We start from the raw sequence: 57,314 nt of genomic DNA, 5'->3' as shown, positions 1-57,314 counted from the left end.
GCGATGCGCGGCTGGCGACCGAGGCTGCCCTGCACGGGCATGGCATCGCGCTGGGCGACACGATGACGGCGGCGGGCCTGCTCGCCAAAGGCCAACTGGTCGCGCCGTTCAACCTGGCGGTGCCCGCCGCCGACGCCTTTTACGTTGCGTGCCGGAGTGACCTGCGCTCCGTGCCGGTGGTCAGCGTATTCATAGACTGGCTGTTTGCGCAGCTGGAGGAAGAAGATGCCCGCGCCGAGCCGCAAGGCCTGGCGCTCAGGACAAAGCTGCGTAGCGCTGATGGCGCACGCAGCAAGCGAAAAGTCACTTCGAACGCAAAGACAAGAGCATGACGTCAGCAGATTACGTGAAGCCGTCCTTCAACCCGCTGGTCGAGAAGCTGGCGCCACCGCCGATCCCGTCTGTCCAGGCCTGGGCGCGCAGCTATGACGGCGCGCACGGCAACCTCATCGACATGTCGCAGGCCGTGCCGGGCTACGCCCCGCATGCCGACCTTCTGAAGTGGCTCTCTGATGCTGCCGGTTCGCCTGCTTATGCCGGCTATGGCACGATCGAGGGCGATCTTGAACTGCGCAAAGTCTACGCGGAGCATGTCGGATCGCTCTACGGGACGATGCTGACGGCGGCGAACATTCACCTCACCGCCGGCTGCAACCAGGCCTTCGTCGCGACGATCACCGCGATCGCCAAGGCGGGCGATGCAGTGCTGATGACCAATCCGTGCTACTTCAACCACGAGACAACGCTGCAGATGATGGGCATCGAGCCGCGTTACTTCCCTTGCCACGCCGAGAACGGTTTTGTGCCGCGCGTCGAGGATGTCGAGGCGGCGCTGGATGGCGTAAAGGTGCTGGCGCTGGTGACGCCGAACAACCCCACCGGCGCTGTCTATCCGGCCGAAGTCATCAGCGAGATCTTCGAGCTCTGCCGCCGCAAGGGGATCTGGCTGGTGCTCGACGAGACATATCGCGACTTCATCGAGCCCGGGGCAGGGCGCCCGCACGCGCTGTTCGACGTCAAGGATTGGCGCGACTACCTCATCCAGCTCTACAGCTTCTCGAAGTCTTTCTGCATTCCTGGCCATCGCCTCGGCGCGATCACTGCGAGCGAAGCCGTCATCGAGCAGGTGGCGAAGGTGATGGACAATCTGCAGATCTGCGCCCCCCGCACGCCACAGTTTGCCGTGGCCAGGGGCATCCCGGCGCTGGTCGACTGGCGCGAGGAAAACCGGTTGGAGATCGGCCGCCGCGCTGCCGCGATGCGCGCTGCGTTTGCCCGTCAGAACGGCTGGCAGCTGCAGGCGATCGGCGCCTATTTCGCCTTCGTCCGCCATCCCTTCGAGGGACTGACCTCGTCGCAGGCTGCCGAGCGTCTGGCCAAAGATTTCGGCATTGTCACGATCCCCGGCTCGTATTTCGGCGAGGGGCTCGAGCAGCACCTGCGCGTTGCATTTGCCAATGTCGACGCCGAGCAGATCGCTGAAATGGGCAAGCGCCTGCGCCGCATCGACGTCGATCAGATGTGAATGGCGTGACCGAGGGCTTTCAGGGCGGCTTCCTGGAAACCTTCGCTCTGCGTCGGATGGGCGTGGATGGTGCCGGCAATGTCCTCCAGCCGCGCCGCCATCTCTAGTGCGAGCGAGAAGGTCGCCGACAGCTCGGAAATGCCTGAGCCGACGCCCTGGATGCCGACGACGAGGTTGTTGTCGGCCCGCGCGACGACCCGGACGAAGCCAGCCTCGCCCTGCAGCGTCATCGCCCTGCCGTTGGCCGCAAACGGGAACTGGCCGACCTTCACCTCGATGCCCCCCTGCCGCGCCTCATCCGGCGACAAGCCGACGCTGACGATTTCCGGATCGGTGAAGCAAACGGCGGGGATCGCCCGCTTGTCCCAGCTGCGGCGCTTGCCGGCGATGATCTCGGCAACCATCTCGCCCTGCGCCGTCGCCCGATGCGCCAGCATCGGCTCNCGTCGCCAATCGCATAGATGCCCCGCATCGACGTGCGGCACTGTTCGTCGATGCGGATGAAGGGGCCGGCCATATCCAAGTCGATTTCTTCGAGGCCCCAGCCGTCAGTCTTTGGCCTGCGGCCGACCGTGACGAGGATCTTTTCGGCGCTGATCGTCTTCTGGTCGCCCTCCGCGGTTTCGATGACGAGGCCTTTGCCGTCGGAGGCAAGGCCCTTCGCCTTGACGCCGGTCATCACCGAAACGCCAAGTTCGTCGAGCCGCTTGAGAACAGGTCGGGTCAGCTCCGCATCGTAGAGCGGCAGGATCTTCGGCAGCGCCTCGACGACTGTCACCTTCGATCCGAGCTTGGCGAAGGCGGTGCCGAGTTCCAGGCCGATATAGCCGCCGCCGACGACGGCCAGCACTTTCGGCACCTCCTTCAGCGCAAGTGCTTCCGTCGATGAGATCACATTGCCGCCAAACGGCATGAACGGCAGCTCGACCCGGGCGGAGCCGGTGGCGATCACGATCGTCTCGGCGCGGATTACCTGCTGCCCGGTCTCGGTCTCGACCTCCAGCGTCTTGCCGTCGCGAAAGCGCGCATGGCCGACCACAGCCTTCACGCCCGCTTTCTTGAGCAGGCTGACGACACCGGAGTTGAGACGGCCGACGATGCGGTCCTTCCAGGCCACTGTCTGCGAAAAGTCGATGGTCGGGGAGCCATGCGAAATGCCAAGAGGATCGCGCCCCGCGGCAAACTTCGTTGCTCTGTAAAACTCGTCGGCGGCGTGGATGATTGCCTTCGATGGGATGCAGCCGACATTGAGGCAGGTGCCGCCGGCTTTCGCCGCCTCGACGATCACCGTGTCGATGCCGAGCTGGCCGGCGCGGATCGCGCAGACATAGCCGCCGGGGCCTGCACCGATTACCGCGAGCTTGCAGGAGATTTCCTTCATAGGCTCACTCCACGAAAATCAGCGCCGGCGTTTCCAGCAGCGCCTTGAGGCGCTGGACGAAGACCGCCGCGTCCCAGCCGTCGATGACGCGGTGGTCGAATGACGATGACAGGTTCATCATCTTCGCCGGGATGAACTGCTGGCCATCCCAGACCGGTCGCACCATGATCTTGTTGACGCCGACGATCGCCACTTCCGGATAGTTGATGACGGGGGTGGTTGCGATGCCGCCCATCGCGCCAAGCGAGGTGATGGTGATGGTCGAGCCGGTCAACTCCTCGCGGGTGGCGGTGCCGGAGCGCGCGGCGTCGGCCAGACGGTTGACCTCGCGCGCGCAGTCCCACAGGTCGCGCGCCTCGGCGTGGCGTACCACCGGCACCATCAGCCCGGACGGCGTCTGCGTGGCGACGCCGACATGCACGCCGCCATGGCGGTGGATGATGCCGGCATCGTCATCGAAGATCGCGTTGATCTGCGGCTGCTCGGCAATCGCCTTCACCATCGCGCGCATCAAAAACGGCAGGATTGTCAGCTTTGGCCGGTCCGGGTGCCGCTCGGCATTAAGGCGGGCGCGCAGTTCCTCCAGCGCCTCGACGTTGACCTCCTCAACATAGGTGATGTGCGGGATGCGCGCTTTCGCCCGCGACATTTTTTCGGCGATGCGGCGGCGCAGGCCGACAACCTTGATCTCCTCGACCGACGTGTTTGGCTGCTGCCCTGCAGGCGAGGGCTGCTGCGCGCCGCGGCTGATGAACTGGTCGAGGTCTTCATGGGTGATGCGCCCGGCAGGGCCGGTGCCGTGAACCTGGCGCAGGTCTATCCCCGCTTCCTTCGCGCGCAGGCGGACAGCCGGCGAGGCGAGCGGCTTCTCGCCCGTGGGGCGGGGGATGAGCGGAGAGGTTGTGGAGGAAGCTCTGCCTGCGGGGGCGGTGCTGACGGATCCCAAGTCTGCGGAAGCCGTGCCCGTGGATGCGATGCTACCCCCACCCCTAACCCCTCCCCACACGGGGGAGGGGGACGTTGGCGTGCCTGAAGCGGCAGAGCCAGGTCTCACCGCTGTCGTTGCATTCGGTCCTGCATCATCTCCTACAGCGTCGCCAGCGTCCGGATCCCCGCGGTTAGCCGCTTCCAACGACGGGGCAGAGCGCGTTGGGGTGTCCGGTGGAGCGGGAGCTACGACGGAAGATGACGGCGCTGAGGCGTCAGCCTTGGACGAGGCTGCAGAGCTGGCAGTACCTTTCATGCCAGGCTCCCCCAATTCCCCTCCCCCTTGTGGCGAGGGGCTAGGGGTGGGGGTATCTTCATCCGCGTCGGCCTCTGGCGAGCTGACGCCAGTAGCGCCGGCTGCGTTGCTTGGCTCACCAGCAGGCTGCCCATCACCCCCGGCAACCTCCCCAGCACTTCCCGCCACCTCTATCTTCACGATCGGAGAGCCGACAGCTACGGTGTCGCCGATTTCGGCGCCGAGCCAGGTGATGGTTCCTTCGACCGGCGAGGGGATCTCGACGGTCGCCTTGTCGGTCATCACAGCGGCGAGGATGGTGTCCTCGCGCACCAGGTCGCCGACTTTGACGTGCCACTCGATGAGTTCTGCCTCGGCAACGCCTTCGCCGACATCCGGCATCTTGATGATGAATTCGGCCATGCTCACGCCTCCATCACCTGCACGAGCGCCTCACCAACGCGCTTCGGACCGGGGAAGTAGTCCCATTCCTGCGCGTGGGGGTATGGCGTGTCCCACCCCGTGACGCGCATGACAGGCGCTTCGAGATTGTAGAAGAAGTGTTCCTGCACGAGGGCAGCAAGCTCCGCGCCGAAGCCGGAGGTGAGCGTTGCCTCATGCACGACGACGCAGCGGCCGGTCTTGCCCACCGAAGCGACGATAGTGTCGAGGTCGAGCGGCAGCAGCGTGCGCAGGTCGATGACCTCGGCATCGACGCCGGTGTCCTCAGCTGCCGCCTGCGCGACATAAACCATCGTGCCGTAAGCGAGCACCGTGACCGCCGAGCCCTCGCGGCGCACCTCGGCCCTGCCGAGCGGCACCGTGTAGTGGCCTTCCGGTGTTTCGGACAGCGGATGCTTCGCCCATGAGGTCACGGGGCGCTCGTAGTGTCCGTCGAACGGGCCGTTGTAGAGCCGCTTGGGCTCGAGGAAGATCACCGGGTCGGGATCCTCGATCGCGGCGATCAGCAGCCCCTTCGCATCATACGGATTGGACGGGACAACCACCTTGAGGCCGGCGACGTGTGTGAACAGCGCTTCCGGGCTCTGGCTGTGGGTCTGGCCGCCAAATATGCCGCCGCCGGTCGGCATGCGGATGACGATAGGGCAGGTGAACTGGCCGTTCGAGCGGTAGCGCAGCCGCGCGGCCTCGGAGACGATCTGGTCGTAGGCCGGGTAGACGTAGTCGGCGAACTGCACCTCGATGCAGGGGCGAAGGCCGTAGGCCGCCATGCCGATCGCGGCTCCGACGATGCCGGATTCGTTGATGGGCGTGTCGAAGCAGCGGCTCTTGCCGTATTTCTGCTGCAGGCCGGCGGTGCAACGAAACACGCCGCCGAAATAGCCGACATCCTCGCCGAAGACGACGACGTTCTCATCGCGCCCCATGGCGACGTCCATCGCCGAACGTATCGCCTCGATCATCGTCATGCGCGGCATGGCGGGGCCTCCGCGAAGATTGGCGAGGCGGGGCGCGGCGCCACATCAGCCGCTTCGCGACACATTCCTCGCAAATGTAAGAAGAACCACGTCGCGGCAGTGTGATCCTCCCGTGCGAAGCGCGGGAGGTGGTCCGAAGGACCGGAGGGGGCGATGTCGGGCAGGAACCTATGCATCCTCACACCCCCGCCTGCTGCCGCTGGCGACGCAGATGTGGCGGCATGGTCGCGTAGACGCCCTCGAACATGTCGCGGGTCGATGGCTTGCCGCCAGAATGCAGGGTGCCGTGCTGCTCCGCCTGCTTTTGCGCCGTGATGACCTCGTCGAGGATTTCGGCTTCCGCCTGTTTGTGGCGCTCCTCGGACCAGACGCCCCTGACGATGAGATGGTTCTTCAGCCGGATCACCGGGTCGCCGAGCGGCCAGGCGTCGGACTCCGTCTTCGGCCGATAGGCGGAAGGATCGTCAGAAGTGGAATGCGCGCCGACGCGGTAGGTGACGTATTCGATCAGCGTCGGCCCCAGATTGCGCCTTGCGCGCTCGATCGCCCACTTCGCCACGGAGTGGACGGCAAGGTAGTCGTTGCCGTCCACGCGCAGGGCCGGCAGACCGAAGCCGAGGCCGCGCGCGGCAAAGGTGCCAGAGCCTCCCCGCGCAATGCCCTGGAAGGTCGAGATTGCCCACTGGTTGTTGACGATGTTGAGCACGACCGGGGCGCGGTAGGTCGAGGCGAACACAAGGGCTGCGTGAAAATCGCTCTCGGCCGTCGAGCCGTCGCCGATCCAGCCGGCTGCGATCCGCGTATCGTTCTTGATCGCCGAGGCCATCGCCCAGCCGACCGCCTGGATGAACTGGGTGCCGAGATTGCCGGAGATCGAAAAGAAGCCATGGTCGCGCGCCGAATACATGATCGGCAGCTGGCGGCCCTTCAGCGGGTCGGCCTCGTTCGAGTAGATCTGGTTCATCATGTCGACCATCGGGTAACCGCCCGCGATAAGCAGGCCTGCCTGCCGATAGGTCGGAAAGTTCATGTCGCCGGGCTCGAGCGCCTTGCGGAAGGCGCAGCTCACGGCTTCCTCGCCCATGTGCTGCATGTAGAAGGAGGTCTTGCCCTGGCGCTGCGCCATCAGCATGCGCGCATCGAAGGTGCGCAGCGTCATCATGTGGCGCAGGCCTTCCAGCAGTTCCTCGTCGCTCAGCGTGCCGGCCCAGGGGCCGACCGCTTCGCCGTCGCGGTTGAGGACGCGAATGATGGAGTAGGCGAGATCACGGATCTCTCTGGGATCGACATCGACCGGGGGACGTTCGACGCTGCCAGCACGGGGAATGGGGACGTGGGAGAAGTCCGGCGTGTCGCCGGGACGTACCTCCGGCTCCGGGACATGAAGGCTCAACCTTCCAGCTTCGGCCATGATGGTCTCCTCCGCCTGCCGATGCATCATCAACAGCTAAAGCGAAGATTTTCGCTCTGTCTACAGAGGGAAGCTGGGCGGAAATCGCCGCGTTTCAAGCAAAACGTACAGTTTAGGCGGCGTTGGGAAACAACCTTTCCGGATCGGACGGCTGCCAATGAATCTCATTTCACCGGGCTGTCAAAATAAGCAGGATTCTGACCGAACAAATCTGCGAAAGACAAAAGAAAAAGGGCGGCCGCCGGAGCGACCGCCAGCCAGAGGAGGGGGAATTTCTCAGGCCGCGACAGGTTCAGGGAGCGGCGTCGCGGGAGCCGCTGCGAGTTCCCGCGCCGGAAACAGCTTCCAGCGGCGCGGTCGGAAGGCGATACGACTGCGGGTCGCCGCCGGATGGTCGACCGGCAGTTCGATCTCGACGCGGTGCCCGGCGCCGCCAATGGCAAGTTCGACCCGCTTGGTGCCCGCCACTCGGCGGCTGACTCCGGCGGTGCCGGCAATGCAGCCGCCGCAGCCGTCGAGGAGCTCCACGTCATGCGGGCGGAAATACAAGGTGGCTTCCCCGTCCGGGACGTGCGGGGCACGCAGGCCGATCGAACGGTCCTCGAACCAGACGTCACCTTGTTCGACGCGGACGGGCAAGGTGCTGGAATCGCCGATGAAGCCGTAGACAAAGGGCGAGACCGGGTTGTCGTAGACCTGATCGGCGGTGCCGACCTGCTCGATGCGGCCCTGGCTCATGACGACGACGCGGTCGGCAAGCTCCAGCGCCTCTTCCTGATCATGAGTGACGAAGACCGTCGTGTGGCCGGTCGCGTCATGGATCTCACGCAGCCAGCGGCGCAGTTCGCGGCGCACTTGCGCGTCGAGTGCGCCGAACGGTTCATCGAGAAGGAGCACGCGCGGCTCGATGGCAAGTGCACGGGCAAGTGCTACGCGCTGGCGCTGGCCGCCGGACAGCTGGCTCGGATAGCGATGCGCGAGACCAGACAGCTGAACGAGGTCCAGCAGTTCGAGCGCTCGGCGTTTGATTTCGGCACGCGTCGGGCGGGTGGCCGCCGGACGGATTTTGAGGCCAAAGGCGACGTTGTCCGCCACTGTCATATGCCGGAACAGAGCGTAGTGCTGGAAGACGAAACCGACATTGCGCTCGCTCACAGACTTCCGCGAGGCGTCTTCCTCACCGAAGAAGATCTGTCCCGAGGAGGGGAAGTCGAGACCGGCAATTAGGCGCAGCAGCGTCGTCTTGCCGGAGCCGGAGGGACCCAGCAGCGCGATCAGCTCGCCCGAGCGGATGTCGAGAGAGACCTCATGCAGCGCATTGAAGCCGCCGAACTCTTTCTGGACGTTGCGGATGCTCAGTTCCATTGGTCTCTCCTCAGTGGGTTCTTGCGCCGGTCGCGAGTTGGTCGGCGTAACGCCACTCCAGCCAGGACTTCACGACCAGGGTCACCAGCGCTAGGCCAGCCAGCACGGAGGCGAGGCTGAAGGCGGCGACGGTCATGTACTCGTTGTAGAAAAGCTCGACCTGCAGCGGCATCGTCACCGTTTCGCCGCGCAGCTTGCCGGAGAGCACGGCGACCGCACCGAACTCACCCATCGCGCGGGCGTTGCAGAGGAGCACGCCGTAAAGCAGCGCCCACTTCACGTTCGGCAGCGTGACGTACCAGAAGGCCTGCCAGCCGGAGGCGCCGAGCGAGATTGCGGCTTCCTCGTCGCCATTGCCCTGATCTTCCATCAGCGGGATCAGCTCGCGGGCAATGAAGGGGAAGGTGACGAAGATCGTCGCGAGCACGACGCCCGGAACCGCGAAGATGACGCGGATGCCGAAATCCTGCAGCAGCCAGCTGCCGATCGCGGAGTTCGAGCCGAGCAGCAGGATGTAGACGAGGCCTGCCACGACCGGCGAGACCGAGAAGGGCAGGTCGATCAGCGAGATCAGGAAGGCGCGGCCGGGGAAGCGGTACTTTGCGATCGACCACGCGGCAGCGATGCCGAAGATCAGGTTGCAGGGAACGGCGATGGCCGCAACCAGCAGCGTGAGCTTGATGGCCCCGATCGCATCCGGGTTCTTGAACACCTCGAGATACTTGTCGAGGCCGAAGCGAAACGCCTCGACGAACACGGCTGCGAGCGGCAGCAGCAGGAACAGTGCCATCAGAAGGACAGTGACGCCGATCGCGAACACCCGGAAGCCGAGCGGCTCGGTCACCGGCGAGCGGAAGGCGGACGCTGCTTCGGGGCGCGCAGGATGCAGGGCTGCATCAGCCATTGCCGAACCTCCTCTGGCTCCAGACCTGGATGAGATTGATCGCAAGCAGGATGATGAAGGACGCGACCAGCATGACGGCAGCGATCGCCGCGGCGGCCGCGTAGTTGAACTCTTCCAGCCGGAAGACGATCAGCAGCGGCAGGATCTCGGTCTGGCGCGGCAGGTTGCCGGCGATGAAGATGACCGAGCCGTACTCGCCCACCGCGCGGGCGAAGGCGAGCGAGAAGCCGGTGAGGATCGCCGGAAGCAGCGCAGGCAGCATTACGCGGGAAATCGTCTGCGGCCGCGAGGCGCCCAACGTGGCCGAGGCCTCCTCGATCTCCTTGCTGAAGTCCTGCAGCACCGGCTGAACCGAGCGCACCACGAAGGGCAGGCCGATAAAGACCAGCGCGATCCAGATGCCGAGCGGCGTGTAGGCGATCTTGATGCCGAACGGGGCAAACAGGCTGCCGATCCAGCCATTCGGCGAGTAGATCGACGCGAGCGAAATGCCCGCCACAGCCGTCGGCAGCGCAAACGGAAGGTCGACCATCGCGTCAAGCGCGCGCCGGCCGGGGAATTCGTAGCGGACCAGCACCCAGGCGACCAGCACGCCGATGACGGCGTTGAACATTGCCGCCAGAAGCGAGGCGCCGAAGCTGAGTTTCAGCGCCGCGAGAAAACGCGGGCCGGAAATGATCGGATAGAAGGCCTGCCAGTCCAGTTCGAACGTCTTCAGGAACAGCCCGGCAATCGGGATGATCACGATGACCATGAGGTAGAAGATCGTGAATCCGAAGGTCAGCCGGAAACCCGGGATGATGCTCGGCTCCCGAAATCGGAATGTCGCCATCGGCAAATGTCCCCTTAACGTCGCGCAAGGAGCCCGTCGCGGGCTCCTCACGCGTCACGCTGCTTCTGCTCAATTGCTCGAGTAGATCTGGTCGAAGATGCCGCCGTCACCGAAATGCTTGGACTGCGCTTCCTTCCAGCCGCCGAACTCATCGATGGTGATCAGCTTGAGGTCGGGGAAGCGAGCCACATCCTCCGGATCCGCATGTTCGGGATGCTGCGGACGGTAGTAGCTCGAGGCGATAATCTTCTGGCCTTCCGGGCTGTAGAGGTAGTCGAGGTAGGCCTTGGCGAGTTCGCGGGTGCCCTTTTCGTCGACGTTCTTGTCGACAATCGCTACCGGCGGTTCGGCCAGGATCGAGAATTTCGGCACGACGATTTCGACGCTACCCGGCTCAAGTTCCTCCAGCGCCAGGAAAGCCTCGTTTTCCCAGGCAAGAAGCACGTCGCCGGTGCCATTCTTCACGAAGGTGTTGGTCGAGCCGCGCGCTCCGCTGTCGAGAACCGGTACGTTGGCGTAGAGCTTGGCGACGAAGTCCTTGGCGGCGTTTTCGTCACCGCCGGAGCGGTCGAGCTCGTAGGCCCACGCCGCAAGATAGTTCCAGCGGGCGCCGCCCGAAGTCTTGGGGTTAGGCGTGATGACCTCGACGTCATCACGGATCAGGTCGTCCCAGTCCTTGATGTTCTTCGGATTGCTCGAGCGGACCAGGAAGACGATGGTGGAATAGTAGGGCGACGAGTTCTTCGGGAACTCGCTCTGCCAGCCCGGTTCGATCAGGCCGGCTTCCTCGGCTGCCAGGATGTCGCTGGCCAGCGCCAGGGTGACGACGTCGGCCGGCAGGCCGTCGATCACGGTGCGGACCTGCGAGCCCGAACCGCCGTGGGTGGCAGTGACCGTCACGTCCCGCCCAGTCGTTTCTTTCCAATGCTTGGTGAAGGCGTCGTTGTACTTGCGATAGAGCTCGCGGGTCGGATCGTAAGAAACGTTGGTCAGCGCGTCCTGTGCAAAGGCCAGTCCGAGGCCGCCAAACTGCACGGTTGCTGCAATTGCTGCTGCAACAACGAGGGAACTGCGTTTGAGGGTCATGTCATCCTCCTGTCGGAAACATGATTACTCTATGGGCGTGTCCCGCATTTCCTGCGCCGCAAAACCATTAAACTTGGCCGCGCGATTGATTTTTCCATTCGTTCTGGCGCCCGTGGCGAGAATGATTTTCTTCCCGAGCCGCGAGGCGGCCTGCCGGCACACCGACTCCGAACCCACAAACGGCGGAGACGGGGTGACGGTTCCAATAAAATAGCAAGCTGTTTCCCGCCGAGATAGATTTCCTGGATATTTGAGAATGATGTTCTCCCGAATTCGGAAAAGTGGTATGCATTTCTAGCAAGGTCAGCTAAATGGCATCAACGTGCCTCACTCAGGGGCATGTACGCGTATATCTTCTGCCCAATGACGGACATTGCCGTTTGCCTCAGGGAGCAGCCATGAAACGCCTACTTCTCGTTACTGCCGCACTTGCAGCGCTCGCCACCGCGCCGGCTCATGCACAGACCGCCAACAAGATCCTCAACTCGTCCTACGACATCGGTCGTGAACTCTTTGCGGCGGTGAACAAGGCATTCGTCCCGGCCTACAAGGCCCAGACCGGTCAGGACGTCACGGTCGACCAGTCGCATGGCGGATCGTCGGCGCAGGCGCGCGCCATCGTTGAAGGCCTCGAGGCGGATGTCGTCACCTTCAACCAGGTCACCGACATCGACTTCCTCGTGAAGAACGGCTTCGTGTCGGAGAACTGGCAGAGCGAGTTCCCGAACAACGCCTCGCCGTACTTCTCCTTCCCGTCCTTCCTCGTTCGCGAAGGCAACCCGAAGAACATCAAGGATTGGGACGATCTTGCTCGCGACGACGTGCAGGTGATCTTCCCGAATCCGAAGACCTCTGGCAATGCGCGCTACACCTATCTCGCGGCGACCGCCTATGCGCTGGAGAAGTTCAACGGCGACCAGGAGAAGGTTCGCGAGTTCGTCGGCAAGATCTTTGACAACGTTCCGGTGTTCGACACCGGTGGCCGCGCGGCGACGACCACCTTCGTCGAGCGCGAGACCGGCGACGTCATCATCACCTTCGAGGCAGAGACCCGCGGCATCGCCAAGGAGTTCGGCGAAGACAAGTTCGACCCGGTCGTTCCGTCGGTCAGCCTGCTCGCCGAGTTCCCCGTCGCGGTGGTGGGGAAGGTTGCCGAGAAGCATGGTACCGCCAAACTCGCGACTGACTACCTCAACTTCCTCTATTCTGAGGAAGGCCAGCGCATTCTCGCCCAGTACGGCAACCGCGTACATGACGAGAAGGTGAAAGGCGAGGTCGCCGACCAGTTCCCGGAGATTCGTCTGGTTACGGTGGAGGACGTCTTTGGCGGCTGGGCGAAGGTTGCGGAAGAACACTTTGCTTCCGGAGCGATCCTCGATCAGATCTACGGCGACCGTTAATCTTTCCGGTCCATGAATTTGCCAGCCGGCGGGTGAAAGCCCGCCGGTTGCATGTATAATGACCACGCATCCACCCATGGGGGCAGTTGTTTGAGACGCCGCGTATTGCCCGGATTCCCCCTGTCGCTCGGGATTACACTCTTTTACGTGACACTGATCATCGCGCTGCCGATCGGGGCGCTGATCTTTAAGGCCGCCAGTCTCGGGCCGGAGGAATATTGGCGCATCGTTTCGTCGCCGCGCGCGGTGGCCAGCTATCGCGTGACGATCCTGAGCGCGCTCGGCGCGACCCTGACCAACCTCGTCTTCGGGCTGGCCTTGGCTTGGGTGCTGGTGCGCTACGATTTCCCCGGCAAGCGCTTCGTCGATGCGATCGTCGACCTGCCTTTCGCATTGCCGACTTCCGTTGCTGGTATCGCTCTGACGGCGCTGTTTGCGCAGAACAGCTGGCTCGGTTCAGCGCTCGCCAGCATCGGCGTGACCGTCGTCTACACGCCGCTCGGCATCATGATCGCGATGTTCTTCACCAGCCTGCCCTTCGTGGTGCGCACGGTGCAGCCGGTTCTCGAGGATCTTGATCCCGCGCTGGAGGAAGCGGCGCAGTCGCTCGGCGGCTCGGACTGGAGCATTTTCCGGATGGTGATCCTGCCGCTGCTGACGCCGGCGCTGCTTGCCGGTCTGTCACTGTCCTTCGCGCGCAGCCTTGGCGAGTTCGGTGCCGTGATCTTCATCGCGGGCAACCGGCCCAACTCGACGGAGATTACCTCGCTTCTCGCGTTCATCCGGCTGGAAGAATACAACTACCAGGCGGCGGCCGCGATTGCATCCACCATGCTGTTTGCCGCGTTTGTCATGCTGGCCGTGACGAATTTCCTGCAGGCGCGCGCTCTGCGATACACGGCGAGGGACTGACGATGAAATCGCACCGGATCGCCGGACAGCCGCCGCGGGTGGGAGACAGCGCAGTCGTCAGGCGCCTGCTGATCGCCCTTGTGCTCATCTTCGGCACGCTGCTCGTGCTTGCGCCGCTGCTTGTCATCTTCGCGCAGGCATTTTCGCTCGGCCTCGAGCATTTCACGACCACAATCGCGAATCCCGACACGCGCCACGCCATCTACCTGACTGTGGTGACGGCGCTGCTTGCCGTGCCGATCAACACCATGTTCGGCATTGCCGCCGCATGGGCAATCACCAAGTTCGACTTCCCGGGCAAGCGCTTCCTGCTGATCGTCATCGAGATCCCGTTTTCGGTGTCGCCCATCGTGGCGGGCGTCGCCTACCTATTCGTCTATGGCCTGCAGGGACTGTTCGGCCCGGCGCTACAGGCAGCCGACATCAAGATCCTGTTTGCGCTGCCCGGCATCGTGCTCGCTTCGATGTTCGTGACGGCACCGTTCGTGGCGCGCGAGCTGATCCCGCTGATGCAGGCGCAGGGGCGCGAGCTCGAGGAGGCGGCAACTTCCCTCGGCGCATCCGGCTGGCGCACGTTCCTGACCGTGACGCTGCCAAATATCCGCTGGGCGCTGCTCTACGGCGTGGTGCTGTGCAATGCGCGCGTGATGGGCGAGTTCGGCGCGGTGTCGGTCGTGTCGGGCAAGATCCGCGGCCAGACCAACACGCTGCCGCTGCATGTAGAGCTGCTCTACCACGACTACAACACGGTCGGAGCCTTTGCCGCCGCGTCGATCCTGACGGTGCTGGCGCTGTTCACCATCATCGCCAAGGTTCTGCTTGAGAGGCAGGGCGCGGGACGCGCCGGCAGACCGACGCTCGCCGCCAACAAGGGTGGAACGCAATGAAGATCGTTCTCAAAGATGTCGTCAAGGAATTCGACACGTTCCGCGCGGTGCGCGGCGTGTCGCTGGAGATCGGCAGCGGCCAGCTGGTAGCGCTGCTTGGGCCGTCGGGTTCCGGTAAGACGACGATTCTGCGAACGGTGGCCGGCCTCGAATTTCCCGACCAGGGAGCGATCTACTTCGGCGACGAGGATGCGACCGACATTCCGGTGCGCGAGCGCGGCGTCGGCTTCGTGTTCCAGCACTATGCCCTGTTCCCGCACATGACCGTCGGCGAAAACATCGCCTTTGGCATGAAGGTGTCGAAGAAGGCGCGCTCAAAGCAGGAGATTCACGCCCGCGTGAACGATCTGCTACGGTTGGTGAAGCTCGAAGGCCTGAACAACCGCTTCCCGAGCCAGATTTCCGGCGGTCAGCGCCAGCGTGTTGCGCTTGCGCGTGCCCTCGCTGTCGATCCAAAAGTTCTGCTGCTAGATGAGCCGTTCGGCGCGCTCGACGCCAACGTGCGCCATGACCTGCGCCGCTGGTTGCGGGAAATCCACGACGAGCTCGGCATCACGACGCTGTTCGTGACCCACGACCAGGAAGAGGCGCTCGACCTTGCCGACCGTGTCGTGATCCTCGATCAGGGCACCATCGTGCAGGAGGGTACACCTGAGGAGGTCTGCCGCAAGCCCGCCTCGGCCTTCGTGATGAAATTCCTCGGAGACACCAACCGTATTACTGCGACCGCCAAGAGCGGGATGGTGGATATTCCGGGGGCGCGGCTATCCGCATCCGGGCTTGCCGACGGGCCGGTGGAGGTTCTGGCCCGCCCGGGCGATCTGAGTTGGTCGTTTGACGGGGAGGGAATTCCGGTCAGCGTCCTTCGGGTTATCGACCGTCCAGAGGGGCGGCGGTTCCTCGTTCGGACAGACGCGGGGGAGACGCTGGAGCTTGATGTGCCGATCGATATCCGGGCTTCGTCGGGCGATCGCGGCTTCGTTCAGGTGCTGCGCGGAAATGTCTATCCGCGCTAGCCGCGCGGATGGGACTGGAAGTCGCTGAAAGTTCTTTAGCCAAGCAGGCCGAACACGACGGCGACTGCAAAACCGACCGCTAGTGCAAAAGGCAGGTAGCTCAGGGCACTAGCAGGAGACGCGTGGCGAGGCAGACGTCTTGAGCTATCAGAATGGACCATTCAGGACCTCCGTTTCCAGCTCAGTCTACAAAACTTGTAGACTTTGTCGATTTCCTTTTTTCCACAACCCGCGCGAAAATTTTGCGCTGGAAAATGAATGCCTGCACCTTCCTGCCGGCACGCCCCACAACGGCGCAGCGGGCTATTGGTTCTCGAGATTCCTGGCTGATCGCAGCCAGTTGATCGAGTCGGCCGTGCGGCCGCTCGGCCGATACTCGGCGCCAACCCAGCCGGTGTAGCCTGAGACGTCGATCGCTTCGAAAATCCGCTCGTAGTTGATCTCGCCGGTACCGGGCTCATGTCGGCCGGGATTGTCGGCGAACTGCACGTGGGCGATGCGGGGTAGGGAGGAGCGGAAACCCTCGATCAGGTCCCCCTCGGTGATCTGGCGGTGGTAGAAGTCAAACTGCAGGGCAAGGTTTTCGCGATCCGCCCTGTCGATCAGGGCGAGGGCGTGTTCGGTACGGCTTACCAGGTAACGCGGGACGTCGCGCTGGTTGCAGGGTTCCATCATGACCGTCACGCCGAGCGGCGCGAAGGCGTCGGCCGCAAGCCTCAGGTTCCGGACGAACGCCTCCTCGGCCTCCGCTTGCGAGACGCCGACGGGAACCCGACCCGTCAGAACGTTGACGCGCTGGCAGCGGAGTGCCCGCACGTACGCCTTCGCGGTTTCCAGACCAGCCGCGAACCCTTCCTCCCGGCCAGGCACGCAGGCGAGGCCGTCGCCGCCGGTAATCAGATCCCCAGCCGGAATGTTGATCAGAACGATCTCGACGCCTGCGCTCTGCGCGCGCTCGGCAATCTCTTCCGCAGGATGATCATAGGGGAATTGGATGTCGACGCCCCTGAAGCCGAGATCGGCTGCCGCTTGGAAGCGGTCGAGGAAGGCATGCTCCTGCAGCATCATCGACAGATTGATCGAAAAGCGCGGCATACCATCCTCCAAAATTTTTAGCGCGACGGCCAGTGGACCCGGCGCCCCCATCCCTGTAATACAGGGCCACGACCCGCATTGTATACATTCGAAGGAGGAGCGGATGCTGAAGGAGGGGGATTTCCTGTGGGAAGGCAGCGATGCCTTCAAGCAGTCGACAGGGGTTGCTGATTTCCTGCGCTGGCTCCGCGAGAAGCGGGGCCTCGACTTCGCCAACTACGGCGAGTTGCAGACGTGGTCCGCCAAGGAGATCGAGGCATTCTGGGCAGCGATCTACGACTATTTCGAAGTGATGTCGGACACACCGTACGAGACGGTCCTCGCAAAGCGCGAGATGCCTGGTGCGCAGTGGTTCGTGGGAGCGCGCGTCAATTACGCCGAGCACATCCTGCGCCACGAGGCGGACGATCCGGAGAAGGTGGTTGTGCACCATCTTTCGGAAATCCGGCCGCTCGCTGGCATGAAGTGGCGCGAACTTGGCGACATGGTGCGCAAGATCGCAACGCGGTTGCGCGCGATGGGCGTGGTTCCGGGCGACCGCGTCGTCTCCTACATGCCGAACATCCCAGAGACCATGGCGGCGATGCTGGCAGTGACCGCGATCGGTGCGATCTGGTCGTCGGCCGCGCCGGAGTTCGGCGTCGGAACCGTCGCCGACCGCTTCTCGCAGATCGGTCCCAAGGTGCTGTTTGCCGCGGATGGCTACCGCTTCGCCGGCAAGGATTTCTGGCGCCGCGCCGAGGTCAGCGGCATCGTTGACGGGCTGCCGAGCCTCGAGCAAGTCGTCTGGCTCGACTATCTGACTGACGAGCCCGCACCTGCTTTTGAAGGCAAGTCGGTTACGCGCTTTGCAGAGCTTCTCGAAGGGCCGGCCATTTCGCGCGAGGAATTCCGCTATGAGCGCGTGGCGCACGACCACCCGCTGTGGATCCTGTTCTCGTCCGGCACCACGGGCCTGCCGAAGGCGATCGTGCAGAGCCACATCGGCATCATCCTCGAGCACTACAAGTCGGCCGTGTTCCACCTGAACCTCAAGGCCAGCTCGCGGATGTTCTTCTACTCCACCACCGGTTGGGTAATGTGGAACTCGCTGATGTGGGGTCCGCTGGTCGGTGGCAGCGCCGTGCTCTACGACGGCAGCCCGACCCATCCGGGGCCGGACCTGCTCTGGCAGCTCGCGGCCGACACAAAGACCACCTCGTTCGGCGCCAGCCCGACCTTCGTCGAGAACATGCGCAAGCACGGCATCGTGCCGAAGGAGCGCTTCGACCTGTCGGCGATCGAGAGCATCATGCTGTCTGGCTCGCCGGCAACACCCGAGAGCTTCAAGTGGCTGTACGATGCGGTGAAGGAGGACCTTTGGGTCACCTCCCAGTCGGGCGGCACCGAGTTCTGCTGCGGCCTCGTCGGCGCCACGCCGACGCAGCCGGTCTACGCCGGTGAGATCCAGGCGCGCTGCCTGGGGATCGACGTGCGCGTCTTCGACGACGCCGGCAACGAGCTGATCGACGAGGTCGGCGAGCTGGTCGTCTGCAGCCCGATGCCCAGCATGCCGCTGTTTTTCTGGAACGATCCGGACTTCAAGCGCTACAAGGAAGCCTATTTCGATACCTATCCGGGCATCTGGCGCCACGGCGACTTCATGAAGATCAACAGCCGCGGCGGCTGCTTCGTCTATGGCCGCTCGGACTCGACGCTTAACCGCTTTGGCGTGCGCATCGGCTCGGCCGAGATCTATCGCACGCTCGAAGGCATGGCCGAGATCGAGGACAGCCTGATCGTCTGCATCGAGGAGCCGGGCGGCGGCTTCTACATGCCGCTGTTCGTGCAGCTGAAGGAGGGCGTCGTCTTCGACGAGGCGCTGGACAAGGCAATCCGCCAGCGTCTGCGCGCGGAACGCAGCCCGCGCCACGTGCCCGACGAGGTGCATGCAGTGCCGATGACGCCCTACACGCTAACTGGCAAGAAGATGGAAGTGCCGGTGCGCAAGCTGCTGATGGGCTGGCCGGTTGAGAAGGCCTACAGCCCCGACGCGATGCGCGACCCGAAGGCGATGGACTGGTTCGTCGACTTCGCGCGCCGCAGGCTCGCCGCAAAGGGCGAGACCATGTACGGCGCACTCGCGAAGGCCTCGAACTAGTCACGAGATGGCGCCGCGGCGAATGTCGCGGCGCTTCATATCCTCAGTCTCCCATCACCACGCCTTCGCGGCGCTTGTCGGCGGCGCCGATCAGCCCGTCATCGCTGATTTGGATGACGTGCAGCCCGGAATTGAGGTTGATGATCGCCACCTCGTGGCCCAAGGCGGTGAGCCCTGCTGCCAGTTCCTCGGCGCCATCGCCTTCCTCGACGCTGGTGCGGCCGTTGAGGTTGGTGACGTGGCGAAGGTCGATCGCCTCCTGTGGGTCCACGCCCCAGTCGAGGATCGCAACCAGCGACAGCGCGGTGTAGTTGATGATCGCCGCGCCGCCGGGGCTCCCCGTTAGCAGCACCGGCTTACCATCGCGCAGCACGATCGTCGGCGACATGGAAGAACGCGGGCGCTTGCCCGGCTCGACGCGGTTGGCGACTGGCGCGCCATCGGCTTCTGGAACGAAGGCGAAGTCTGTCAGCTCGTTGTTCAATAGGAAGCCGCGCGCCATGACGCGATTGCCGAAGCCGCTCTCGATCGTCGTGGTCGCCGAAAGCATATTGCCGTCCTTGTCGACGATGACGAAGTGCGAGGTGCCCTTGCGCGGGCGCTCGCTGTCAGGCGTCAGCTTGTCATCGCCGAGGCCGGGCGGAGTGCCAGCCTGGGCGACACCCCTCGATTTCGACAGATCGATTAGCTTCGCCCGCTCGGCGAGATAGTCCTGATCAAGCAGGCCTTCCGGAACGTCGACGAAATCTCCGTCCGCCATGTAGAGGCCGCGGTCCGCGAAGGCGAGGCGGGAGGCCTCAGCGAAGAGATGGCGGAACTCGATGCCGTCCTCCAATAAAGCGATGTCAAAGTGCGAAAGGATGCCGAGCATCTGGCCGACGGTGAGGGCACCTGAGCTCGGCGGGCCCATGCCGCAGACTTCGTATTCGCGATAGGGCGCACAGACGGGCTCGCGCTTTACCACCTTGTAGCTGGCAAAATCTTCCTCCGACAGGATGCTCGGATTGATGTTCGTCCTCAGCGCCGCAAGGACGTCGCGAGCAATTTCGCCGGTGTAGAAGGGCGGTGCGCCTTCCCGGGCAAAGATTTCCAGGGTCTCGGCATAGGCCGGGTTCTTCAGCGTGTCGCCCTCGGCGATAGGCCTGCCGCCGGGAAGAAAATACTCGGAAGTGGTAACGAAGGTGTCGAGGCCTTTGGCCTCTGCTACTGCCGCAGCGAGGCGCTGGCTCACGGTGAAACCGTTCCGGGCGGTTTCAATTGCGGGCTGTATGAGCGCTGCCCAATCCATGCTGCCGTGTTCGCGGTGGAAGGTTTCGAGCAGCATCGGCGTGCCGGGCACGCCGGCCGAGCGGCCACCCACCACCGCAGCCTGGAACTCCATCGGCGTCCCGTCAGGGTTCATCCAGTATTTGTCGTCGGCGGCCTTCGGCGCCGTTTCGCGGGCATCGTAGGTGATGATCTCGTTCGTCCCGGCGTCGCGGTAGACGAAGAAGGCGCCGCCGCCGAGGCCTGAGCTCTGCGGTTCGACGAGCCCCAGCATGGTCTGAACCGCAACTGCCGCATCAGCGGCCGTACCGCCGGCGGCAAGGACCTCATAGCCCGCCTGCGTTGCCAGCGGATGGGCCGTCGCGATCATGAAGTCGCTGGCTTTGACCGATGTGCGCTCGGCGACCGCCGTCGTGTTTTCAGGCTGCGGCCGGTCCTGTGCGACGGCAACTGAGACACCGAAGGCGAAGCCCAGCGCGACGCAGATCCGAATTGTGAGGCAGTTCATGGCGCATCCTCCTGCCGCCCGCATTGCCGGAAAGCAGGAGGAGTATGGCGCGGATGGCTGGCTTGTGCCAGCCGCCGGTTACTTCAGCTTCAAGAGCTTCGCGGCGTTCTCCTTGAGAACGAGCGGGCGGACGTCCTCGCGGATGTCGAGCTTCTCGAAGTCGGACAGCCAGCGGTCCGGCGTGATCGCCGGCCAGTCAGAACCGAACAGCATCTTATGCTTGAGGATGGTGTTGGTGTACTGAACGAGGATCGGCGGAAAATACTTCGGCGACCAGCCGGAGAGGTCGATATAGACGTTCGGCTTGTGGGTTGCGACCGACAGCGCCTCTTCCTGCCACGGGAACGAAGGGTGGGCGAGGATGATCGGCATGTCCGGGAAATCGACCGCGACGTCGTCGAGATACATCGGGTTCGAGAACTTCAGGCGCATGCCCATGCCGCCGCGCATGCCGTTGCCGACGCCGGTCTGGCCGGTGTGGAACAGGGCGATGCAGTTCTCCTCGGCGATCGCCTCGTAGAGCGTATAGGCCGAACGGTCGTTCGGATAAAAGCCCTGCATCGTCGGGTGGAACTTGAAGCCCTTGATGCCGAAGTCGCGGATCAGACGGCGTGCCTCACGCGCGCCGACCTTGCCCTTGGCCGGGTCGATCGAAGCGAACGGGATCAGGATGTCGCTGTTCTCTGCGGCGAGTTCGGCGATCTCCTCATTGTTGTAGCGGCGGAAGCCCGTCTCGCGCTCGGCGTCGACGGCGAAGATTACCGCACCGATCTTGCGCTCACGGTAATAGGCGGCCGTCTCCGGGATCGTCGGCAGCATGCCCTTGGTGCCGGCCGGATTGCGGAAGTACTTCGCCATCGCAGCCTGGAATTCGTCATAGCCGTCGTCGCGCGGGCCGCAGCAGGGCTCCTCGGCATGGGTGTGGAAGTCAATGGCGACGAGGTCGTCCAGGTTCATGTCGGGCTCCTCCCGGGGTTATGCATGGGGTCTCGTTGTATACAGCCGTCGAGGCGTGTCAACTAACCGATGGCGATTTCGACGAGCGCCATGGTGCGCTTCTCTTCGATATGGCGGATTGCCTGCCGGAGCGTCTCGGTGAGCTTGTCCGGCTGGTCGACACGTACGGCCCAGGCGCGGCTCGCTTCTGCCACCTTCGTGAAGTTGGGGCTCGGCTGCAGCGAGGTCAGCGGCATCTGGTTGGCCTTGGCGGCGTAGCCATTCGGGTAGAGGCCGAGCACCGAATAGCGTACCGCAGCCCACTCGCTGTTGTTGAGGACGACCACGAGCACCGGCAGCTCCATTGCTTCGGCAATCTGATGGCAGGCAACCGGGTTTGCGAACATGTACGAGCCGTCGCCCATCGTCGCGACGATCAGCTTCGAGCGGTCGGCAAGCTGCATGCCGAGCGCGGTGGGGAACGACCAGCCAAGCCCGCCGGCATGCGGCTCCTGATGCCAGGAATTGTGGCGGTTGAGCACCAGTGGATCGAGGGGTGCACCGAGCTCGGAAAGCACCGTCGCATCCTTGCCGGCGATCGCATCCGACAGGCACTTGGATACATAGGCCTTGGTCATCGGATAGCTCGGCGCGGCCGCCTTGGCGATCTTCGCGCGAATGTCCCTGACGCGATTGGCGATCAAATCCTTGCGCCGCATGCGCGCGTTCACATGGCGGCTCAGATAAGGACGCATCGCCTCCTCGAGCTGGATCAGCCCGTCAGCCGTCGCGCAGCCGATCGAGACATCCGAGCGGAAGGTGCGCACGGGCGTGCGTGTGAACAGCGGGTCGGGACCGAGGTGGATGACCTTCGCATCCTGCGGCGGATGGTGGATGTCCGGCGACCAGGGCGCCAGGCTGTCGATAACCAGGATGACGTCGGCTTCCTCGATCCACGGGAGCGGATCGGAGCCGVCACTGCAAGGATGTTCGCTCGCGATCGCAGTCGCCACCGCCCACCACTGGCAGACCGGGATCGCCCATTCCTCTGCCAGTCTGGCGAGCGCGGCGAAGCCCGCATCGCTGCCTGCGCCGCGCTGGGCGATGATGAGCGGCGAGCGCGCACCGGCGAGCAGCCTGGCTGCCGCGGCAATGTCGGCGGGCGAGGGGGCGACCTCCGTCGGCTGCACCGTCGGAGGTTCTTCCAGTCCTTCGGCCGGCGTCGATTCACACAGCACTTCTCGTGGGAGGCTGAGATAGACCGGCCCCTTAGGCAGGGAGTTGGCGATGGCGTGGGCGCGATCAAGCAGCGATGCAACCTGCTCCGGGAACTTCAGTTCGTAGTCCCACTTGCACGCCTCGCGCACCAGCGCCGTCTGGTCACGCATCTCCTGACCCCAGCCGATTGGTACTGTACGCGCGCCAAAGCGGCCGCCTTCCATGACCGGCGTGCGCCCCGACATCATCAGCACCGGCACCTGGTCGACTGCAGCGTTGAGCGCGCCGATCGAACCGTTGGCGAGGCCGACATTGGTGTGCAGGATGACCGCCTGTGCCTTGCCGGTGGCAAAATAGTAGCCGTGCGCCATGCCCATCGCCGCATGCTCGTGCGGGATCACGATGGCTTCGGGAAGGTCGAGGTCCTTGGCCGCAGCCTCGGCGAGGCCTTCGATAATTGGCGGGAAGTCCGTGCCGGAATTGCAGAAGACGTAGTCGACGCCGAGCGCCTTCAGTCGGGTGAAAAGCGCCGCTCCCGCTGTCATTTGCGACAGCCCCTTTGCGCGATCCTGAAGCATGGTACCTCCTCTACCTGGCCTCGCCGGTATCAAACAGGTTTGGCCCCAGCGCGCAAGACTTGCATACAATTCGCTGGGCAACTAGCGTTCGCGAGAATTTTTGGAGGAGGAACGACATGCTGGAACAACCGCGCCTCGTGCATTTCTGCGACATCGTCGCTCAGCTCGCCGCGCCGATGGAGCTTGGCGACGGGCGAGGGGGCAGGCGGCGGATCATTCCGATCATCGGCGGCACCGTTACGGGTGAGCGAATCCGCGGCAGGATTCTCAATCTCGGTGCTGACTGGCAGACCGTCTTTGCCGACGGCAGCGCGGAGCTCGATACGCGATATTCCATGGAAACCGAGGACGGGGCGCTGATCGACATCCGCAATTTCGGCTACCGGCACGGCCCGGCTGACGTCCTGGCAGCGGTGGGGCGGGGCGAGAATGTCGATCCGAGCCTGTATTACATGCGCACGCACCCGCGCTTCGAAACCGGCGATGACCGCTATCGCTGGATCAACACCTGCATCTTCGTCGGCACCGGTGCGCGCGAGGCGTCGAGCGTCCGCATTTCCGTCTTCGAAGTGCTCTAGGAATGACAATCCAGGCGATGCGGGTTCTGCAGCAACGACACGCAATGTCGTCTTTCAAGCGGGTCCCGTGCCGCAAAAGCTGGCAAATCGAGTGCAAGCAGGTATCGCCTCCCGTACATCGGACACGACGTCGAAATGCGGTTGCGGCCGGATTGATACCTATTGTATACAGGTCGCATTCAACAGACTGCGGAGGAAGCTGTGTCGTTGCTCAATATGTTCAAGCGGTCGGAAGGTGGCGACACCGCCCCCAGCGCCGAGGTTGCAGGTTTCCTGTCGGGCTACTCGATCGAGGTGATGCCGCGCACCGCGGCCAAGATCGAGGACTTCCGTGCGATCCTCCCGGCCGGTACGCGCGTCTATATCGCTCATATTGACGGCACCCCGATTGAGGAAATGGTCGAGACGGCGAAGCGCATCACCGAGGAAGGCTTCCCGGTCATGCCGCACTTCCCCGCTCGCATCATCAAGGACCGCGACACGCTCGAGGACTGGATCAAGCGTTATGTTGATGCCGCCGGCATCAACCAGGCGCTGCTCCTTGGCGGCGGCGTCACGACCCCGCATGGCGACTACGACAATTCCATGCAGCTGATGGAGACCGGTCTGTTCGACAAGTACGGCTTCAAGCGCCTGCATGTCGCCGGCCACCCGGAGGGTAACAAGGACATCGACCCGAACGGCGGTTCAGCCAATGTCGATGCTGCCGTGAAGTGGAAGCAGGAGTTCTCCAAGCGCACTGACGCGGAAATGGCGATCGCGACCCAGTTCGCGTTTGAGGCGGAACCGGTAATCGAGTGGGCCGAGCGCCTGCAGGCGATGGGCGTGACGCTGCCGATCCACATCGGCATTGCCGGCCCGACCAAGCTGCAGACGCTGATTAAGTTCGCCGTGTCGTGCGGTGTTGGCCCGTCGCTGCGCGTCCTGCAGCGCCGTGCGATGGACCTCACCAAGCTGATGGTTCCGTTCGAGCCGACCGAGATTCTCAGCGATCTCGCTGCGTACAAGGCGAAGAACCCGAACAGCCTGATCTCGCAGGTCCACGTCTTCCCGCTGGGCGGCATCAAGACCAGCGCCGAGTGGTGCAATCAGCAGACCGGGGCGGCTGTCGCCGCTGCCTGATTGGCTCAACGGCGTCCGGACATGCTCCGGACCGCGGAATGAATATGGTAAGGCCGTTCTCCGAAGCCGGAGGGCGGCCTTTCGTTTTTGCAGCGGTACGCAATGGGATTTATGGCCTGCAGCTGGTGTTCGGCTGTGGGTTGTCTCCTGAATGCTGCCACCGGACTATCGTTCGGGGGTACTTGCTCCGAGTAGGGCGGAAACGCTTCCGATCCGACGCAACCCTTTGTTTCACAATGAGAATGACCGTCTCACCGGCGCAGAGTGTCGGCCATGAGCGCGGACATAAAAGACCTACCGTTATCCTCCGATCGCGGGGACGATAACGTAATCGCAGCTTCACCCACAGGCGCCTTGAGTCCTCGGTTAGGTATGGTCTGTAGCCAAAACTTATGTGGAGGGTTCGCCTTTCGATTGGCTCTCGCGGCGTGGAGGGGCTAGGTCAGGAACAAACAATCAAGTTCGTGGAGGAGAATGCCGTATGAGCGGTTCCGAGCCCTGCTATGACATCGCGCATCTGGCGCATGTCGAAGTCCTGACTGACAAGTTCGAAGAGAGCCTGGACTTCTTTACCCGCGTCTATGGCCTGAAGCTGTCGGGGCAGGACGAGAACAGCGCATACCTGCGCGCCTGGGACGACTACGAGTTCCACTCGATGAAGTTGACCCGGTCGCATACGACCGGCATCGGGCATGTATCCTACCGTTGCTCTTCGCAGGCTGCGCTTGAGCGCCGCGTCAAGGCGATCGAGGCTTCCAAGTACAAGGTCATCGGCTGGATCGACGGCGACATCGGCCACGGCGGCAACAAGGCGTTCCGATTCGAGGATCCGTTCGGCCACGTCTTCGAGATCTACTACGATACCCGTCGCTACGTGCCGGACGAGGCCGACAAGCCGGCGCTGAAGAACAACGCAAGCCGCTTCCATGCTCAGGGCGTCTCGCCGCGCCGTATCGATCACGTCAACCTGCTCGGTGAGGACGTGAAGGAATTCCGCGCGTTCATGGAAACCTGCCTGGGCTCGCGTGTGACCGAGTACATCCAGCTCGACAACGGCCGTCTGGGTGGCGTCTGGTTCTCCTGCAACAACAAGACCTACGACACCGTCTGCTCGGAAGAGCGCGGTGGTGGCGATGGCCGCCTGCATCACGTCACCTACGCGACCGACCAGCGCGAGGACATCCTGCGCGCGGCTGACATCTTCCTCGAGAACGGCGTCCACATCGAAACCGGCCCGCACAAGCATGCGATCCAGGGTTCGTTCTTCCTCTACGTCTGGGAGCCCGCCGGCAACCGCATCGAGCTCGCCAATGCAGGCGCGCGCCTGATCCTCGCTCCCGACTGGGAGCCGGTCGCCTGGACCGAGGCTGAGCGCAAGAAGGGCCAAGCCTGGGGCCTCAAGACCATCGAAACTTTCCACACGCACGGCACCCCGCCGGTCAAGAAGAAGGAGGCTTAAGCCTTGTCGAAGAAAACCGCCCTCATCATTTCCGCACATTCCGCCGACTTCGTGTGGCGCTGCGGCGGCGCGATCGCGTTGCATGCGGCCAAGGGCTACGACGTTACCGTGGTCTGCCTCTCCTTCGGCGAGCGCGGCGAGAGCGCCAAGCTCTGGAAGCAGCCGGGCATGACCCTCGATAAGGTCAAGTCGGAGCGTCGCCGGGAAGCCGAGAATGCCGCCAAGGCGCTGGACGTCCATGACATCCAGTTCTTCGACCTCGGCGACTACCCGCTCGAGATGACCCGCGAGGCCAAGGATCGCCTGGTCGACGTCATGCGCGCGGTGCAGCCGTCCTTCATGATGACCCACTCCAAGTACGATCCGTACAACACGGACCACATGTACGTGTCGCAGTGGACGCTCGAGTGCCGCGCTATCGCGCAGGCCTGGGGCCACAATCCGGGCCAGAAGATCCTCGGCGCGCCGCAGGTCTATCTCTTCGAGCCGCACCAGACCGAGCAGATGGAGTGGAAGCCGGACGTCTTCCTCGACATCACCGACGTCTGGGACAAGAAGTGGGCCGCCATCCAGTGCATGGAAGGTCAGGAACACCTTTGGCACTACTACAAGAATGTCGCGGAGAACCGCGCCAACCACTTCACCCGCAACTCCGGCGGCCAGGCCGGCGGGCGCCCGGCAAAGTATGCCGAGGGCTTCCAGTCGATCTACCCGCGCACCGTGGATGAACTCTGATGTCTGGCGTCGTCGTTCAGAACATCGAGCGCGCAGACCAGTCGGTCATTGACCGGCTGGCGGCGTGCGGCGTCGCAACCGTGCACGAGGCGCAGGGCCGCAAGGGCCTGCTCGCCAGCTACATGCGCCCGATCTATCGCGGCGCGCGGCTGGCTGCCTCGGCTGTCACCATCTCGGCGCCTCCCGGCGACAACTGGATGGTGCACGTCGCCATCGAGCAGCTGAAGACCGGCGACATCCTCGTGCTCGCGCCGACCAGCTCTTGCGAGGACGGCTATTTCGGCGACCTGCTTGCGACCTCCGCCCAGGCGCGTGGCTGCAAGGGCCTCATCATCGACGCTGGCGTGCGTGACGTTGCCGACCTAACCGAGATGAAGTTCCCGGTCTGGTCGAAGGCGATCTTCGCGCAGGGTACCGTTAAGGAGACGCTTGGCTCGGTCAACGTGCCCGTCGTATGCGCCGGCGCCTACATCCGTCCCGGCGATGTGATCGTCGCCGATGACGATGGCGTCTGCGTTGTCGCGCGCGAGGAAGCCGAAGCCGTGGCCGCCAAGGCCGAGGCACGCGTCGCCAACGAGGAAGAGAAGCGCAAGCGTCTTGCCGCCGGCGAGCTCGGGCTCGACATCTACAAGATGCGCGAACGTCTGGCTGAGAAGGGCCTGAAGTATGTCTGAGACACCTTCACGCGATGAGGACCAGGGCATCCGCTGCATGTGGATGCGTGGCGGAACGTCCAAGGGCGGCTACTTCCTGGCGGAAGACCTGCCGCAGGACACGGCTGCGCGCGACGCCTTTCTTCTTCGCGTGATGGGCTCGCCGGACGCGCGCCAGATCGACGGGATGGGCGGGGCTGACCCGCTCACCTCGAAGGTCGCGGTCGTGCGCAGGTCCGAGCGCGAGGACGTCGATGTCGACTACCTGTTCCTGCAGGTGTTCGTCGATCGCCCGATCGTCACCGACGCGCAGAACTGCGGCAACATTCTTGCCGGTGTCGGCCCGTTCGCCATTGAGCGCGGGCTGGTCGAGGCGAAGGATGGCACGACCAACGTGCGCATCTTCATGGAGAACACCGGCCAGATCGCTGTGGCGTCCGTGCCGACGCCGGGCGGCCGCGTCACCTATCGCGGTGAGGCTCGCATCGACGGCGTGCCGGGAACGGCCGCAGCGGTGCCGATCGAGTTCAAGGACACCGCAGGATCGTCATGCGGAGTGCTGCTGCCCACTGGCAACGCGGTCGATGTCATCGACGGCATCGAGGTGACGATGATCGACAACGGCATGCCCTGCGTCGTCATGCGTGCCTCCGACCTCGGCGTTACCGGCTACGAGACGCCGGCTGAGCTGGAAGCCAACGCGGAGCTCAGGGCCAAGCTCGAGGCGATCCGCCTCAAGGCCGGTCCGATGATGAACCTTGGCGATGTTGCCGAGAAGTCGGTGCCGAAGATGACCTTGGTTGCTCCGGCCCGCGAAGGCGGCGCGATCTCGACGCGCACCTTCATTCCGCACCGCTGCCACGATGCGATTGGCGTGCTGGGTGCTGTCTCCGTCGCCAGTGCGTGCTTGCTGCCGGGCACCCCGGCGGCGTCGCTGGCGAATGTCGGTTCGGGTCGCACCCGTACGTTGGCCATCGAGCATCCGACCGGCGAAATGAGCGTCGTTGCGACGCTCGACGAGGCTGGCGAAGTGCAATCGGCAGCCATCCTGCGCACGGCGAGAAAGCTCTTTGACGGCGTTGTTTACGGCTGATCGCCAAGATCGTGACGTTGCGGTAGATAGGGGTATGCTCGCATATCCCAATCTCCGCCACATCCGACTTTTTGCCTTCGCCGTTGAGACCGGTTCGCTGTCCAAGGCCGCCGAGGCGGTGCGCGTTTCGCAGCCCGCCGCCTCGCAGGCGATCTCGCGGCTGGAGGAGCATTTCGGCGGCCACCTGTTCGAGCGTCGCGGCAGCGGTGTCTTCCTGACTGAGCGCGGCAAGGTCGTCGCTGTGCGCGCTAGCCGCATCATCGAACTTCTGCGCTCGGCCAATGCCAGGCTCGCAAAGCAGTCCCGCATCGGCCGCGGGCTGGCGCAGGACCTGCTTGAGACCCACGCAACAATTGCCCATTTGCGCGCGCTTGCAGGTTTTGCGCGCGCGGGCAGCTTTTCAGCTGCTGCCCGCGTGCTCGGCCAGGCCGAGCCGTCGGTACAGCGCGCCGCGCGCGAACTCGAGCGCATCGGCGGCGTGCCCCTGTTTGACGGGCGTCAGCAATCCGTGCGTCTCACCTCCGCCGGGCAGATGATCGCCTCCAGTGCCCGCCTCGTCCTGCGCGAGCTTGAAAGCGCGCTCGAAGAAGTCCGCGAGCTCGACGGCAGCTTCGACGGCCGTGTCGTCGTCGGTACCCTGCCGCTAGTGCGCACTTCGATCATTCCGGAGGCGGTGGCACATTGCAGCGCGTCGCGACCGGGCGCGTCGATCGAGATCCTCGACGGTTCCTACGAGGCGCTGCTGCACAGCCTGACAATCGGTGACATCGATATGCTGGTGGGCGCGTTGCGCGACGACAAGTCGAAGCGCGGCATCACGCAGGAGGCGTTATTCGTCGACGGGCTGTCGATCGTTGCGCGTGCCGACCATCCGCTGACTAAGCTGGAGAAGGTTACCTACGAGGACCTTGCCGGTTATCCATGGGCGCTGCCTCGTCGCAACACGCCGACCCGCGCCATCTTTGATGCCATCGCTGCGGAGCACGGGTTCGAGCCGCAGCCGGGGCAGGGGATTGTCGAGACCGGTTCGCTTGTGGCGCTGCGCGGCATTCTAGTGCGCTCAGATCGGCTCACCATCCTGTCGCGCCATCAGATCAAGTACGAGGAGGAGGCGGGGCTCTTGAGCGTTCTGCCCATCGACCTTCCCGACACCGAGCGCCCCATCGGCATTGCCACCCGCACCGGCTGGAAGCCTACGGCGCTGCAGGCGGAATTCATCGCCGCGCTGCGGGCGGCTGCCGTTGCGTGACGATCGGCCGCGCCGGCCGCGCCATCAGGTAGACAAAGGCTCTGGATTGACTGATTGTGTCAAATTGGCCCGAGAGATGACGGATAGGGCTGGACATTCTTGTCTTCAAGCCGCATCGAACTCATTTACACGCGATGTTTTGCGCATAAGTGCAGACTGAACTCTAACCCTGGAATTGACATGCCTCCTTATCGCTCCCGCACATCCACACACGGCCGCAACATGGCCGGCGCGCGCGGCCTCTGGCGCGCCACCGGCATGAAGGATGGAGACTTCGGGAAGCCGATTATTGCGGTCGTAAACTCGTTCACCCAGTTCGTGCCGGGTCACGTGCACCTGAAGGACCTCGGCCAGCTCGTCGCGCGCGAGATCGAGGCTGCGGGCGGCGTGGCGAAGGAATTCAACACCATCGCCGTCGACGACGGCATCGCGATGGGCCATGACGGCATGCTCTACTCGCTGCCGTCGCGCGAGATCATCGCCGACTCCGTCGAGTACATGGTCAACGCGCACTGCGCCGACGCGATGGTCTGCATCTCGAACTGCGACAAGATCACGCCCGGCATGCTGAATGCGGCGATGCGCCTCAACATTCCGGTGGTCTTCGTTTCCGGCGGCCCGATGGAAGCCGGCAAGGTCAATGTCCGCGACAAGATCAAGGCCGTCGACCTGATCGACGCGATGGTTGTGGCGGCCGATGACGCCTACACCGACGCAGAGGTGAAGGAATACGAGCAGAACGCCTGCCCGACCTGCGGCTCGTGCTCGGGCATGTTCACCGCCAACTCGATGAACTGCCTCACCGAGGCGCTTGGCCTGTCGCTGCCGGGCAACGGCTCGACGCTGGCGACCCACGCCGACCGCAAGCGCCTGTTCGTCGAGGCCGGCCACCTGATCGTGGACCTGTGCCAGCGCTACTACGAACAGGGCGACGAGAGCGTGCTGCCGCGCTCGATTGCCACCAAGCAGGCATTCGAGAACGCGATGGCGCTCGACATCGCCATGGGCGGCTCGACCAACACGGTGCTGCACATCCTGGCCGCGGCCTATGAGGGCGGCGTCGACTTCACCATGGACGACATCGACCGGCTGTCGCGCAAGGTGCCGGTGCTCTGCAAGGTCGCTCCGGCCGTCGCCGACATCCACATGGAAGACGTGCATCGCGCCGGCGGCATCATGTCGATCCTCGGCCAGCTCGACCGCGCCAACCTTCTCAACCGCGACTGCCCGACCGTCCATTCCTCGACCCTGGGCGACGCAATCGACCGCTGGGACATTTCGCGTACCAATTCGGAAAGCGTGCGCAACTTCTACATGGCGGCTCCCGGCGGCGTGCGCACCACTGAAGCCTTCTCGACCGAAAACCGCTGGAAGGAACTCGACCTCGATCGTCAGTCGGGTGTCATCCGGTCCGCCGACAGCGCCTATTCGAAGGACGGCGGTCTTGCCGTGCTCAAGGGCAACATCGCCCTCGATGGCTGCGTGGTGAAGACGGCAGGCGTTGACGAGTCGATCCTCGTCTTCTCTGGTCCGGCCGTCGTCTACGAGAGCCAGGACGCTGCCGTGAAGGGCATTCTCAGCAACGAGGTCAAGGCGGGCGACGTGGTGGTGATCCGCTACGAAGGTCCGAAGGGCGGCCCCGGCATGCAGGAAATGCTCTACCCCACCAGCTACCTGAAGTCGAAGGGCCTCGGAAAGTCCTGCGCGCTGCTGACCGACGGCCGCTTCTCCGGCGGCACCTCGGGCCTGTCGATCGGCCATGCCTCGCCGGAAGCGGCGCAGGGCGGCGCGATCGGCCTCGTGCGCAATGGCGACATCATCGACATCAACATTCCGGAGCGCACCATCAACCTGCGCGTCTCCGAAGAGGAGCTGGCCGTCCGCCGCGCCGAGCAGGACAAGCTTGGCTGGAAGCCCGCGGCACCGCGCAAGCGCAACGTGACCACCGCGCTCAAGGCCTACGCAGCCTTCGCCGCCAGCGCCGACAAGGGTGCGGTGCGCGTCCTGCCGGAATAAGCGGAAACGCCTGAACATGATGACGCCGCGTCCTTCCGGGGGCGCGGCGTTTTCTTTTGGTGAGGTGCCGGTGCATTGCGTCCAGCCGCGGCCATCGNGAGCCGCATCGGGAGCCGGTTACACGCATGAAAATCGCTGTCACGGGTGCCACCGGATTTGTCGGCCGCGGCCTGGTGCCCCTCCTAGCCCGGCGCGCGGAGCTGCTGCTCGTTGGCCGCGAGCCCGCAAGGGTCGCCGCGCTGTTTCCGGGCATTGCTGCCTGCTCCTATGACGAGATCGCTACCCGCGCGGCCGGCTACGACCTGCTGATCCACCTCGCTACCATCAACAGCGATGCTGTGGCCGACGAGACTACGTTCGAGTGTGTGAATGTCGGCCTGCTGCTCGAAACCGCCGAGGCGGCGCGCAAGGCGGGCGTGGAGCGGTTCGTGAACATTTCCTCCTTCCACGCGCTCGATGCGGGCAACCAGAGCCTTTACGCGCGCAGCAAGCGCAAGGGCGCTGCCCGGCTTGCGCAACTCGAAGGGATCGAGACGCTGACGGTCTATCTCCCCATCGTGCATGCCGATGGCTGGCGCGGCAGGATGGCGTTCATGAACCGGCTGCCGAAGCTGGTTCAGCGGCCGCTCGCCGTCCTTCTCGGTGCGCTCAAGCCGACGGTCGAGGTGACGACGCTCGCGGCCTTCCTGCTCGACCGCGCCGCGACGCACGAGGATCGCGAGGTCGCGATCTCGGAAGGCCAGGAGCGCAATCCGGTCTACAATTTCGTCCGCCGGGCGGTGGATCTTGCCTTCGCGCTCGTCGTCATCGTCTTCTTCTGGTGGGCGCTGCTGATGATCTGGCTCGCAGTGAAGCTGCAGTCGCCGGGTCCCGGCATCTTCGCGCAGCGGCGAATCGGCCGTAACGGCGCCGAGTTCACCTGCTACAAGTTCCGTACCATGCGGCTCGGCACCAAACAGGCCGCGACCAACGAGGTGTCGGCGAGCGCCGTGACGAAGCTCGGCCATTTCCTGCGCCGCACCAAGCTCGACGAGCTGCCGCAGGTCGTCAACATTTTGCGCAACGAGATCAGCCTGATCGGCCCGCGGCCGTGCCTGCCGGTGCAGCGCGACCTGATTGAGGAGCGGCGCAAGCGCGGCGTCCTGCGCCTGAAGCCTGGAATCAGCGGGCTTTCACAGGTCAACGGCATCGACATGAGCGAACCTGTTCGCCTTGCCCGACACGACGCCCGCTACGCGGCGATGCAGTCGCTGCGGCTCGACCTCAAAATCGCGCTTGCCACCGTGCTCGGCAGGGGCGGCGGAGACAGGGTGGGGGGGTAGTTCCCGCATACGATTCGAGGTTCGATATCGTCAGCTCTGGCCGACTGTGGATTTTGCGCGTGAGGCTGTGCCACCGCGCAGCGCGATCGTTTGGTTGCCTGCCGCAGGTGGCCGGAAAGAGTATGATTTTCAAGGAGAAACTGGTGCTGCGAGAGAGGATTGAACTCTCGACCTCTCCCTTACCAAGGGAGTGCTCTACCACTGAGCTACCGCAGCCGGTGTTTGAGTGTGGCGGCCTTCTGCCACAGAGAATCGCGTTGCGCAAGCACCCTTTCGCACCTTTTGTGATTGACCGCACACTTTGTGCAAAAAGCGCGATCTGCTATAGGCTCGCGTCGCCAGAACGACACAATTGATCCCTAGCGGAGACCCCGGTTTTGACCTCCCAAGACGATCAGAAGCGCAAGCAGGCGAGTCAAAAGGATGAGCGGCGCAAGCGGCTCGCAGAGCAGTTGCGTGCGAATCTCATGCGCCGCAAGGCTCAGGCCCGGTCCCGGCGGGTAGGTGAAGCTGATTCGCGGCCTGACGGGCTGCTGCAGGAGAATGAGGGCGCCGAGCGGAGCAACGGATGAGGGCTCCGGCGCGGGCGGGAAGCGTCATTCTTCCGCTAATTTGTTGAACGCGGCTGCCAGGACGGATAGAGCGTCCGGCTCCAACCACGAAACGCCGGGGCCTCGCGCCGGCAGAGGGGATGACCCATGGATCGCATCAGGATTGTTGGCGGGAATGAGCTGAATGGCAGCATCCCGATCTCGGGCGCGAAGAACGCAGCGCTGCCGCTGATGATCGCCTCGCTCCTGACGAAGGACACGCTGACGCTCGAAAACGTGCCGCACCTGGCCGACGTCGAGCAGCTGACGCGCATCCTGGGCAATCACGGCGCGGATTTCTCGGTCAATGGCCGCCGCGAGGCGCAGAGCGCCGGCTATTCGCGCACGGTGAATTTCACGGCGAAGAATATCGTCGACACGACTGCTCCCTATGAGCTGGTGTCGAAGATGCGCGCCTCCTTCTGGGTGATCGGGCCGCTGCTCGCCCGCATGGGCGAGGCGAATGTGTCGCTGCCGGGCGGCTGCGCGATCGGCACGCGCCCTGTCGACCTCTTCATCGAGGGTCTCGCCGCGCTGGGCGCCGAGATCGAGATCGAGCAAGGCTATGTACGTGCCCGCGCTCCTAAGGGGCTGATCAGCGCGCGCTATGCTTTCCCGAAGGTGTCTGTCGGTGCGACCCACGTGCTGATGATGGCTGCGAGCCTCGCGCAGGGCCAGACGATCCTCGAGAACGCCGCCCGCGAGCCGGAAGTCGTCAATCTCGCCGAGTGCCTCAACGCGATGGGCGCGAAGATTTACGGGGCAGGGACCTCGACCATCACCATCGATGGCGTCACCTCGCTGTCGGGCGCGACTCACCAGGTGATCCCGGACCGAATCGAGACCGGCACCTATGCGATGGCCGTTGCCATGACCGGCGGCGACGTCGTGCTGGAAGGCGCGCGGGCGGATCTGCTTGAAAGCGCGCTGGAAGCAATCGCCGCGACGGGCACCGAGATCACCGAGCTCAACTCCGGCATCCGCGTGCGCCGCAATGGCTCCGGCATTGAGCCGGTCGACATCACGACCGCGCCGTTCCCCGGCTTCCCGACCGACCTGCAGGCGCAGTTCATGGGCCTGATGACAAAGGCCAAGGGCCGCTCGCACATCACCGAGACGATCTTCGAGAACCGCTTCATGCACGTGCAGGAGCTGGCGCGCCTTGGCGCGAAGATCACGCTGTCAGGCCAGACCGCGATCGTCGATGGCGTCGATCGCCTCAAGGGCGCGCCGGTGATGGCGACCGACCTGCGCGCATCCGTGTCGCTGGTCATTGCCGGCCTTGCCGCCGAGGGCGAGACGATCGTCAACCGCGTCTATCACCTCGACCGCGGCTTCGAGCGGCTGGAGGAGAAGCTTTCGGGCTGCGGAGCGATCATCGAGCGCCTCAGCTCCTGATTTTTCCGCCGGTTGCGGCTACTGACGGCTCGTGCTGGTGTTGCGCTGTCGTTGAAGACAGCCTAACACCGGAATAGTCCCGCGCAGCCATCCGGATAGCTTTGCACCATGTCTCAACTGAAGCTTGTTGCTCTAGACAATCAGGATCTCGAGATCATCTCGGCGCACGTGCAAGATGCCGTGCTCAAGGTTGCCGATCTGAGCTACACCGCGAGTGAAAAGCGCTTCATTGTTCCGATGAACCGTTTTGCTTGGGAGGCCGGCAAGCGCGGCCTTTTCTTCAAGCGCAACGAACGCCGCCAGGCGGTGATGCACTTCGAGGGGGTCCGTGCCGTCAAGAGCACTGGCTTTTCCCGCGCCAAGGGCGACGAGGTGCTGTCGCTGCTTGCCATCCGTTTCGAGCCCGGTCCGGAAGCTCCGGCCGGCGTCATCGAATTGACCTTCTCCGGCGAGGCGGCCATACGCCTCGACGTCGACTATATTGAAGCCCGCATGGCGGACCTCGGCGGCGCCTGGGAGGCGCTGTCGCGCCCGCAACACAAGGGCTGAACAGGAACTCCGCGAATGCCGCTTCGTCTCGATTTTTCCGAACCCGACTTCGAAACCAGGTTTGCCGCCTTCCTCGCCACCAAGCGCGAGGTGTCGGAGGATGTCGACGTCATCGTGCGCGACATCATCGAGCGCGTGCGCGCCGAGGGCGACAAGGCGCTGATCGACTATACGAAGAAGTTCGACCGGCTGGACCTGTCCGAGATTGGCATCCGGGTGACGGAGGAAGAGGTCGAGGCCGCGGCGGCATCGATCGACGAGGAGACGCGCCAGGCGCTCGAGCTAGCGCACAAGCGCATCTGGGCGCACCATGCCCGGCAGATGCCGGCGGATGACCGCTATGTCGACCCGATCGGCGTCGAGCTCGGCTCGCGCTGGACGGCGGTCGAGTCGGTGGGCCTTTATGTTCCGGGCGGCACTGCGAGCTATCCGAGCTCGGTGCTGATGAACGCGGTGCCGGCCAAGGTGGCTGGCGTCGAGCGGCTGGTGATGGTGGTGCCGTCACCGGATGGCGTGCTGAACCCGCTGGTTCTGGCGGCGGCGAAGCTCGCCGGCGTTTCGGAAATCTATCGCGTCGGCGGCGCGCAGGCTGTCGCGGCTCTCGCCTATGGTACGGAGACGATTGCGCCGGTCGCGAAGATCGTCGGCCCGGGGAACGCCTTCGTCGCGGCTGCCAAGCGCCGCGTGTTCGGCACCGTTGGCATCGACATGATTGCTGGCCCGTCGGAGGTGCTGGTGATTGCGGATGGCTCGAATGATCCGGCCTGGATCGCCTCGGACCTCATCGCGCAGGCCGAGCACGACACGGCGGCCCAGTCGATCCTGATTACCAATGACGCAGCCTTCGCCAGTGCGGTTGAGAAGGAAGTTGCCCGGCAGATCTCGATTCTCCCGCGCGGCGAGACGGCAGCGCAGAGCTGGCGCGACTATGGCGCGATCATCCTGGTTCCGGATCTCGACGCCGCGGTGCCGCTCGCAAACCGCATCGCCGCCGAGCATCTCGAACTCGCCTTCGACGAGGCTGAAGACTACCTGCCGAAGATCCGCAATGCAGGCGCGATTTTCATTGGCCGTTACACGCCGGAAGTGATCGGCGACTATGTCGGCGGCACCAATCACGTTCTGCCGACCGCGCGTTCGGCTCGCTTCTCGTCGGGCCTCACCGTGCTCGAGTTCGTCAAGCGCACGTCGCTCCTGAAGCTTGGCCCGGACCAGCTGCGACAGATCGGTCCGGCTGCGATCACGCTTGCCAAGGCGGAGAATCTTGGCGGCCACGCGGCGTCGGTCGCGATCAGGCTCAACCCCGAAGGATGACCCATGAGCTGCGACCCCCGCAATGCGAGGCTGGTCGATGTGGAGCTGGACGAATCGATCGGGCGCTCCACACCCGACGTCGAGCATGAGCGGGCGGTCGCTATCTTCGATCTGATCGAAGACAATTCCTTCAGACCCGCCGGCGATTCCGGTAACGGGCCCTACAAGCTGAAGCTTTCGCTGGTCAGCGCAAAGCTCGTCTTCTCCGTGTCCCGCGAGAATGGCGAGCCGGTTGTCACGCATATCTTGTCGCTGACGCCGTTCCGGCGCGTGGTGAAGGACTATTTCCTGATTTGCGAAAGCTACTACGAGGCAATCCGCTCCTCGACGCCGTCGCAGATTGAGGCGATCGACATGGGCAGGCGCGGCCTGCACAACGAAGGTTCCCAGACCCTGATGGATCGCCTTAAGGGCAAGATCGAGGTCGACTTCAATACGGCCCGGCGTCTGTTCACGCTGGTGTGCGTGCTGCATTGGCGGGGTTAAACATGGAGGGTGAGGCAGTGCTTCCCCGCTCCCTCCTGTTCTTGTGCGGCATGAACGCTATTCGTTCGCCAATGGCGGAGGTGCTTGCGCGAGAGGTCCTGCCGCAGGGCGTGTTCATCGCTTCTGCCGGGGTGAGGGCAGGGCAGCGCGATCCGTTCGTGGACGCGGTGCTGGCGGAGAAGGGGCTTTCGCTTGGCGAGCGCCAGCCGCAGCGGCTCGATGACATGGAAGACGATTATTTCGAAATGATCGTCACGCTTTCCCCGCAGGCGCATCATGCCGCGCTTGAACTGACCCGGTCCATGGCGGTAGAAGTCGAGTACTGGCCGACGGCCGATCCATCGACTGCCACGGGCACGCGGGACCGGATCATGGAAGCCTACCGCGACGTCCGCGACCGGCTCGAGGCGCGAATTCGCGAAAGGTTCGCCAGGACGGGCAGGGAACCGCCCGGCAATTAAGCGTGTTCACAAATCGGGCGCGATCGTATAGGTTCCGCGCAAAATTTAGGCTGGCCGCGCGCCGGCCCAATCGTTCCAACATAAAGGTATCGGATGCCGAAGGAAGAAGTACTCGAGTTTCCGGGCGTGGTCACTGAATTGCTGCCGAATGCGATGTTCAGGGTCAAACTCGAAAATGATCACGAAATCATTGCCCACACCGCCGGCCGCATGCGCAAGAATCGCATTCGCGTTCTGACCGGAGACAAGGTGCTGGTCGAGATGACCCCGTACGACCTGACGAAGGGTCGTATCACCTACCGCTTCAAGTAGCTCCGCTACCCCTCCCGCAAGTCGACGGGGCCTGCAATGACCGTACCCCAGAAGCTGGTGTTGGCGAGCGCGTCGCCGCGAAGGATCGAGCTTCTTCAGCAGGCCGGCATCGAGCCCGATCGGCTGCTTCCCGCCGAACTCGACGAAACGCCGCTGCGCGCGGAGCATCCGCGCTCGCTGGCAAAGCGACTCAGCCGCTCCAAGGCCGAGACAGCGCTGGAGATGCTGCAGAAGGAAGGCGCGCCGACGGACGCCTTCATCCTCGCTGCCGATACCGTCGTTTCGGTCGGCCGGCGCATCCTGCCGAAGGCCGAGGTCAGCGACGAGGCAGCCTATTGCCTTCGCCTGCTGTCAGGCCGTTCGCACCGCGTCTATACTGGCGTGTGCATGATCAATCCGGCAGGCAAGGTGCGCCAGCGACTCGTAGAGACGCGCGTGCGCTTCAAGCGTCTCTCTTCAGAAGAGCTCGAAGCCTACCTCGCTTCCGGGGAATGGCGCGGCAAGGCCGGCGGTTATGCCGTGCAGGGGCTAGCCGGCAGCTTCGTCGTCAAGATCGTCGGCTCGTACACCAACATCGTCGGCTTGCCGCTGCAGGAGACGATCGGCTTGCTGGCCGCCGACGGCTATAAGGTGCTGGCAAACTGGCGCGCCGGCGCAAAGGTTTAAAGATGACTGGCGATTCCAATTTGGAGAAGGTCACTCCGCTGCGTCCGCGGCGGAAGTGTCCCGAATGCGGGAAGCCGGCGACTCGCGCCGACTACCCGTTTTGCTCTCCCCGCTGCAAGGATATCGACCTGAACCGGTGGCTCACCGGGTCTTACGTCATTCCTGCAACCGAGGAAGACAGCGGCTCGGAGGACGAGCAGGGCTGAGTTTTCCCCAGTTTTGCGCCGTTTTCAGCCTTTTGAAAAAATAGCTGAAAAAGTCCGCTCAAGGCGCTGGACAGTCGAAAAACTCATGCTATAACCCACGCGTTTTCGGCGGTCAGCCAACACCGCCGAAGCGGGAAACTCCAAGAGTTTCCGAAGGATGCCCAGATAGCTCAGTTGGTAGAGCATGCGACTGAAAATCGCAGTGTCGGCGGTTCAAATCCGTCTCTGGGCACCATCTCTCCATCCCTCTTTCGAAACGATAGAGCGCCTCTTGTGCTGATGCTTCGCTCAGGCTTGTGCTGTGCGGAACGATCAGGGCTTGCCCTCATCCTCTTCTTCAGGGATTTTGAACCTTCTGGCGAAAGGTGAGCCTAGTCCTGTGGGTTACGGTTGACTTAATCGCGCAGAGGGTACACGACGCGCTACCTACTCGCGCAGGCAGAAAACGAGCAGTTTCGCCCCTTTGCGCGCCCAGACTGACGAAACCAGCGAGCGTCACCACTTATGATCAAACGCTTAGTCATCGCGATCATTCTCCTTGCAGCCCTTGTCGGCGGCCTCGTCGGATTCAACAGATTCCGCGATCAGGCGATCGAGAACTTCTTTGCCAATATGCCTGTTGCCGTCGTGACTGTCTCCACTGTCGAGGCCAAGGCCGACAAGTGGAGCCCGGTCATCGAGGCAATCGGTACCATCCGCGCCAGCCGCGGCGTCGACCTGACGGTTGAGGCGACCGGTATCGTCACGGAGATCAACTTCCGCGCCAACCAGAAGGTCAAGCGCGGCGATGTTCTCGTCCAGCTCGACGATTCGATTCAGCGCGCGGACCTTGCGGCCGCGAAGGCGCAGGCGAATCTCGACCGCCAGACGCTGACTCGTGCCGTTGAACTGCGTGATCGGCAGGTTGGCTCGAACTCGGCACTGCAAGCAGCGGAAGCTGCAGCCGAAGCTTCGGCTGCACAGGTTGACCGTCTTGAAGCTGCGCTGCGCCAGAAGCAGCTGCGCGCGCCGTTCGATGGCACCATAGGTATCCCGCGCATCAATGAGGGCGAGTATCTGACGCCGGGCGTTTCGGTGGCGACGCTGCAGGACCTCGACCGTATGTATGCCGACTTCACCGTGCCTGAGCAGCTGCTCAGCCAGCTGTCGATCGGCCAGAAGGTTCGGGTTACCGTTGAGGGCGCGGAAGGCTCGTTCGACGGTGAAATCATCGGTATCGATCCGAAGGTTGATCCGTCCAGCCGACTGGTTTCGGTCCGCGCGGAGGTCGTCAACACCGACAGCAAGCTGACCCCGGGCCAGTTCGCGCATCTCAACGTGATCCAGCCGGACGAGGATAACGTCATCTCGCTGCCACAGACCGCGCTCGTGACCAGCCTCTACGGCGATTACGTCTATGTCGTACGCAAGCTGGAAGGCGAAGAGGAGAAGCTCGAGGCGCGTCAGGTGTTCGTGCAGATCGGCCGCCGCTCGGGCGACCGCGCGGAGATCCGCGAGGGCGTCAACGAGGGCGACATCATCGTGACTGCCGGCCAGAACCGCCTGAACAACGGTTCGATCGTCAAGATCGACAACACCCTCAACCCCGCCGACGGCCTGGCTAAAGCGGAGCAGGCGACGCAGCAATGAGTTTCTCAAGCATCTTCATCCGAAGGCCGGTTCTATCGACCGTTCTTGCGTTCCTGATCCTGCTCCTGGGGTTCCAGGGGCTCTTCAATCTGCAGGTGCGCGAGTATCCGGAGGTCGAGGAAACCGTCGTGACCATCACGACGGTCTATCCGGGCGCGAGCGCCGACCTCATCCAGGGCTTCATCACCGCGCCGATCTCGGCCGCGGTGGCGACCACAGAGAACGTTGACTACGTCACCTCGCAGAGCCGTCCGTCGGCGAGCGTAGTGACGGTGCAGATGCGTCTCGGCGCGGACCCCGACGTTGCGCTGACGGAAGTCATGTCGAAGGTGCAGCAGGTGCGCAGCCAGCTGCCCTCGGACGCCGAGGACCCGACGATCGTCAAGGGTACCGGTATGCAGTTCGCGATCATGTACCTTGCGGTGCAGAACCCGAACATGACGTCCGAGCAGGTGACCGAGTACCTCGAGCGTGTGATCCGCCCACGCATGTCGACCATTCCGGGTGTGGCCGAAGTCCAGATCATGGGCGCGGCGAACTACTCGATGCGCGTTTGGATCGATCCGATCAAGCTCGCGGCGCGCGGCCTGACCGCAGCCGAAGTTATGTCGGCCATCAACGCGGCGAACTTCCTGGCCGCACCGGGCAAGACCCGCAACGACTATGTCGCCTATGCCATCACCATGCAGTCGACGCTGCAGACGCCTGAGGCGTTTGGCGCGTTGCCGTTGAAGGCGAATGGCGCGGATGTCGTGCGCCTGCGTGACATTGCCGAAATCGAGCTTGCCGCGGAAAGCACCGACACGATCGTCAACTTCAACGGCCAGCCGGGTACCTTCCTTGGCATCTTCCCGACGCCGGGTGCCAACCCGCTCGATACCGCTCAGGCGGTGATCGATGAGCTGCCGTCGATTCGAACCAGCCTGCCGGACGGCATGACGCTGACGCTGGTCTACGACTCGACCGAGTCGATCAGCGCCTCGATCGAGGAGGTGTTCAAGACGATCGGCGAGGCGGTTGTCATCGTCATCGTGATCATCCTGCTCTTCCTAGGCTCCTTCCGCTCGGTGCTGATGCCGATCGTCACGATCCCGCTGTCGCTCATCGGCGTCTGCTTCATCCTGTTCGTGCTCGGCTATTCGATCAACCTGCTGTCGCTGCTGGCGATGGTGCTGGCGATCGGTCTCGTCGTCGACGACGCGATCGTGGTGGTGGAAAACATCCATCGCCATATCGAGGAGGGATTGAGCCCGAAGCAGGCCGCGTTCACCGGCATGCGGGAGATTACAGGACCTGTCATTGCGATGACCATCACGCTGGCTGCCGTGTTTGCGCCGCTCGCCTTCACTGGCGGCCTGACCGGCTCGCTGTTCCGCGAGTTCGCGATGACGCTGGCTGGCGCTGTCGTCATCTCCGGTCTCGTCGCGCTGACGATCACGCCGATGATGTCGGCTCGCATTCTCAAGCAGGGCGGTCACAGCCGCTTCCAGCAGATCGTCGACAACACTTTCGAGCGCATCTCCAACCGCTATGAGCGGCTGGTCGCCGGCTCGCTGAAGTATCGTCCAATAACGCTGCTGATGGTGGTGGTCCTCGTTGCTCTGACAGGCTTCCTGTTCATGAAGACCTCTTCGGAGCTGGCGCCCGAGGAAGACAACGGCGCGCTGTTCTCGCTGATCACCGCGCCGCCTTACGCGACGGTGGACTACACCAAGGCCTACATCGACCAGATGCGCGACCTGACGAAGGATCTTCCTGAGCTCGACGCCAACTTCTCGATCGCGGGCTTTGGCGGCTCGACGAACTCGGGCATCGCCGTCTGGGCGCTCAAGGACTGGGCGGAGCGCGAGCGCTCGCAGAAGGAGATCCAGCAGGACATCCAGGGACGCCTCAGCAGCGTCGCTGGCATCGAGGCGCTTGTTTTCGCGCCTCCGTCGCTGCCGGGTGCCGGCGGCGGCCTGCCGATCTCCGTGGTGATCCAGTCGACCGGCGATGCCAGCCGTGTCTACGAGGTCGCCGAGCAGATCCGCCAGAAAGCGCAGCAAAGCGGCCGCTTCATCGTTGTGCAGAACTCGTTGAAGTACAATGCGCAGCAGGTCGTCGTCACCGTCGACCGCGAGCGTGCGGCGGCGCTGAACCTGCCGGTGCGCGAGATCGGCTCGACGCTGAGCCTGCTGGTCGGTGGCGGTGCGATCGCGCAGTTCGACCGCGACTCGAACTCTTATGACATCATCATGCAGGTGCCGCAGGAGTATCGCGAGAATCCGGAGCGCCTCGGCGACTTCTTCGTTCGCAGCGTGACGGGCGAGATGGTGCCGCTGTCGGCGGTGGTGAAGATCAACACCGGCGTTACGGCTGCGGCGATCGAGCAGTTCAACCAGCTCAACTCGGCGACGATCTCGGCCCTGCCGATGCCTGGTGTGACGACGGGTGATGGCCTCAAGGTGATCGAGGACATTGCGCGCCCGCTGCTGCCGGATGGCTTCTTCATCGACTATTCCGGCCAGTCGCGCCTCGAGATCCAGCAGGGCAACACGATCCTGATCGCGTTCGCGCTCGCTGTCGTGGTGATCTACTTGGTGCTGTCGGCGCAGTTCGAAAGCTTCCGCGATCCGCTCATCATCATGATGGCGGTGCCGCTTTCGATCTTCGGCGCGGTGGTCCCGCTAAATCTCGGCCTCGGCACGCTCAACATCTACACGGAGGTCGGCCTCATTACCCTTGTCGGCCTGATCACCAAGCACGGCATCCTGATGGTGGAGTTCGCCAATCAGCAGCGTGAGGAGCACGGCTATGACCGCTTCCAGGCGATCGTCGCCTCGGCCAAGGTCCGCCTGCGTCCGATCCTGATGACAACGGCAGCGATGTCGCTGGGCGTTATCCCGCTGATCATCGCGTCCGGTGCCGGTGCAGCGGCTCGTTACTCGATGGGCCTGGTGATCTTCACCGGCGTGATCATCGGCACGGTGTTCACGCTGTTCGTGGTGCCGATGTTCTACACTTTCATCTCCCGCAAGGAGCTGGTGCATCAGGAGCACGAGGCACCGGTGAAGCCGAAGGAGCCGGTCGCGGAAAGCGTCTGAGGCTCAGGGCAGGAACCAGCAGAAGCCCCCGGTCACTGGCCGGGGGCTTTTTCTTTGGGCTGAAAAAACCGACGCGGGCAAAACGCGAGCGCTTGCCGTCGAGCCGTCAGGAAGTTGGGGAAGGAGCCGCAGGGCAAAAAAAAGGCCTGCCGAGGGAGGAGGTTCGGCAGGCCTGATCTGAAATGCAGAACGGGAGGAGGTGTTCTGCATTCGATACTGACTCTCTGGGAGGAGGTAGATCGTCAGTAACGCTGACCTATCTGGTCTTGACGTCTGCCGCAAGCCGCGAATATGCATGGGTGCTTTGCAACCTATGCATGTCCAAGGTTTTCCTCACAAAATCAGCCTCCGTAGGGGACGATGTCGAGGATTTCGAAACGTTCGGCCTTGCCGACGCGGATCATGTTGAGCGTGCCCTCGCGGGTGACACGTATCGATTCCCCGCTGTTGGAACTCGCGGGTTTACCCTCGCGGAACTCGATCAGCCGGAAGCCGCCGTCGGGCCAGAACACGGCAACGTCCGCGTTCTTGTCGTCGATCTTCGCGACGGTGAAGCTGCAGCGCTGCATCGGTTGCCCGAGATAACGGGCGCACGGAACTTCGGTCGGCACTTCCGTCGGCACCGCGGCAGCAGTCGCGCCGCCGTTCTCCTCCGCCCGCGGGTTCGGGCGAGGGACGGCCGCGACCCGTTTGGGCAGTGGGACGGTCGGTGCAAGGTCGGCGGCCTGAGCTGGGCGCAGGCGGCTGGCGAGTTCCTGCAGCTTTGCCACTTCCTGTTCGGACCAGCCTTCGGGCCGGTAAGGCTCGCTCGCAAAACGCTCCTCGATCCCAGGCGGCAGCGTATCGCCGCTCGGCGTGGCCGGAGGAGTGGCTGCGGCGGCCTCGCCTGCGGATGGGTCTTGTGCTGCGGCGATAGCCGCGCGCTCGCTTTCCGTCAGGTCGAGCGGCAGCAGATAGCGGGCAGGGGCCCAGCCGGTAATGCTCGGATCATCGGCGACGTTCAGGCGGCACCATTCGTAGCCGTTGAACATCTTGCATTCGAACAGGTTAACGAGCGAGCCGTTCGGCAGGCGCGTGAGCGTCTTACCGATTGCCGAGGCTTCTGCGCGAACATTGAGGAGGTCGTTCATTGCAAGCCCAGACACGGCGGCAGGCCCGGGACCCAGGGTAGCGGTGGCTTGCGCGAGCGCCGCGCTGGCGATCAGAGACGGCAATGAAGCGAAAAGATTAGTCTTCAGGCGAAACATGGCCGACCGATTGATGTGTGGGTATCGCGAGCAGTGCTATCGCGCTTCGGGGCATCAATAAGGCCATGACGGGCCCTGTGGTGCAAGGCTCGTGGACGACTATGTCTTGCCCCCAGAAGTTTTTTTGCCGGAGCCTCCTACGCCTCCGTTGCGTTGTCGCAATTGCGGGATAGTTCGAGGGAAAGTTGTACAAGAGGAGTGCCGGACGTGGTTGAAGAAAGCAGTTATCCGCCGCTGGAGCCGTGGCGGGTGGGCATTGCGGGGCGCTGTCCGCGCTGCGGGCAGGGGCACCTGTTCAGCGGCTTCCTGAAGATCGCCGACAGTTGCGAGGTCTGCGGCCTCGACTATTCCTTCGCCGATCCCGCCGACGGGCCGGCCTTCTTCGTCATCTGCTTTGCCTGCGTACCTTCCGTCGCCTTCGCGGTCTGGGCGGAGCTGACCTACAACCCGTCAATGTGGTTCCACGTCTTCATCTCGCTGCCGCTGGTGTTGCTCACCTGCATTCCGCCGCTGCGACCGCTCAAGGGGTGGCTCGTCGCCAGCCAGTACATCAACAAGGCGCAGGAGGGACGGTGGGACCGACCGGAGCAATAGGCTTCCCAATTCACCCAGTGTAAAGACATAAAGATTTCTTTATGTGGCATTGACAACTGTTCATCCGGACGCGATGTATGCGCCCACTTCCGGCGGCGCCGCGCCGCCGGTCACCCAATCGCACTCAGCAAAGGATTGAACCGATGTCTGAACTCCCACGTCCGCCGTACCGCGCCGACCATGTCGGATCGTTGCTTCGCCCCGCTTCGGTCAAGGACGCGCGCCAGCGCTTCGCCGAAAAGGAGATTCCGGCTGAGGAGCTGAAGGCGGTCGAAGACGAAGCGATCCTCGGCGCGGTAAAGCTGCAGCAGGAGGCGGGCCTAAAGGTGGTCACCGACGGCGAGATCCGTCGCTCGTTCTGGCACTACGACTTCATGCAGGACCTCGTCGGCTTCGAGTTCGTGGAGCGTGAGGCTGTCACGGGCATCCACTTCAAGGGCGCGAACACCCGGCCGATCTTCCCGACCATCACCGGCCCGGTCGACTTCCCGGCCGACCACCCGATGCTGGAGCACTTCAAGTTCCTCGCGTCGGTGGCTGACGTCACGCCGAAGATTTCCATCCCCGGCCCGAGCTGCTGCCACTTCCGCGTCGCGAAGGAAGATATTGGTTACCAGCCGTACCGCGACGATCTCGAGCTGATGCTGTCAGATCTCGCCAAGGCGTATGGCAAGGCGGTGAAGGCGTTCTACGACGCCGGCTGCCGCTACCTGCAGATGGACGACATCTACTTCGCATATCTGTGCGACCCGAACATTCGCGAACAGAAGAAGCAGGAGGGCCTCGACCCCGACTGGCTGATCGACCGCTACGCCTGGATGATGCATGAGGCGATCAAGGACCGACCGGCCGACATGCTGATCGGCATGCACATGTGCCGCGGTAACTTCAAGTCGACCTGGGTTGCCGAGGGCGCCTATGATCCGGCTGCGGATGCAATCTTCAACAAGACGGGCGTCGATCTGTTCTTCATGGAATACGACACCGACCGTGCCGGTGGCCTCGAGCCTCTGCGCCTGCTGCCGAAGGGCAAGCAGCGCGTCTATCCGGGCTTCATCACCACCAAGACGGCCGAGCTGGAAAGCCTCGACGATCTCAAGCGCAAGTTCGACGCCGTGTCGAAGATCGCCGACCTCGATCAGTTCGGCATTGCGCCGCAGTGCGGCTTTGCCTCGACCGAGGAAGGCAATGCCATCACCGAGGACGACCAAAAGCGCAAGCTGGAGCTGGTCGTAAAGACCGCCGAAGCGATCTGGGGCGACGCCTGATCCATCGCCGGCTGGCCGTCAAGCCTGCACGCAACCGAGAAGCGCCTGGCCACGCGGTCGGGCGCTTTTCCTTTGACGGTGAGGGAAATGGACCTCGGATAAGTGGGGCATCACAACGCCACACACGGGAAAGTTGTATTAGTCTTTAATAATTAAGTTACTAATAAAGTTAATGATTGTGGCGTTGGCGCAGGTGCGCCATAGCGCGGGGCGGGGGAGGCCACGTTGCACGTTCCTGAAGGCACAATCTCACAGCAGTCACTGCTCCGTTTCCGGTCGCCTGGAACTGTCCCGTATCAGTTTGAACCTTGCGAACCTGTTGATTTGGAGCCCCCCTTATGAACCAACAGTACGACATGGGCGCATTGCGCGAGCGCCTGCAGTTTATCGGACTCGATCCTTCGTCGCGTGAGCGCCTTCGCGGCGTGAAGGGCGTGATCGAAGGATCGATCAAGCAGGCGCTCGACACGTTTTACGACCGGGTCCGCTCGACGCCGCAGACCTCCCGGTTCTTCAACGACGATCGGCACATGCAGTCCGCGAAGGGCCGCCAGGAATCGCACTGGTCGCTGATCGCCAATGCGGAGTTCGACGAGCGCTATGTTGCGGGCGTTTCCGCGGTCGGCAAGGCGCATGCGCGTCTCGGTCTTGAACCGCGCTGATATATCGGCGGTTATGCGCTGCTGGTCGAACAGCTCGTGACGGCGGTGCTGCGCGATCGCTGGCCGTCCCGCTTTGGCCGCAGCAAGGCCGACGAGGTCCCCAAGGAGGTAGGCGTCGTCATCAAGGCAGCAATGCTCGACATGGACTACGCGATCTCTGTCTATCTCGATGAGCTCGCAGAGGCGCGTGCGGCCGCCGAGGCCGAAAAGCAGCGGGCTCAGGCAGATCGTCAGGCCGCCCTCGAAAAGCTCGGGGTTGCGCTGGACCAGCTCGCACTCGGCGATCTGCAGAAGCGGCTCGCCACCGACCTGCCGCCCGAATTCACGGAGATGGCTGAAAACTTCAACAAGGCGGTGCTGGCGCTGCACGATGTTATCGCTGACGTACGCGCGACCTCGCGCGCCATCGTGGGCGGCACCGAGGGCATCGCCAATGCCGCGGAGGATCTGTCGCGGCGCACCGAACAGCAGGCATCGAGCCTGGAGGAAAGCTCGGCGGCGCTGCATCAGCTCGCCGAGAGCGTGCGCACTACCGCAGAGAATGCGGCGCAGGCCGCCGATGTCGTCGGCCAGACCCAGGCGGAGGCGCAGGAGTCGGGCCGGGTGGTTGCGTCCGCCGTCGAGGCGATGGCGAAGATCAATACCTCTTCGAAGTCGATCGCTGCGATTGTCGGCGTCATCGACGAGATCGCGTTCCAGACCAACCTTCTCGCCCTCAACGCCGGTGTCGAGGCGGCTCGGGCAGGGGAGGCCGGGAGGGGGTTTGCCGTTGTCGCGCAGGAGGTCCGTAGCCTCGCGCAGCGATGCGCGGAATCGGCCAAGGAGATCAAGGAACTCATTACCAACAGCGAAGAACATGTCGCGTCGGGCGTGTCCTCTGTCGGCGAGACCGGTGAGGCGCTGGGCCGTATCGTCGAGCGCATCAGCGAAATCACCCAACTCGTCAGCGGCATTGCCGCCGCAGCGGCCGAGCAGTCGCGCGGCATTGGCGAGGTGAACTCTGCAGTTGCCCACCTCGACAAGATCACGCAGCAGAACGCGGCGATGGTCGAGGAAACGTCAGCCGAATCCCGGCGTCTCAAGGCCGAAGCGCTCGAACTTTCGGGAAAGCTCGATCGGTTCAAGGTGTCGGAGGCGGGACATCAGTCCGGGCGCGCAGCATCCGAGCAAAACGGCCGCCGCGCCGCCGCGCCTGCACCCCGAGCCTATGCTCCGGCCCGTACTGGGAGCCGCAGCCCTGCACTTGCCCTTGCTGCCAATCCGCAGGTCGAAGACGACGAAAGCTGGACGGATTTCTGACGCCAGCCTCCGAACAACAAGTACAGCGACAACGCGGTCCCGAAAGGGGCCGCGTTTTGTTTTGGCCTGCTTACCAACGTCGGCCTGAGCTGCTCTCCGCCCCCCACGACAGACATTCCTGTCAGTTGACCCGACACTGGCTCAGTTTTTCCAGACCGCCGCGTTTATTGGACGATCGTTCCTGTCTCCTTCGCTCCCCATGACTATCCTGCGGCCGAGTTCATGGGGGACCACATGAAGCAGCAGCTCAGTGGTCGTACAGAGGGGAGACAAGCCGGAATGATTACGGCCATCGTCCGTTACAAGCTGCCAGCGTCGATCGGGCGCGATGCGTGCCGCGCGCATTTCGAGAAGATCGCGCCGAATTTCGCTTCGCCGAAGGGCCTGATCCGCAAGCAATTCATCTGGAGTGAGCGCGGGATCGCGGGCGGCGTCTACCAGTGGGAGAGCCTGGACGATGCACGGGCGTTCTACACCGGCCCGTGGCTGAACGGCATCCTCGAGCGCTACGGCACCTATCCCGACATCGAATACTTCGAAACCTTCGCCCTCACCGAAAATCCGGGCGGGCGCGTCACCATCCTCGATACCGGCAAGTAATCAGACCTGGAGACCCGATATGAGCCTTCTTCATCCCACTCGCCGGCAGGTGCTCGCCGGCATTCTCGCCACTTCCGCACCGGCGGCGCTGGCTTCGCCCTTCTTCACCCCGTCGGCTGCGCTGGCGCAGGACAAGGCGAAGCTCTCGGTCGCCTGGAACACCGGCGCCATCTGCGGCGCACCGGTCGCGGCTGCCAAGGCAAGCGGCATCTTCGACAAGAACAATCTCGACGTCGAGTTCATCAACTTTGCCGGTTCCACCGAGCAGATGCTGGAGAGCATCGCCACCGGCAAGGCCGACGTCGGCATCGGCATGGCGCTGCGCTGGCTGAAGCCGCTCGAGCAGGGCTTTGACGTCAAGATCATCGCGGGCCTGCACGCGGGCTGCCTTCGCCTGCTGTCCACCCGCGACAGCGGCGTCACCAAGCTGGAAGACCTCAAGGGCAAGGTCGTCGCGGTATCGGATCTGGCCAGCCCCTCGAAGCATTTCTTCGCGATCCAGCTCGCCAAACTCGGCCTTGATCCGGAGAACGACATCGACTGGCGCGTTTATCCGGGCGAGTTGCTGGGTGCTGTCGTCGAGCGCGGCGAAGCCCAGGCGATCGCGCACTGGGATCCGCTGACCTACCAGTTCCTCAAGTCCGACAAGTTCATCGAGCTCGGCAGCAACATGGAAGGCGAGTACGCCAACCGCGCCTGCTGCATTGTCGGCGTTCGCCAGGCTCTGCTCAACGAGCAGCAGCAGGCGATCCAGGCGCTGCTGCGCTCGCTGTTCGAGGCACAGAAGCTCTCCGTCGAGCATCCGCAGGTCGCCGCCGAGGCCTACCAGCCGTTCTCGCCGAACACGCCGATCGAGGACCTGATCGCGCAGATCAGCTACCACGGGCACGGCCACTATCCGTCAGGCAACGCACTCAAGGAAGAGCTGGCGCAGTTCACTGCCGACCTCAAGAACATCGGGGTCATCCGCAACCGCACCGACCCGGCGAAGTTCGCCGAGCAGATCTACGCCGAAGTGAACATCTAAGCAGAGGATCAGGATACGTGTCTGTTCAAGCAGCTGCCGGGGAAGGCCCGGCAGCAGGCACCAGCACTCTGGTGCGCCCGACCCCATCCGTGCCCGGCGCAGCGATCATCGTCGCGACGGTTGCCTGGCTTGGCTCGGCGGCAATCACCCGCCTTTGGCCGAACGCGACGGAAGACTGGTACTACACCGAGGAGCTGTTCTACCTGAAGGCGGCGGTCGCCGCGGTGCTGCTGGCGCTTGCCATCGTGCCGGGCCTCGCGCGCCCGAAGCGCCGGGCACGGCACAGCGCGCCGTGGCTGATCGTGCTCGCGGTTGTGTTTGCCGTCTGGGAGATCGTGACCGCGAAGATCCCGCTCCTGCCGCGTCCGTTCTTCGCACCGCCGCAGGGCCTGCTCGAGGTCTATATCGATGACTGGCCGCGGCTCGTCGAGTGCGTGATCGCCTCGTTCCTGCTGCTGGCCACCGGCTATCTTATTGGCGCCGTCACCGGCTTCATCACCGGCGTTGCCATCGGCTGGTCGAAGATCATGGGCTACTGGATCCATCCGGTGCTGCGCCTGATAGGCCCGCTGCCGCCGGTCGCCTGGCTACCGGTCGCCTTCTTCACTTTCCCCTCGAGCTGGGGCGCGAGCATTTTCCTCATCGCGCTGGCAACAGCCGTTCCGGTGACCATCCTGACTTGGTCCGGCGTATCGAGCGTCAACTCTTCGCTCTATGACGTGGCCCGCACCATGGGCGCCTCGCGCTGGTTCCTCGTCCTGCGCGTCGCGATCCCGGCTGCGATGCCGCACGTCTATGTCGGCCTGTTCATGGGCATGGCCGCTTCGTTCGCCGTGCTCGTTGTCGCCGAGATGATGGGCGTGAAGGCCGGCCTCGGCTGGTACCTGCAGTGGGCTCTCGGCTGGGCCGCCTACGCCAACATGTACGCGGCGTTGCTCATCCTCGCGCTGCTGTGCTCGGGTCTCGTCACCCTGCTGTTCAAGATCCGTGACCGGCACCTCGCCTGGCAGAAGGGACTGATGAAATGGTAGCCGCATTCGCTCCGACGCCGCAGCACACCGGCATGTCGCTGGTCGCTGACCGGGTGAGCCACGCGTTCGATATGAACGACGGCAAGCTGCAGGTGCTCGACAATGTCAGCCTGACGGTCGAGCCGGGTGAGTTCGTCGCCTTGCTCGGGCCTTCCGGCTGCGGCAAGTCGACCTTCCTGCGGCTTGTCACCGGCCTTGAGCTGCCGGCTGAAGGCTCGCTTGAAGTCGACGGCGGTCCGATCACCGGCCCCGATCCTTCGCGCATCATCGTCTTCCAGGATCCGACGCTCTATCCGTGGCGCACGGTCTACCAGAACGTTGCGCTCGGCCTGCAGGCGCGCGGCATCCTGAAGACGCACCGCAGCCGCGTCGACCAGGCGCTCTCGCTGGTGGGGCTCCCCGAGTTCGCCAACGTCTATCCGCACCAGCTGTCGGGCGGCATGGCGCAGCGCGTGGCGCTTGCCCGCGCGCTGGTGAACGATCCGCGGATGCTGCTGCTCGACGAGCCGCTGTCCAACCTGGACGCGTCGCTGCGCCAGGAAATGAAGATCGAGATCGTGCAGCTTTGGCAGCGCAAGGGCTTTACCGCTCTGCTCGTCACCCACGATGTCGAAGAAGCGCTCATGATGGCGAACCGTGTGCTGGTNCTGCAGGCGCGCGGCATCCTGAAGACGCACCGCAGCCGCGTCGACCAGGCGCTCTCGCTGGTGGGGCTCCCCGAGTTCGCCAACGTCTATCCGCAGCACCTGTCGGTCCGCATCGCGGAGCGCGTTGCGGTTGCCCGCGCGCTGGTGAACGATCCGCGGATGCTGCTGCTCGACGAGCCGCTCGGCAAGCTCGACTCGCTGACGCGCCTCGCCATGCAGACTGAGATCGTGCAGCTTTGGCAGCGCAAGGGCTTTACCGCTCTGCTCGTCACCCACGATGTCGAAGAAGCGCTCATGATGGCGAACCGTGTGCTGGTCTGCAGCCCGCGCCCGGCCCGCATCGTCGCCGAACTGAAAGTGGATCTGGACTATCCGCGCCATCGGGGCGATCCTCGCATGGCCGAGATGCGCCGCGAGATCCTGCACCACCTCGGCTTGGAAGACTCCTGGTAAGAGCCACGCCCTTGAAGGAATGGTCAGCCGGCGTGCCTCGCGCCGGCTGCAACATGTTGAAATGCCGGCAATTCGGCATGAGGGGATATCTCATGAGCCAGCTTCCGAAATTCTTCAGAGTTCTTGCGATCCTCGTCAGCGCGCTCATGCTGTGCGTTGGCTCCGCCAGTGCCCACAGCGGCCTGAAGCGCGCCGAACCCGCCGCCAACAGCTCGCTGAAGCGCGCGCCGGCCGAGATAAAGCTGCAGTTTACCGAGCAGCTTGAGCCGGCTTACAGCTCCGTCACCGTGGAGGATAAGGACGGGGAACGCGTCGACAATGATGATGCTCGCGTCGATCCGGCCAACGCCTCGCTGCTGCGCGTGTCGCTCAAGCAGCTTGCACCTGGCACCTACACCGTGATCTGGCGTGTGCTTTCGGTCGACACGCACGTCACCGAAGGCCGCTACACCTTCAAGGTGGAATGAACGGGCTGCTCTATGCCTCGCTGTTGCTGCACGTAGCGGCGTGCAGCCTGCTCACCGGCGCGTCCTTCTTGCTGGTGCTCGCCGGACGCCCCAAAGATGAGGCGGCGGGCAGGTGGGAGAGGATGGCCCTTTCCGCCAGCAAATGGCTGGCGCTGGTGGCGCTTGGTGCGGGGCTAATCTGGTTTGCGCTGCGCGCAGCGACCTTCACCGGACGGCCTGAAACCGCGCTCGATCCATCGGCCATTTTCGCCGCCGCCATCGACACCTGGGCCGGAAAGGTCTGGCTGATCCGCCAGGGGCTGCTGGCTTTCGCAGCGGCGTGGCTGTTCCTTGCGGGCCAGCCCGCCAGCCGGGCGGACTGGATCGCGTCGCGCTGGCTGCTCCTCACCCTTTCTGCCGCGGCACTTGTGCTGATGAGCCTGTCGAGCCACGCTGCGGCTATCGAACGCCAGCTGCTGGTGCATTGGGCCGACATACTTCACCTCATGTCGGCCGGGCTCTGGATCGGTGCGCTGCCGTTCCTCGCGGCTCTCTTGTTTATCTCCAGTAGGGACCAGGAAACACTTCAACCGTTCTCGCGGCGCGCGCTGGTGCGCTTCTCACGAGTGGCAACCTTGCTTATCTTCGCGCTCGTCGGAACCGGCATTCTCACCGCCTGCCATCTCGTCGGCGACGTTCCCGAACTGGTCGGCACCACCCACGGTCGGTTGCTGATTGCCAAGGTCGCCGTGCTCGTCCCGGCGCTGCTGATCGCGGCGCGCGTGCGCGACATGCTGGCGGGGCCGGGAAGCACGCCGCTCTCGCGGCGGATTGCACTCCACGTGACGGTCGAGGGAGCGCTGGTGCTGGGCATCCTGGGCTTTGCCATCGCCATGATGCTGTCCGTGCCCGGCAAGCACGGCAGCCCGACATGGCCGTTCCCCATCCGCTACGTTCCCGATCCGGGCGCTTTCCCATTCTGGCGGACGCTGACGCCGCAGCAGAATGCTATCGCGCTGGCTGCATGTGGCCTGTTCGCTCTCGGACTGCTGGTCAGCCTGTGGCGAAGGCCCCGCGTCCTCCTTGCTGGCGTCGCCGCTTCAGTCGCTGCGGTGCTGGCCGTTTTGTCGTGGAACGGCTCTACGGTTCAGGCCAATCCGGCTTCCTATGCACGCTCGCCCGTGTCCTACGATGTCCGCACCCTGGACAGAGGGAGGGAGAGCTGGCAGCAGCACTGCCCGGCATGTTCGATCGACCTCGCCCGCTTGCCGCTGAGTGCCACTGTTGGTGACCTGTTCTGGCTCACCGGGGAAGGGGACAAGGAACTCGGTGTCCCCTCCTTAGCGGCCAAACTGGATGAAGAAACCCGCTGGAGCGTGGCACAGTACCTGCGGGCAAGCGCCACTGCCGCCACTGTGACCGCTGGCGGCGGAACGCAGATAAGGCCTGGACTTATTCCCGCGCCTGACTTCGACATCGTTCTCGGTCCACTGCAGCTTGGTACCCTGAGCGACTATCGACGGGGCAGGCCAGTGCTGCTTGTGCTGTATTCGCTGCCGCAGTCGCGCGAGCGAATCGAGCAGCTGGCAAAGCGCCATGCGCAGCTTGCGGTCTACAATGTTGAGATCGTAGCCGTCCCGCGCCATTCTTCCGGCAATCCGATAGCCGAGCTAGCAACCGCCTCACCGGCGCTGTTTCCGATCGTCACCGAGGCCAACGGGGCGATCGTCCGCGCCTATGACCTGTTTGCCGCGGCAGCCGGACATTCGGAATTCCTGATCGACCCGCGTGGCTACATCCGCGCCATCTGGCCGAACGACGAATGGCGCAATGCTGACGATGAAATCGAAGCGCTGGCGCAGCAGTTTCTGGATGAAGCGCCGCCGGACGAGGCGGACGAGCATCAAACCCACTGAGCGGCTGAAGAGGACAAGCACAATGTCACAATGGAAAGTCGCGTTGCTCGTGATCCTCGCGCTCGCGGCGGGTATCGGGGCCGGCTACCTCGGCTGGGGAGCAACAGTGGCCAAGCTGGCTCCGGAAGTTCGCACCCTGACGGAGGAGGTTGAGCGTCTAAGGCGGGAGCTTGATGCACGAGACAGCGGCGCAAATGCGGGCCTTCAGCTTTGGGAGGGTATCGGCGTGGTGCGCGCGATCTATCCGCAACTGCTGATGATCACGCACGACGAGATCCCGGGCCTGCAGCCCGCGCGCACCACCGGCTTCCGCACGGCAAATGGCCTCTCGGCGAAGGTTGGCGACTCGATTCGTTTCGTAATTGAAGGCACCGCTGCCCATAACAGCGTCATCGTGGCGATTGAGACCCTGTGACGGGGAGCCGCCTTGCGGCGGTCCCCATGTGTCCGATCATCAGTGTCAGTCGAAATGTTCCGGCAGCTGCTCCAGCTGCTCCTTCGTCCAGCTGGTGACGGCGTGGACGTTGCCGTTTTCCTCGCGCATGAAATCGAGCTCGCTCACCGGAACGGCAATGCGCTTGGAGCCGATGCCGAGGAAACCGCCAACATCTATCGCAACGCTGCTGCCGTGCATGTGGGAAACCGTCCCGATCGTCTCGTCTTCCGGCCCGTAAATCGTAGCGCCTACGAGCACGTCCTCGATCAGCTCATCCTGCCTCAGGCGTTCATGAGTGCTGTGGTCCATCGTGTATCTCCGTTCTGCTTCGAAGACCTAACAAACAGGCGGGAGATACGTTCCAGAGCACACACCGCAGGCATGAGTCCGCGAGGTAGCCGCGTCATCAGCGGTTCGCGCGATCGGAGTTCATTGGCGCAGTCTGCTGCCAGGTCCGGGATCACCGTGAGCTGGTGACGGATGGTCCCCTGCGTGAACTCCCGGCCAACTTCGCCAAGGCTGCGCAGCACTCCCAGTGGCGCCGCATGATCTCTTCGATCGGGTAGATTTTGTCGACCTTCATTGAGAGCTTGCGGTCGTTTAACGGAGCCTCGATCTCTCCCTCGCAAGGGGGCAAGAGGGAAAGACGTCGTCGAGTAGTGCAAGGCGCGCTGTCGCAGGGCTTGTTTTTCACGCATGACCCGCGGTGAGCGTTCGTCTTTCAGAGAGACGGAGTCGCTCCGAGCGGTCCCGGCAAGGGCTGCGGATGCACTAAGCAGCATGTTCAGGCCGCGTGCCGTCAGCAAGGCCGCCTCCGCTGCCGCTGCCGCGTTGCAGTCGGAGCTAACGGACGTGTTGGCCCGGATCAACGAGGAGATCGGCAAGCTTCAAACCGCGATGCAGGCAGGGGTGTCGGCCTATACAAGTCAGGCTAACGCCATCTCGAACGCTATCGAGCGGACGCGCGAGACGGCCGAAACTTTTGCCAGCATTGCTACGCAGGTTCGCAGCGCCTCGGCACCACTGATCCAGGGCAGCGAGCGCATCGCTTCGGCGTCCGCGGACCTTCGCGCGGCGGTCGATCGCAGCACCGACGAACTGCAGCGCGCCGGCGCTGCTTCATCGGAGCTCGCCCAGTCGCTCTCCGAGCAGGTGACACGGATCAGTCAGACGTGGGACAAGTACCGCGAGCAGTTCGACAAAATCGACCAGTCTCTCGCCACAGCCGTCGGTACATTGTCCGAAGCGACCGAGACTCAGTTCCAACGCTTGGTTTGTTGATTTCCGCCGAGAACTGACCCGGGATTGGGCGGTTTTTCCATTGAGAAGTGACCCATGTTTGAACCCACCCCTGCTGGTTGATCGCAGGGGATTTTGGAGTGATAGACATGGCGTTACTGAGCGTTATCCGACGCTGGCATCTGCGGGATGGACATTCGATCCGGGAGATTGCACGGCGCACGGGACTGTCGCGGAACACGATCCGCAAATACCTGCGATCCGACGAGGTGGAGCCCCGCTTCTGTGGAACAGTGGCCACGTGCGGCGGAGGTGGGCGCGTGGCTGAACGACACCGTGGTCCCGCAACTTTCCTGGCTTCTTGGAGATCGTGCCGAAAAGGCTTTTGCAGCAGTCGAAAAGTTCGA

Annotated in this window: 50 protein-coding genes, 2 tRNA genes and 3 pseudogenes (1 of these 55 running past the window's edge); 40 read left to right on the top strand and 15 right to left on the bottom strand. The window is 63.7% G+C overall.

The window, feature by feature from the left end; genetic code table 11:
• Nucleotides 1-332 carry the 3' portion of a transcriptional regulator GcvA gene (gene gcvA, locus L610_RS18980; protein ID WP_024847993.1) on the top strand. It extends 658 nt beyond the left edge of the window, so the window shows 332 of its 990 coding nt (coding positions 659-990); its start codon lies beyond the left edge, outside the window; its stop codon occupies nt 330-332.
• A complete protein-coding gene (locus L610_RS18975; protein ID WP_144706945.1) occupies nt 329-1,525 on the top strand; it encodes an aminotransferase in 1,197 nt (398 codons plus the stop codon). The genes gcvA and L610_RS18975 overlap by 4 nt, the downstream gene beginning before the upstream one ends.
• On the opposite strand, the pseudogene lpdA reads toward L610_RS18975, so the two are convergent.
• From lpdA to L610_RS18935, 8 genes and pseudogenes are all read right to left on the bottom strand, one after another.
• A pseudogene (gene lpdA / locus L610_RS18970) lies at nt 1,516-2,906 on the bottom strand (dihydrolipoyl dehydrogenase). The gene L610_RS18975 and the pseudogene lpdA sit on opposite strands and share 10 nt — an antisense overlap.
• 4 nt (nt 2,907-2,910) lie before the next feature.
• Complete coding sequence (locus L610_RS18965) at nt 2,911-4,551, bottom strand: dihydrolipoamide acetyltransferase family protein (RefSeq protein WP_144706943.1); 1,641 nt, start codon at nt 4,549-4,551, stop codon at nt 2,911-2,913.
• A gap of 2 nt (nt 4,552-4,553) precedes the next feature.
• Nucleotides 4,554-5,567, bottom strand: coding sequence for an alpha-ketoacid dehydrogenase subunit beta (locus L610_RS18960; protein WP_144706941.1), 1,014 nt, complete (start codon nt 5,565-5,567; stop codon nt 4,554-4,556).
• Between the two features lie 178 nt (nt 5,568-5,745).
• Nucleotides 5,746-6,978 (bottom strand): 3-methyl-2-oxobutanoate dehydrogenase (2-methylpropanoyl-transferring) subunit alpha, encoded by a 1,233-nt coding sequence (locus L610_RS18955; protein WP_024847999.1) that lies wholly within the window; start codon nt 6,976-6,978, stop codon nt 5,746-5,748.
• 276 nt (nt 6,979-7,254) lie between these two features.
• Nucleotides 7,255-8,343 carry a sulfate/molybdate ABC transporter ATP-binding protein gene (locus tag L610_RS18950; RefSeq protein WP_024848000.1) on the bottom strand — a complete coding sequence of 363 codons (1,089 nt, stop codon included), beginning with the start codon at nt 8,341-8,343 and terminating at the stop codon, nt 7,255-7,257.
• A 10-nt stretch (nt 8,344-8,353) separates the two neighbouring features.
• Nucleotides 8,354-9,247: a sulfate ABC transporter permease subunit CysW gene (cysW, locus tag L610_RS18945; RefSeq protein ID WP_024848001.1), complete on the bottom strand. Its 894-nt coding sequence runs from the start codon at nt 9,245-9,247 to the stop codon at nt 8,354-8,356.
• Nucleotides 9,240-10,079 (bottom strand): sulfate ABC transporter permease subunit CysT, encoded by an 840-nt coding sequence (gene cysT, locus L610_RS18940; protein ID WP_024848002.1) that lies wholly within the window; start codon nt 10,077-10,079, stop codon nt 9,240-9,242. The genes cysW (L610_RS18945) and cysT (L610_RS18940) overlap by 8 nt, the downstream gene beginning before the upstream one ends.
• Before the next feature lie 69 nt (nt 10,080-10,148).
• Nucleotides 10,149-11,165: a sulfate ABC transporter substrate-binding protein gene (locus L610_RS18935; protein ID WP_024848003.1), complete on the bottom strand. Its 1,017-nt coding sequence runs from the start codon at nt 11,163-11,165 to the stop codon at nt 10,149-10,151.
• A gap of 398 nt (nt 11,166-11,563) precedes the next feature.
• Here L610_RS18935 and L610_RS18930 point away from each other — a divergent pair, with 398 nt between their 5' ends.
• The 4 genes from L610_RS18930 to L610_RS18915 are packed head-to-tail and all read left to right on the top strand — an operon-like array spanning nt 11,564 to nt 15,380.
• Nucleotides 11,564-12,565, top strand: coding sequence for a sulfate ABC transporter substrate-binding protein (locus L610_RS18930; RefSeq protein WP_144706939.1), 1,002 nt, complete (start codon nt 11,564-11,566; stop codon nt 12,563-12,565).
• Nucleotides 12,566-12,616: 51 nt separating this feature from the next.
• The gene (gene cysT / locus L610_RS18925; RefSeq protein WP_144706936.1) at nt 12,617-13,477 is read left to right on the top strand and encodes a sulfate ABC transporter permease subunit CysT; all 861 of its coding nucleotides are present in this window, start codon (nt 12,617-12,619) and stop codon (nt 13,475-13,477) included.
• A 2-nt stretch (nt 13,478-13,479) separates the two neighbouring features.
• Nucleotides 13,480-14,364 carry a sulfate ABC transporter permease subunit CysW gene (cysW, locus tag L610_RS18920; RefSeq protein WP_024848006.1) on the top strand — a complete coding sequence of 295 codons (885 nt, stop codon included), beginning with the start codon at nt 13,480-13,482 and terminating at the stop codon, nt 14,362-14,364.
• The gene (locus tag L610_RS18915) at nt 14,361-15,380 is read left to right on the top strand and encodes a sulfate/molybdate ABC transporter ATP-binding protein (RefSeq protein ID WP_024848007.1); all 1,020 of its coding nucleotides are present in this window, start codon (nt 14,361-14,363) and stop codon (nt 15,378-15,380) included. The genes cysW (L610_RS18920) and L610_RS18915 overlap by 4 nt, the downstream gene beginning before the upstream one ends.
• 303 nt (nt 15,381-15,683) lie before the next feature.
• Here the strand turns inward: L610_RS18915 and L610_RS18910 are convergent, their stop codons facing one another.
• Nucleotides 15,684-16,475: a hydroxypyruvate isomerase family protein gene (locus L610_RS18910; RefSeq protein WP_024848008.1), complete on the bottom strand. Its 792-nt coding sequence runs from the start codon at nt 16,473-16,475 to the stop codon at nt 15,684-15,686.
• 103 nt (nt 16,476-16,578) lie between these two features.
• Between L610_RS18910 and L610_RS18905 the strand changes: the two genes are divergently transcribed.
• A complete protein-coding gene (locus L610_RS18905; protein ID WP_024848009.1) occupies nt 16,579-18,615 on the top strand; it encodes an acetoacetate--CoA ligase in 2,037 nt (678 codons plus the stop codon).
• Nucleotides 18,616-18,658: 43 nt separating this feature from the next.
• Here L610_RS18905 and ggt read toward each other — a convergent pair whose 3' ends face one another.
• The 3 genes from ggt to L610_RS18890 form a co-directional block, all read right to left on the bottom strand.
• Nucleotides 18,659-20,389 carry a gamma-glutamyltransferase gene (gene ggt, locus L610_RS18900; protein WP_144706934.1) on the bottom strand — a complete coding sequence of 577 codons (1,731 nt, stop codon included), beginning with the start codon at nt 20,387-20,389 and terminating at the stop codon, nt 18,659-18,661.
• Between the two features lie 78 nt (nt 20,390-20,467).
• Nucleotides 20,468-21,346 carry an amidohydrolase family protein gene (locus tag L610_RS18895; protein WP_024848011.1) on the bottom strand — a complete coding sequence of 293 codons (879 nt, stop codon included), beginning with the start codon at nt 21,344-21,346 and terminating at the stop codon, nt 20,468-20,470.
• 62 nt (nt 21,347-21,408) lie between these two features.
• A complete protein-coding gene (locus tag L610_RS18890) occupies nt 21,409-23,121 on the bottom strand; it encodes a thiamine pyrophosphate-requiring protein (RefSeq protein ID WP_144706932.1) in 1,713 nt (570 codons plus the stop codon).
• Nucleotides 23,122-23,237: 116 nt separating this feature from the next.
• On the opposite strand from L610_RS18890, the gene L610_RS18885 reads away from it, so the two are divergent.
• The 9 genes from L610_RS18885 to L610_RS20930 all read left to right on the top strand — a co-directional run bounded on the left by L610_RS18885 (nt 23,238) and on the right by L610_RS20930 (nt 33,348).
• The gene (locus L610_RS18885) at nt 23,238-23,699 is read left to right on the top strand and encodes a DUF3237 domain-containing protein (RefSeq protein WP_034329814.1); all 462 of its coding nucleotides are present in this window, start codon (nt 23,238-23,240) and stop codon (nt 23,697-23,699) included.
• Nucleotides 23,700-23,900: 201 nt separating this feature from the next.
• Nucleotides 23,901-24,821 (top strand): methylenetetrahydrofolate reductase, encoded by a 921-nt coding sequence (locus L610_RS18880; protein ID WP_024848014.1) that lies wholly within the window; start codon nt 23,901-23,903, stop codon nt 24,819-24,821.
• A 481-nt stretch (nt 24,822-25,302) separates the two neighbouring features.
• Entirely contained in the window at nt 25,303-26,280 is a 978-nt protein-coding gene (locus tag L610_RS18875) for a VOC family protein (protein ID WP_024848015.1), read from the top strand.
• 3 nt (nt 26,281-26,283) lie between these two features.
• Nucleotides 26,284-27,015, top strand: coding sequence for a PIG-L deacetylase family protein (locus tag L610_RS18870; RefSeq protein ID WP_024848016.1), 732 nt, complete (start codon nt 26,284-26,286; stop codon nt 27,013-27,015).
• Nucleotides 27,015-27,689, top strand: coding sequence for a 4-carboxy-4-hydroxy-2-oxoadipate aldolase/oxaloacetate decarboxylase (gene ligK / locus L610_RS18865; RefSeq protein ID WP_024848017.1), 675 nt, complete (start codon nt 27,015-27,017; stop codon nt 27,687-27,689). The genes L610_RS18870 and ligK overlap by 1 nt, the downstream gene beginning before the upstream one ends.
• Complete coding sequence (locus tag L610_RS18860; protein ID WP_198019541.1) at nt 27,682-28,761, top strand: 4-oxalomesaconate tautomerase; 1,080 nt, start codon at nt 27,682-27,684, stop codon at nt 28,759-28,761. Before ligK ends, L610_RS18860 begins: the two co-directional genes overlap by 8 nt.
• Before the next feature lie 34 nt (nt 28,762-28,795).
• Entirely contained in the window at nt 28,796-30,010 is a 1,215-nt protein-coding gene (locus L610_RS18855) for a LysR family transcriptional regulator (RefSeq protein ID WP_144706930.1), read from the top strand.
• A 180-nt stretch (nt 30,011-30,190) separates the two neighbouring features.
• Entirely contained in the window at nt 30,191-32,026 is a 1,836-nt protein-coding gene (gene ilvD, locus L610_RS18850) for a dihydroxy-acid dehydratase (RefSeq protein WP_024848020.1), read from the top strand.
• 125 nt (nt 32,027-32,151) lie between these two features.
• Entirely contained in the window at nt 32,152-33,348 is a 1,197-nt protein-coding gene (locus L610_RS20930) for a hybrid nucleoside-diphosphate sugar epimerase/sugar transferase (RefSeq protein WP_024848021.1), read from the top strand.
• A gap of 141 nt (nt 33,349-33,489) precedes the next feature.
• Here the strand turns inward: L610_RS20930 and L610_RS18840 are convergent.
• Nucleotides 33,490-33,564, bottom strand: a tRNA-Thr gene (locus L610_RS18840).
• Between the two features lie 161 nt (nt 33,565-33,725).
• Between L610_RS18840 and L610_RS20380 the strand changes: the two genes are divergently transcribed.
• From L610_RS20380 to L610_RS18780, 12 genes are all read left to right on the top strand, one after another.
• A complete protein-coding gene (locus L610_RS20380) occupies nt 33,726-33,920 on the top strand; it encodes a hypothetical protein (RefSeq protein ID WP_024849511.1) in 195 nt (64 codons plus the stop codon).
• A gap of 126 nt (nt 33,921-34,046) precedes the next feature.
• The gene (gene murA, locus L610_RS18830; protein ID WP_144706928.1) at nt 34,047-35,336 is read left to right on the top strand and encodes a UDP-N-acetylglucosamine 1-carboxyvinyltransferase; all 1,290 of its coding nucleotides are present in this window, start codon (nt 34,047-34,049) and stop codon (nt 35,334-35,336) included.
• A 108-nt stretch (nt 35,337-35,444) separates the two neighbouring features.
• Complete coding sequence (locus tag L610_RS18825) at nt 35,445-35,885, top strand: DUF2948 family protein (RefSeq protein ID WP_024849509.1); 441 nt, start codon at nt 35,445-35,447, stop codon at nt 35,883-35,885.
• Between the two features lie 15 nt (nt 35,886-35,900).
• On the top strand, nt 35,901-37,199 hold the full coding sequence (gene hisD, locus L610_RS18820; RefSeq protein WP_024849508.1) for a histidinol dehydrogenase: 1,299 nt from the start codon (nt 35,901-35,903) through the stop codon (nt 37,197-37,199).
• 3 nt (nt 37,200-37,202) lie between these two features.
• Nucleotides 37,203-37,685, top strand: a complete 483-nt coding sequence (locus tag L610_RS18815) for a UPF0262 family protein (protein WP_024849507.1) — start codon at nt 37,203-37,205, stop codon at nt 37,683-37,685.
• Between the two features lie 2 nt (nt 37,686-37,687).
• Nucleotides 37,688-38,146, top strand: coding sequence for a low molecular weight phosphatase family protein (locus L610_RS18810; RefSeq protein WP_051473338.1), 459 nt, complete (start codon nt 37,688-37,690; stop codon nt 38,144-38,146).
• 93 nt (nt 38,147-38,239) lie between these two features.
• Complete coding sequence (gene infA, locus L610_RS18805; RefSeq protein WP_011579535.1) at nt 38,240-38,458, top strand: translation initiation factor IF-1; 219 nt, start codon at nt 38,240-38,242, stop codon at nt 38,456-38,458.
• A gap of 36 nt (nt 38,459-38,494) precedes the next feature.
• Nucleotides 38,495-39,124, top strand: coding sequence for a Maf-like protein (locus L610_RS18800; protein ID WP_024849505.1), 630 nt, complete (start codon nt 38,495-38,497; stop codon nt 39,122-39,124).
• Nucleotides 39,125-39,126: 2 nt separating this feature from the next.
• Nucleotides 39,127-39,330 (top strand): DNA gyrase inhibitor YacG, encoded by a 204-nt coding sequence (gene yacG, locus L610_RS18795; RefSeq protein WP_034330734.1) that lies wholly within the window; start codon nt 39,127-39,129, stop codon nt 39,328-39,330.
• Nucleotides 39,331-39,489: 159 nt separating this feature from the next.
• Nucleotides 39,490-39,565 (top strand) — tRNA-Phe (locus tag L610_RS18790).
• A gap of 269 nt (nt 39,566-39,834) precedes the next feature.
• Complete coding sequence (locus L610_RS18785; RefSeq protein ID WP_144706926.1) at nt 39,835-40,959, top strand: efflux RND transporter periplasmic adaptor subunit; 1,125 nt, start codon at nt 39,835-39,837, stop codon at nt 40,957-40,959.
• Entirely contained in the window at nt 40,956-44,042 is a 3,087-nt protein-coding gene (locus L610_RS18780; RefSeq protein WP_024849503.1) for an efflux RND transporter permease subunit, read from the top strand. Before L610_RS18785 ends, L610_RS18780 begins: the two co-directional genes overlap by 4 nt.
• Nucleotides 44,043-44,383: 341 nt before the next feature.
• Here the strand turns inward: L610_RS18780 and L610_RS18775 are convergent, their stop codons facing one another.
• Nucleotides 44,384-45,172 (bottom strand): SH3 domain-containing protein, encoded by a 789-nt coding sequence (locus tag L610_RS18775; RefSeq protein ID WP_144706924.1) that lies wholly within the window; start codon nt 45,170-45,172, stop codon nt 44,384-44,386.
• Between the two features lie 324 nt (nt 45,173-45,496).
• On the opposite strand from L610_RS18775, the gene L610_RS18770 reads away from it, so the two are divergent.
• From L610_RS18770 to L610_RS18720, 10 genes and pseudogenes are all read left to right on the top strand, one after another.
• Nucleotides 45,497-45,883, top strand: a complete 387-nt coding sequence (locus tag L610_RS18770; protein WP_024849501.1) for a DUF983 domain-containing protein — start codon at nt 45,497-45,499, stop codon at nt 45,881-45,883.
• A 143-nt stretch (nt 45,884-46,026) separates the two neighbouring features.
• Nucleotides 46,027-47,151, top strand: coding sequence for a 5-methyltetrahydropteroyltriglutamate--homocysteine S-methyltransferase (locus L610_RS18765; RefSeq protein WP_144706922.1), 1,125 nt, complete (start codon nt 46,027-46,029; stop codon nt 47,149-47,151).
• Between the two features lie 338 nt (nt 47,152-47,489).
• A pseudogene (locus L610_RS18755) lies at nt 47,490-49,001 on the top strand (methyl-accepting chemotaxis protein); the annotation flags it as partial.
• A gap of 390 nt (nt 49,002-49,391) precedes the next feature.
• The gene (locus tag L610_RS18750; protein WP_024849498.1) at nt 49,392-49,712 is read left to right on the top strand and encodes a hypothetical protein; all 321 of its coding nucleotides are present in this window, start codon (nt 49,392-49,394) and stop codon (nt 49,710-49,712) included.
• 19 nt (nt 49,713-49,731) lie between these two features.
• Entirely contained in the window at nt 49,732-50,739 is a 1,008-nt protein-coding gene (locus L610_RS18745) for an ABC transporter substrate-binding protein (RefSeq protein ID WP_024849497.1), read from the top strand.
• 17 nt (nt 50,740-50,756) lie between these two features.
• A complete protein-coding gene (locus tag L610_RS18740) occupies nt 50,757-51,770 on the top strand; it encodes an ABC transporter permease (protein ID WP_024849496.1) in 1,014 nt (337 codons plus the stop codon).
• Nucleotides 51,764-52,870, top strand: a complete 1,107-nt coding sequence (locus L610_RS20925) for an ATP-binding cassette domain-containing protein (protein ID WP_144706916.1) — start codon at nt 51,764-51,766, stop codon at nt 52,868-52,870. Before L610_RS18740 ends, L610_RS20925 begins: the two co-directional genes overlap by 7 nt.
• Nucleotides 52,871-52,962: 92 nt before the next feature.
• Entirely contained in the window at nt 52,963-53,337 is a 375-nt protein-coding gene (gene copC, locus L610_RS18730; protein WP_051473334.1) for a copper homeostasis periplasmic binding protein CopC, read from the top strand.
• Nucleotides 53,334-55,232, top strand: a complete 1,899-nt coding sequence (locus tag L610_RS18725) for a CopD family protein (protein ID WP_024849493.1) — start codon at nt 53,334-53,336, stop codon at nt 55,230-55,232. Before copC ends, L610_RS18725 begins: the two co-directional genes overlap by 4 nt.
• Before the next feature lie 22 nt (nt 55,233-55,254).
• Nucleotides 55,255-55,647 carry a copper-binding protein gene (locus L610_RS18720; protein ID WP_186441620.1) on the top strand — a complete coding sequence of 131 codons (393 nt, stop codon included), beginning with the start codon at nt 55,255-55,257 and terminating at the stop codon, nt 55,645-55,647.
• A gap of 45 nt (nt 55,648-55,692) precedes the next feature.
• Here L610_RS18720 and L610_RS18715 read toward each other — a convergent pair whose 3' ends face one another.
• Nucleotides 55,693-55,977 carry a PRC-barrel domain-containing protein gene (locus tag L610_RS18715; RefSeq protein ID WP_024849491.1) on the bottom strand — a complete coding sequence of 95 codons (285 nt, stop codon included), beginning with the start codon at nt 55,975-55,977 and terminating at the stop codon, nt 55,693-55,695.
• Between the two features lie 471 nt (nt 55,978-56,448).
• On the opposite strand from L610_RS18715, the gene L610_RS18710 reads away from it, so the two are divergent.
• Both L610_RS18710 and L610_RS18705 read left to right on the top strand, forming a co-directional pair.
• The gene (locus tag L610_RS18710) at nt 56,449-56,949 is read left to right on the top strand and encodes a hypothetical protein (RefSeq protein ID WP_144706912.1); all 501 of its coding nucleotides are present in this window, start codon (nt 56,449-56,451) and stop codon (nt 56,947-56,949) included.
• A 107-nt stretch (nt 56,950-57,056) separates the two neighbouring features.
• Nucleotides 57,057-57,191, top strand: a pseudogene (locus tag L610_RS18705) (helix-turn-helix domain-containing protein); the annotation flags it as partial.
• Nucleotides 57,192-57,314 lie beyond the last annotated feature (123 nt).

The sequence above is a fragment of the Aminobacter sp. J44 genome, from assembly GCF_007829415.1.
Classification (GTDB): Bacteria; Pseudomonadota; Alphaproteobacteria; order Rhizobiales; family Rhizobiaceae; genus Aerobium.
Note: the sequence above shows the minus strand (reverse complement) of the source record. Positions and strands in the feature narration are given on the sequence as shown.

Bases quoted from the DNA above. Each gene is read 5' to 3' on its own strand.
- L610_RS18975 (WP_144706945.1), top strand. From the start codon at position 329: ATGACGTCAGCAGATTACGTGAAGCCGTCCTTCAACCCGCTGGTCGAG.
- L610_RS18965 (WP_144706943.1), bottom strand. From the start codon at position 4,551: ATGGCCGAATTCATCATCAAGATGCCGGATGTCGGCGAAGGCGTTGCC.
- L610_RS18960 (WP_144706941.1), bottom strand. From the start codon at position 5,567: ATGCCGCGCATGACGATGATCGAGGCGATACGTTCGGCGATGGACGTC.
- L610_RS18955 (WP_024847999.1), bottom strand. From the start codon at position 6,978: ATGGCCGAAGCTGGAAGGTTGAGCCTTCATGTCCCGGAGCCGGAGGTA.
- L610_RS18950 (WP_024848000.1), bottom strand. From the start codon at position 8,343: ATGGAACTGAGCATCCGCAACGTCCAGAAAGAGTTCGGCGGCTTCAAT.
- cysW (WP_024848001.1), bottom strand. From the start codon at position 9,247: ATGGCTGATGCAGCCCTGCATCCTGCGCGCCCCGAAGCAGCGTCCGCC.
- cysT (WP_024848002.1), bottom strand. From the start codon at position 10,079: ATGGCGACATTCCGATTTCGGGAGCCGAGCATCATCCCGGGTTTCCGG.
- L610_RS18935 (WP_024848003.1), bottom strand. From the start codon at position 11,165: ATGACCCTCAAACGCAGTTCCCTCGTTGTTGCAGCAGCAATTGCAGCA.
- L610_RS18930 (WP_144706939.1), top strand. From the start codon at position 11,564: ATGAAACGCCTACTTCTCGTTACTGCCGCACTTGCAGCGCTCGCCACC.
- cysT (WP_144706936.1), top strand. From the start codon at position 12,617: ATGTATAATGACCACGCATCCACCCATGGGGGCAGTTGTTTGAGACGC.
- cysW (WP_024848006.1), top strand. From the start codon at position 13,480: ATGAAATCGCACCGGATCGCCGGACAGCCGCCGCGGGTGGGAGACAGC.
- L610_RS18915 (WP_024848007.1), top strand. From the start codon at position 14,361: ATGAAGATCGTTCTCAAAGATGTCGTCAAGGAATTCGACACGTTCCGC.
- L610_RS18910 (WP_024848008.1), bottom strand. From the start codon at position 16,475: ATGCCGCGCTTTTCGATCAATCTGTCGATGATGCTGCAGGAGCATGCC.
- L610_RS18905 (WP_024848009.1), top strand. From the start codon at position 16,579: ATGCTGAAGGAGGGGGATTTCCTGTGGGAAGGCAGCGATGCCTTCAAG.
- ggt (WP_144706934.1), bottom strand. From the start codon at position 20,389: ATGAACTGCCTCACAATTCGGATCTGCGTCGCGCTGGGCTTCGCCTTC.
- L610_RS18895 (WP_024848011.1), bottom strand. From the start codon at position 21,346: ATGAACCTGGACGACCTCGTCGCCATTGACTTCCACACCCATGCCGAG.
- L610_RS18885 (WP_034329814.1), top strand. From the start codon at position 23,238: ATGCTGGAACAACCGCGCCTCGTGCATTTCTGCGACATCGTCGCTCAG.
- L610_RS18875 (WP_024848015.1), top strand. From the start codon at position 25,303: ATGAGCGGTTCCGAGCCCTGCTATGACATCGCGCATCTGGCGCATGTC.
- ligK (WP_024848017.1), top strand. From the start codon at position 27,015: ATGTCTGGCGTCGTCGTTCAGAACATCGAGCGCGCAGACCAGTCGGTC.
- L610_RS18860 (WP_198019541.1), top strand. From the start codon at position 27,682: ATGTCTGAGACACCTTCACGCGATGAGGACCAGGGCATCCGCTGCATG.
- L610_RS18855 (WP_144706930.1), top strand. From the start codon at position 28,796: ATGCTCGCATATCCCAATCTCCGCCACATCCGACTTTTTGCCTTCGCC.
- ilvD (WP_024848020.1), top strand. From the start codon at position 30,191: ATGCCTCCTTATCGCTCCCGCACATCCACACACGGCCGCAACATGGCC.
- L610_RS20930 (WP_024848021.1), top strand. From the start codon at position 32,152: ATGAAAATCGCTGTCACGGGTGCCACCGGATTTGTCGGCCGCGGCCTG.
- murA (WP_144706928.1), top strand. From the start codon at position 34,047: ATGGATCGCATCAGGATTGTTGGCGGGAATGAGCTGAATGGCAGCATC.
- L610_RS18825 (WP_024849509.1), top strand. From the start codon at position 35,445: ATGTCTCAACTGAAGCTTGTTGCTCTAGACAATCAGGATCTCGAGATC.
- hisD (WP_024849508.1), top strand. From the start codon at position 35,901: ATGCCGCTTCGTCTCGATTTTTCCGAACCCGACTTCGAAACCAGGTTT.
- L610_RS18815 (WP_024849507.1), top strand. From the start codon at position 37,203: ATGAGCTGCGACCCCCGCAATGCGAGGCTGGTCGATGTGGAGCTGGAC.
- L610_RS18810 (WP_051473338.1), top strand. From the start codon at position 37,688: ATGGAGGGTGAGGCAGTGCTTCCCCGCTCCCTCCTGTTCTTGTGCGGC.
- infA (WP_011579535.1), top strand. From the start codon at position 38,240: ATGCCGAAGGAAGAAGTACTCGAGTTTCCGGGCGTGGTCACTGAATTG.
- L610_RS18800 (WP_024849505.1), top strand. From the start codon at position 38,495: ATGACCGTACCCCAGAAGCTGGTGTTGGCGAGCGCGTCGCCGCGAAGG.
- yacG (WP_034330734.1), top strand. From the start codon at position 39,127: ATGACTGGCGATTCCAATTTGGAGAAGGTCACTCCGCTGCGTCCGCGG.
- L610_RS18785 (WP_144706926.1), top strand. From the start codon at position 39,835: ATGATCAAACGCTTAGTCATCGCGATCATTCTCCTTGCAGCCCTTGTC.
- L610_RS18780 (WP_024849503.1), top strand. From the start codon at position 40,956: ATGAGTTTCTCAAGCATCTTCATCCGAAGGCCGGTTCTATCGACCGTT.
- L610_RS18775 (WP_144706924.1), bottom strand. From the start codon at position 45,172: ATGAACGACCTCCTCAATGTTCGCGCAGAAGCCTCGGCAATCGGTAAG.
- L610_RS18765 (WP_144706922.1), top strand. From the start codon at position 46,027: ATGTCTGAACTCCCACGTCCGCCGTACCGCGCCGACCATGTCGGATCG.
- L610_RS18750 (WP_024849498.1), top strand. From the start codon at position 49,392: ATGATTACGGCCATCGTCCGTTACAAGCTGCCAGCGTCGATCGGGCGC.
- L610_RS18745 (WP_024849497.1), top strand. From the start codon at position 49,732: ATGAGCCTTCTTCATCCCACTCGCCGGCAGGTGCTCGCCGGCATTCTC.
- copC (WP_051473334.1), top strand. From the start codon at position 52,963: ATGAGCCAGCTTCCGAAATTCTTCAGAGTTCTTGCGATCCTCGTCAGC.
- L610_RS18725 (WP_024849493.1), top strand. From the start codon at position 53,334: ATGAACGGGCTGCTCTATGCCTCGCTGTTGCTGCACGTAGCGGCGTGC.
- L610_RS18720 (WP_186441620.1), top strand. From the start codon at position 55,255: ATGTCACAATGGAAAGTCGCGTTGCTCGTGATCCTCGCGCTCGCGGCG.
- L610_RS18715 (WP_024849491.1), bottom strand. From the start codon at position 55,977: ATGGACCACAGCACTCATGAACGCCTGAGGCAGGATGAGCTGATCGAG.
- L610_RS18710 (WP_144706912.1), top strand. From the start codon at position 56,449: ATGTTCAGGCCGCGTGCCGTCAGCAAGGCCGCCTCCGCTGCCGCTGCC.